This is a genomic window from Clostridium sp., assembly GCF_050717545.1.
Lineage (GTDB): Bacteria > Bacillota > Clostridia > Clostridiales > Clostridiaceae > Clostridium_AD.
Window position 1 is genome coordinate 1 of the sequence record NZ_JBOITN010000042.1, and the last position, 57,671, is coordinate 57,671.

Below are 57,671 nucleotides of genomic sequence, written 5' to 3' on the forward strand. Positions count from 1 at the left end.
TTATTTAATGAAAATGGTATTGAAGTAGTGGTTGGTGCAGAGGGATTTAGTGATGACGCAGTACAAAAATATGTAAGTGGTCAATTAAAATCAACTGGTACTGTTTGCCATGAGCATATACAGTAAGAATAATGTAAATGAAAAAGGATGATTTTATGGATGAAGATTTAAATCATTTTAAGAAACTTTTAAAAAATAATGGTCATGAATTTACGTCTCAAAAGCAATTAATACTTAGAACTATTTTGAATTATAAAACTCATTTAAATGCAAAAGAGATATATGAAAAAATAAAATATAAAGATATAGGCCTTGCTACGGTCTATAGAGCTTTAAAGGTATTTATTGGAGTTATGAGTGGTAAAGGTGGAGTTGGTAAATCTTCAATTTCTGTTCTTATTGCAAAACAATTAAAGAAACTTGGATATAGCGTAGGAGTATTAGACGCTGATATAACAGGTCCAAGTGTTCCGAGACTTCTTGGGTTAAAAGGTAAAAGAGCTACTAACAATGAACAAGGAATATTACCTGTTGAAACTTATGATGGTATAAAAGTTATGTCATTAAATTTTTTGACGGAAAAAGAAGATGATCCTGCAATTTGGAGAGGTCCTATGCTTTCGAATGTAGTTAAGCAGTTTTGGACAGATGTCCTTTGGGAAGATCTTGATTACTTAGTAATTGATATGCCTCCAGGAACAAGTGATATTGCGTTAACAGTTATGCAAACTATGCCAATAAATGGTATAGTAATGGTATCTATACCACAGGACCTTGTTTCTATGATAGTATCGAAAGCTGTGAATATGGCAAGAAAGATGAATATTGATGTTTTAGGGGTTATTGAAAATATGAGTTATATAACTTGTCCTGATTGTGGTAAAGCAATAAAACTTTTTGATGGTGAGAATACTAATAAATTTTTAGAGGGAATGGACTTAAAACTTTTAGCAGAGCTTCCTATGTTAAATAGTATAAGTCATTTATCAGAGTGTGGACATGAAGATATAAATGAAAGTCTTGAGCTTATTTTTAAGCCAGTAGTAACAAGTATAGTAAAAGATTTGGAGGAGCAATAATGAGAATAGCGATTTCATCAGCAGGAAAAACTAGTGAAGATTTATTAGATATAGTGTTTGGAAGGTGTGAGTTTTTTCAAATTCATGAAACAGAAAGTGGGGACATTAAGGTTATAGAAAATAAAGGTAAAACAGCTAGTGGTGGAGCAGGAATTGTTGCGTCTAATCAATTAGTTGATGAAAATGTAGATGTTATAATTACAGGTAACCTTGGACCTAATGCTTTTGAAATTATTGAAAAAGCAGAAATTAAAGCATATAAATGCGGAAACATAGTTATAAGTTCAGCAGTTTCAAAGTATAATAATGGTGAACTAGAACAATTAAAAATGTCTGGCCCTGCAAGACATTAAGTAAATATATTTAAATTTTAAACAGCACAAGTTGTATTAAATACATCATGTGCTTTTTGTTTATATATTTACTGCAAATATAAATGCTTTAAATAATATAAACGAGTTATAGAAGGTGGACTATTATGAAGAAAGTTATGGCGTTGGTACTTGTATTATTTATTGGGTTTACAGGATGTAAAAAGGAAATAGTTGGCGGCAAAGCAAATGTAGTAGCTTTAAAGGGTCCTACAGGTATGGGAATGGTAAAACTTATGGAGGATAACGAATTAGGTAAAACTACTAATGATTATACATTTAACTTGTCAGGTGCACCCGATGAAGTAGTTGGGATGATTACTACAGGTCAAGGAACAACTCCAGAGTATGTTTTAAATTATGTGTTGGAACAAAACGGACTAATAGTTGGAAAGGATGTAGAAGTGGAATACAGAGCTGAGCATTCTGAAGTTGCGACTTTAATGGCAGCTGGCGAGATAGAAATCGCATTACTTCCACAACCATTTGTAACATCTGTTTTAATGCAAAATAAAAATGTTAAGATTGCATTAGATATGACAAAGGAATGGAAAAACGTATCTGGTGAAAATCCAAGTGCTCTAGTAATGGGAAGCATTATTGTTCGAATAGAATTCTTAGACAAGAATAAAGAGGTTGTAGATTCATTTTTAAGAGAGTACTGTAGGGGGAGAATTAACTGATGAAGATTTTTACTACGAGGGTAAAAAGTAAATTAAGTAAATTTGGAATCAAGGCAGGAGTATTATTAATTTGGCTACTTATATGGCAATTAGTTTACCTGTTTGTGGATCAAGAGCTTCTAATATCATCTCCAATAAATGTTTTTATGCGTATAGTTGAATTATCTTTTACGGCGTTATTTTGGCAATCAATAGGAATATCATTTATGAGAATATTAGTTGGCTTAATACTGGCGTTAGTATCAGGAACTATACTAGCTGTTATTACAACTAAGTTTAAAATAGTTAATTATTTTTTTAACCCGGTGTTAAATATCATAAAATCAACGCCCGTGGCATCATTTATTATACTTGCACTAATATGGTTAAGATCTTATAGAATATCTGCCTTTATAGCATTTCTAATGGTATTACCTATGGTATGGGAAAATGTGTCTGAAGGAATTAAAAATACGGATATAAAGCTTTTAGAAATGACAAAAACTTTTAATATTCCTAAAAGAAGAGTGTTAAAGGCAGTTTATATTCCAAGCGTTATGCCATATTTTGCTGCGGCTTGTAATGTTGGAATAGGTTTTGCTTGGAAGGCCGGAATTGCGGCTGAGGTAATCGGAATGTCTAAAGGAACTATAGGAAGAAACTTATACAATGCTAAAATTTATCTAGAAACAGTTGATATCTTCGCTTGGACTGTAGTGGTAATAATACTTAGCTTATTATTTGAAAAGGGGTTTGTAAAAGTAATTAATTTCTTGTTTAAAAAGGCGGGTATTATGTATGATTATCTTTAAGGGTGTAAGTAAAAGATTTAATGGAGAGTTAGTTATTTCTAATAAGACTATAGAATTTCCGAAACAAGGAATAGTGTGTATATTTGGACCATCAGGGGTAGGAAAAACTACTATTTTTAATTTGATAGCGGGGATTACTTACCCAGATGAAGGTGAAGTTAAAATTACAGAGGACATTTCAATGGTGTTTCAGGAAGATAGGTTGATTCCATGGCTTTCGGCAATTGAGAATATTAGTTTGGTTTTGAAGGACAGAGAACTAGGGCTTACGACAGCCAAAGACTATATGAATGATATGCAATTAACTGATATTAAGAATAAAAGACCAGCACAGCTAAGTGGTGGGATGAAGCGTAGAGTAGCAATTGCAAGGGCGTTAGCTTATGACAAAAGAATTATGCTGATGGATGAGCCATTTAAAGGATTAGAGGAAGAGCTTAAAAATCAGATAATGGATCAAATAATTAAGCTTTCGGCGGATAAATTAATAGTAATTATTACACACGTGAAAGCTGAAATAGAATATTTGAATGCGGATATAGTATATTTGCATTAGGTTTAACAACATTTCACAAGGCTTATTTAATAGAGAAATCTATTGGGTAGGCTTTTTCTGTTTGATTAAAATCATGTATTGATGCGTATTAGTTTTAATTTGTTTTATATTCATAAGATCTAAAATTAAATAAATTACAATAAAGTTATTGACATATGCCCAAAACGGAGTATAATAGAAGTTGTAAAGGGTATATACCCAAAATAGAAAAGAGGAGATGTTTTTAATGGCTGGAAGAAATGGTACAGGTCCAATGGGAATGGGATCAAGAACAGGAAGAGGAATGGGATTTTGTAATGTTAATAATGGTTTAGGATTAAATGGAGGTTTAGGAGTAAATAGAGGGTTAGGTATGGGAATTGGTTGCAGAGGAGGTTTTGGAGGTAATAGTTTTAATAATACAATGAGTGCTGTAAGTCAAAGTGATTTACTTGCGCAAGAAAAAACTATTATTGAAAATAGACTTAATACAATAAATAATCAATTGAATACTACGCAGGATGACAAAGAATTATAATCTATATGCTTTATTATTCAACAGACTGTACAATTATCTCATATAGATAATTGTACAGTCTATTATTTTATTTGAGTAATTGAAGCTTAAACATAAATATAAATGTAATTAGCATTTGACAATAACTGATAATAAGAGTAAAATAAATAGTTAAAGTGGCAAATGCCAATATACATAAGGAAATAAAAATATTGGAGGTAATAGTGGTGAAGTTAAAGTTATAGAAAAAAAGGCTAATTATATAGATTGCGATGTTGAAGAACCAAATGGCTTCTTATTTTTAAAACCTGAAGTAGATAAAACAGAAAAGGTTATGGTAGAGTACCCAATTATAAATAAAGCTAATTGTACTTCTTGTGGAACTAGTGATTTTAAGTGGTAAAGGTGGAACAGGTAAAACTACAATTGCAACAGCACTTGCTGAACTTGCTAAAGATGTAACAAGAATAGATTGTGATGTAGATGCACCTAATCTTTATATGTTTTACAAAGGACAAGATATTGAAAAAAGTGAATTTATAGGTGGTAAAAAAGCTGTAATTAATGAATCACTTTGTACTAAGTGTGGTAAATGTGAGACTGTATGTAAATTCGAAGCAATAGAAAATTGTAAAATAAACTTATTTGCTTGCGAAGGGTGTGGTGCTTGTACATTAGTATGTCCACATAATGCTATAAAATTAAAGGCAGAAAAAACAGCAGTAACATTTATTACTAAGTTAGATAAAGGTATAATTTCGAGAGCAGAAATGGACATAGGTAGTGATGGTTCAGGATTACTAGTAACTCTTATTAGGAAAAATGGTAAAAAATTTAGTAATAATGAACAATTAACTATATTAGATGGTTCACCAGGTATTGGGTGTCCTGTTATAGCATCAGTTACAGGAAGTGATGCGGTACTCGCTGTTACAGAACCTACAAAATCAGGTCTTGGAGATTTAAAGAGAGTAGTGGAGTTATTACTATGGTTTGTATAAATAAATATGACATAAATGAAGAAGTTTCTAAAGAAATAGAAGATTTTGTTCACGGTAAAGGTTTAAAAATAGTTGGTAAAATTCCATATGATGATGTGGTTATGAAATCTATAAATGAGTTAAAGCCAATTACTTGTTATAAAGAGAGTATAGCTGAAAAAGCTATTGAGGATATGTGGAATATTATAAAACATTCATTTAAACTCTAAAATAACATGTGAAATAAATTGGAGCATGTATATATAAAAGAATATCAGGTTGTAGAGCTGGTTTTGAATATATTGCAGTAACTCCAGAAGGAGATATATATCCTTGTCATCAATTCGTAGGGAATACGAGTTTTCTTATGGGAAATGTGTTTGAGGGTATTAAAAATAAGGAAATGCCAAGTGTTTTTAGACAAGCTAATATATATAGTAAACCAGACTGTAAAAAATGTTGGGCAAGATTCTATTGTAGTGGAGGTTGCCAAGCTAATAATTATAATTCTATGGGAGATATAAAAACACCGTATGAAATTGGATGTAAAATGCAAAGTAAAAGAGTTGAATATGCTATTGCATTACAATATTATAGAAATAATAAAAAGGCAAATAAATTATTAGAAAATAATAAGACAAAGTAATTAAACTTTATGGAATGTAATAATGGGAGAAAGAATTGGTTTAAAGTAAATGTTCTAATTGCGATAGTATATATGATATAAATTATGAGCAAGACAAACATATTTGTCCTGATTGTGGTTCAGATAAAGTGTATTGTGTTAAAAAAGCAAATGTTTGTAAAAAATGGTGTAATGATTGCACTTAAGAATTTAAAGCGCTTAGAAGAAAGTTTCGGCGCTTTTATTTTTTGTCATAACCATAAAACTTATTGATATATACCCAAAATTCGATATAATAATTGTAATGGGTATAGTTTTTTACTATATAAATAACAATACGGAGGAGATTAAATAATGGCAAGACCTAAAAAATGGAGAAGAGTTTGTACATTGCCTGAAATTGTTAAATTTGGTCCTATTGATTTAGTGGAAACAGTAAATGAATCAATAATTATGACAGTAGAGGAATATGAAACTATAAGGTTAATAGATTTAGAAGGTTTAAATCAAGAGCAAAGTGCAAATATTATGGGAGTTGCTCGTTCTACATTACAAAGAACATATGATGATGCTCGTAAAAAAATAGCAGATGCTTTAGTAAATGGTAAAATATTAAAAATAGAAGGTGGAGATTATAAGCTATGCAGTGATTTTGACGACAGAGAAAATTGTGATAATTGTATTTGTCATAGACATAGGCATGGTAGAAACAACAAAGGTTAAATTAACTTTAAAATGATATGAAAGTAGGTGTTTAAAATGAATTTAAAAATAACAATATTATATTACTGAAAATATAATGGTATTTACTAATTTTAAAAGAAATAATAAATTTGAATTACCCAACAAAAGATTTCAAATTAAACAAGATGAAAAATATATTTTAGATGATTTTTGCGATGAAATAGTATTAGTATTAAAGGGTAAAAGTGGTTTATTTGTTGTAGGATGTTCTCATGTAGGGATAGTTAATATTTTAAAGACAATTATAGAACGTACAGGGATGCCAATCTATGGTGTAATCGGGGGAACTCATTTATTAGAAGCAGATGAGCAAAGACTAAATAAAATAATTAATTTTTTGAAGGAAAAAGATATAAAAATCATAGGGGTATCCCATTGTACGGGAAAAAGAGCAGCTAAAGAAATAAAACGACAATTCGGAGAAAAATTTTTATACAATAATACAGGTAACATAAATAGTCATGCAGGAGGAATAAAAATGTCGAGACCAATAAAATTTAGAAGAGTAGAGTTTTTTCCAGAAGACACATATTTTGTTCCTTGGGGAAAACCTAAATGTAAAATTCAAGAAATAGTTTTAAAAGTCGAAGAACTTGAGGCAATGAGACTTAAGGATATTGAGGAACTAAATCAAGAAGAGTGTGGAGAGAAAATGCAAGTATCAAGACAAACTTTTCAAAATATTATAGACAGTGCAAGAAAAAAAATAGCTATTGCTTTAACCGAAGGAAAGGCTATAAGAATAAGTGGGGGGAATTATAGAACGGGATTATGCAAATTTAAATGCTTTAATTGCGCTAATATATATGATATAAATTATGAACAGGACAAGAATATTTGTCCAAAGTGTGGGTCTGAAAAGATTACATGTGCAAAAAAAGCTGATTTTTGTAAGAAATGGTGTAAATGATATATTAATTAATCCTTTATTTTGAAGAGTTTACAGTATATTAATGTATTATTGGCTTTTGACAATAATACAAAATAGGAGTAATATAAAATTAGTAAATTTTAATGATACCATAAAGGAGGAATTTTAGTGACAGATAATAATTCAAATCAGTCAAACGAAAAATGTACTTATGAGGATCCTTTTAAGATGGAAAACAACCCTCTAAATAATATTAAGAAAGTAATTGGTGTTATGAGTGGAAAAGGTGGAGTAGGCAAATCAACAATTTCGGTTTTATTAGCTAAAGAACTAAATAAAAAAGGATTTAAAGTAGGAATACTGGATGCTGATATTACTGGCCCAAGCATACCAAAATTGTTGAATTTAGGTAATGAAAGAGCGACGCAAACGGAACAATATATTGTACCAGTAACAACAGAAGATGGTATTAAGGTGATGTCTCTTAATTTATTAATTCAAGATGAGGAGGAACCAGTAATATGGAGAGGTCCTGTTATAGCAAATACGGTTAAACAGTTTTGGACAGATGTATTATGGGAAGAACTTGACTATTTAATTATTGATATGCCACCTGGTACTGGAGATGTAGCTCTTACAGCTATGCAGTCATTCCCAATTGATGGCATAGTAATGGTATCTATTCCTCAAGATTTAGTGTCTATGATAGTTGCAAAAGCTATTAATATGACAAGGAAAATGAATATTAAAGTAATCGGACTAGTAGAAAATATGAGCTATATTGTTTGCCCTGATTGCAAAACGGAAATAAGAATTTTTGATAACAGTAATACACAAGACTTTTTAAGTAAAATGGATATAGAACTTATTGGAGAACTCCCAATGAGTAAAGAAATAATAGATGTTATAAATAATAAAAACAATAATATAAGTGAAGAATTAGATGGAAAATTTAAGAGTTTGACTCAAAAAGTAATTGATTTTGTTAATTATAAGGAGGTAGTCAATATGAAAATTGCAGTAGCAAGCGAAGGGGAAAATGTAAGCGGACATTTTGGCTTTTGTGAAGGGTTCACAATATATGATGTAGAAAAAGCTACGGGATCAAATAAAGAATTTGTTAAAAATCCAGGTCATAAACCAGGATATTTACCTGTGTTTTTGAAAGAATTAAATGTAAATATTATTATTGCAGGTGGCATGGGTGAAACAGCACAACAGTTATTTAATGAAAACGGTATTGAGGTTGTTGTAGGTGTCCAGGGTCTTTGTAATGATGCAGTACAAAAATATATAGATGGTGAATTAAAATCAACAGGAAGTGTTTGTACGGAGCATGAACATGAAGGACACTGTGAATAATAATATATAGTCAAAATTTAAACTAAAGCTCCAAAAGAATATTTTTATTCTTTTGGAGCTTTAGTTCGATTTTTTTATATCATATTTTAGGTTTTGCTTTCCCTCTTAATAACTTAGTACTTATAAAAAAAATAATATAAGTACACACCGCGACAATTATTATAGATGCTCCAGAAGCAATATGAATCTTATATGATACAAAAAGTCCTAATAGTGAAAATAATACACCAAATAAAATAGAAAGCCCCATAATTTTTTTTAAATTACGTGTAAATATTTTAGAAATTGTAGGCGGAACTGTTAAAAGTGCAATTATAAGTATTATGCCTACTACCCTTATAAGTACTACTACACTAAATGCTATAAGTAGAAATACTATATACTCCATTAATTTAACGTTAATGCCAACTACCATAGAAAATTCTTCATCAAATAGATAGGCTTTTATATTATTAAAAAATGCTATTACTATAAAAATAACAACAGAATCTAAACCTGCCATTATATAAAGGTCTACTTTAGAAACTGTAAGTATATCTCCAAATAAATATGAAGAGATATCTGGAGGATATCCGGGAGTAAGAGAAATAAATATAATCCCAAGCGCCATACCTAATGACCAAAACATTCCTATGATAGTGTCAGTATTTACTTTTGATCTTCTTTTTATCTCAACTATTCCAAAAGAAGATATTACAGTAAAAATTAGTGCACCTATTATGGGTTCTATTTTTAAAAAGTACCCCATCCCTACTCCACCAAATGCAGCATGTGCGATACCACCACTCATCATCACAAGCTTTTTTTCAACTATTATTGTTCCAATAATGCCACATATTATGCTTGCAAGTACTGCTCCGATTATGGCGTGTTGCAAAAATGTATATTTTAAAATAGCATTTATCATCTAATTTTCCTCCTGATGGTTTCTAAACACTCTATGAGGTATATCACCATGAGATATAACATCTACTGGACATCCATAAACACTATCCATTATATCTTTATCAAGTTCAGGTTCTCCATGATAAAATAACTTTTGATTTAAACAAGCTATTTTATCTACATAAGAAAAAACAAAGCCGGTATCATGAGTCACTACTATTATAGTCATGTTTTTATTAAGATCTTTAAGCAATGAGTAAATACTAGTTTTTGATTGAACATCAAGACTTGCAGTTGGTTCATCTAAAAGTAAAAGTTTAGGTTCCGTACAAAGGGCCCTTGCAATTAATACTCTTTGCATCTGCCCACCAGAAAGCTGTCCTACCTGCCTATTCTTAAGTTCATAAATCTCTAACATACTCATTATATTATTAGCAAATTCTATATCTTCTTTAGTATACTTATGGAAAAAATTCATTCCAAATTTTAATCTTCCCATAAGCACCACATCAATTACTTCTATAGGGAAATTTTTTTCGAATTTTGTGAATTGGGGCACGTATCCTATAGAATTTCTTTTATTTTCTGGATTCCTACCATATACTTTTATTTCTCCTAATGTCGGTTTAATTAATCCTAATATTGCTTTTAAAAGTGTTGATTTACCGCCTCCATTCGGTCCTAAAATTGCAATAAATTCTTTATCTTTTATAGTAATATTTATATCTTTTAATGCATTTAAATTTTCATAATCTATGCTTAAGTTCTTTATTTCAATTGCATTCATCTTAATCCCTCTCTATTGCTTTTTTAAAAGTTTTCGCCATTTTCTCTAAATTATTTATATAATCTTCAGAAAGTGGGTCTACTATTTCAGCCTTGCCGTCAATTTCTGAAGCAAAAGTCTTAGCTTGCTTACTATCTATCTCTGCTTGATAAAATACAGTCTTTATATTTTCTTTTTTAGCAAAATCTATGGTGTTTTGAAAGTCTTCTATAGTTGCTTCTTTTCCTTCGTGTTCAAGTGATACCATCTCAAGTCCATATTCATCTGCAAAATATCCAAAAGCTGGATGATAACATACAAACGCCTTTTTCTTTAAAGATAACATAGAATCCTTTAAATCAGTATCTAGTTTATCAAGGCTATTTATATAGTCCTTCCCATTTGTTTCATAAAAGATTTTATTAGAAGGGTCTATTAATGATAGCTCTTTTACTATTTCTTGAATCATAACTTTTACTCTTTTAGGAGAAAGCCATATATGAGGGTCTCTCTCTCTAGAAGTGAATTTTCTTTCAGGATAAACTTTTGAAACTGACTCTGCCATATTCACTATTTTTATATCTTTATTAAAATCTGTTATTTTAGGCAATATGCTTGCTTTTTCAGTAGGAACACCTATAGTGAAGTATACAGAAGCACTACTGAGTTTTTCCATTATCTCTGGATTAGGTGCAAAGTTTTCTGGACTTTTTCCAGGTGGTATCATTGTGACAATATCAACCTTATCTCCCCCAACCGCTTTTACAAACGTTTCTTGTGGAACTATAGACACAGCGATACTAATTTTCTCTTTTATATTTGTATCATTAGTTTTTTTATCGACACCACATGAAGAAAAAAATACAACAGAAAAAATAATAGAGAATAATAATAATTTTTTATTTGTTCTTAACATATAAATACCTCCTCGCCTTCTAAATGCAAATCATTTGCATTTGAACTCATTTTCATTATACTCTTGTTATTGTCATTTGACAATAAACAAAAATAGTAATAGAGCGAGAATGGGAATACATATAAGAATTATTTACTTTTTGCCATTTAATTGTTCTGCAATGATTCTTGATAAATACTTACCAGTATTTTTTACTTCACTAATATCATTAGTATAGGTGCCTACTTCAATTAGTAATGCATTGTTACTTTTATCCTGACTATAAAAGGCTATTCCCCTATGATAAGGATAGATTGGGTGGTCTCTTAAAAGATTTGGATATAATTTATTTGATATTCCTATCATGGAATCTATTAGTTTTTTCTGCTTGGCATATCTAGGATTTGCATCTGTTACTACAAATTGAATCTTAGCAACATTTTCACCATTTATTTTAGTCAATACTGAATTTTTATTCTCTACACTATCTCTATGTATATCTATAATTAAATCAAAATCTCCATATTCCTTTAAATATTTATCTAAAGTAACTCCGGATTTTTTGTAGGCATTATTATAATCTCCTTTATCATGCACAGTCTTATCATGTATGACTGCAATTCCATATTTACTTTCTAGTTCCTTAGATATTACATCTCCTACAGCACATACGCTTCTTGTTGTATCCAAACTATTGGTAGTTTTATATGTTTCCTTGTCTGAGGTGCGATAAGCTTCACAAGTATGAGTGTGATATATAAGCACTCGTGGTTCGGCTTTATTTATGATTTGTTTCAATTTAGGATTATAGAGATCTGCAATTACATTAGGATCTTCAGCTTTATCGTCAGATTTACTTACCTGTTTATCATCTAAATTAAAGGGATTAAGAATAAATGCTTTTATTTTTTCTACACCATCGCTTCCATCGGTGCTGTTTTCATTGTTATCCAAATATGCAATTTGTTTTGTTATTATTGATATAGGATTAGAGGTGTCTATTCCTAAGTATGATAAAACTTCTATTTTCATGATATTTTCATAGCTAGTTGACTGGGTTTTTTTGTTTGAGTAATTAATTACAGATAACACATTATTTAAAACATTAACATAGAAGTGGTTTTGATATTTTCCTTCACTGTTTGCCTGAACATTTTTAGGTAAAACCATGCCTAATAAAAAAATAATGAGTAATGTGAAAATACTTAAAGATATTCTGACATTACTATTTTTTTTAAGAGCATGTTTTAAAAAATATATTTTTTTATTTGTCACATTATTCTTATCTTTAAAATCTACTCCTTTGTAATTCATCTTTATTCCTCCTACGGTTTATAATAGTGAATTCGGAAATATTTACGACTCAATACATCTTAAATCCCCTAGTACTGATAAACCATCAAATCAACAGCCCGAAATATTTCATTTTTTATCTTAATTAATTATGACCTTTATAAGATATATATGAGGGGAAATACGAAGTTATTACTAGTTAGAGTACTTGTTTATATTCCAATAAAGTACAAGCTAAAATGATACGGGTGCAATAGGATTAACTGGTCTTAATAAGGTAAAAAAAATAAAAATTAGCTTATGCTAATATAATATATTACAATATTATATTAGCATAAGCTAATAATGTATTTAGATAAGATTTAAGTTTCATATTAAATTGATGTTTTTATTTCTTGGATAATATGTTGTAATTCTATTATAAGAACTTTCATTTCTTCATCAGTGCCTATACTTATTCTTAAAAAATTATCAATTCTAGGTTTATTGAAATATCTAACGAGAATACCGTTATTTCTTAACTTCTCAAATATTATTTTAGCATGAATTGTATTGTGGCGTGTAAATAAAAAGTTAGCTTTTGATTCTAATACAATAAATCCTAAGTCTCTAAGAAGAGGGATCACAAACTCTCTTGTATCCATAACTTTTAAGCGAATGCTCTGAAAATAAGCCTCATCTTCAAAAGATGCTTTTGCGCCGGCTAAAGCAAGTCGGTCAATGGTATAAGAGTTTATTGAATTTTTAATTTTATTAAGACCTTCTATTAAATCCTTGTGTCCAAAAGCAAGACCAACACGTAAGCCTGCAAGTGACCTTGATTTAGAAAGTGTCTGAATAATTAATAGGTTTGGATAGTCATTTACAAAATCAACTAAAGATTCTCCACCAAAATCTATATAAGCTTCGTCTATTATAACAACACTCTCTATGTTGTATTCTATTATTTTTTTTAATGATTCCACAGGTATATATTTACTGGTTGGTGCATTTGGATTTGTTATTACAATTCCACCATTTTCAGTGCAAAAGGAATCAAGGGGTATATCAAATTTATCGTCTAGTGGAATTAATTTGTGTTTTAGTTTAAATAGATTAACATAAATTTCATAGAAACTATAGGTTATATCTGCGAATAATATAGGCTTTTCTTTGCTAAAGAATGCCAGAAAAGAGAAAGCCAACACCTCATCCGAACCATTTCCTACAAAAACTTGGGTTGGTGATAATTTATAATAATTTGATAATTTATTTCTAAAATCATCACTGTTTGGGTCAGGGTACAATTGAAGGTTTTCATTAGCTGCTTGTTTAATTGCTTCAATTACTTTTGGAGAAGGTGGGTACGGATTTTCATTAGTGTTTAATTTAATATATTTCCTATCTTTAGGTTGCTCACCTGGGGTATAAGGTTCAATTTTCTTTGTAGTATCGCTCCAATATTTACTCATATGTAATACTCCTTTATATATCTAGTGCATTTTCTTGTACACTGATTAATTTTATTATATTTATACTTAAACTACATATAATTATACTATTGTTATCGGCATTTGACCATAAAAAACACGAGTATCATTAAGTAGTAAATAATAATATTTTTTAATTTTTAGCACTATTAATGCTTTTAATAAAAATATCTACTAATTCAGGATTGAATTGTTTTCCCTTTTCCAACTTTAATATATTTAATGCAACTTCTTTGCTTTGGCCCTTTCTATATACTCGGTCAGAAGTAATAGCATCAAAGGTGTCAGCTATAGAAATTATTTGAGATCCAAATGGTATTTCATCTCCTTTTAATCCATGAGGATAGCCAGCTCCATCCCACCTTTCATGATGATGACGTATTATAGTACTGATTTCAGAAAATCCTTCTATTTTGTTTATAACATTTGCACCTATAACTGGATGGGTTTTCATTATTTCATAATCTGAATAAGACAATTTTCCAGGATTTTTTAGTATGGTATCAGGGACACCAATTTTTCCTATGTCATGAAAAGCTGCTGAAATTTTAACTTTATCTTTTCTCTCTTTGGTAGTTTTGCCACAACTTAAATTATTACAAAAGATAGACACGTATTTTGAAACATTTTTTGAGTGTTCTCCTGTATAAAAATCTTTAGCATCTACTAATGCCGCCATTGCTTCAAAACCTGATAAATATGCTGTTTCAAGTGTTTTTTCTATGTTTCTATAAGATTTGGTCATCTTAAGGTAAATACCTATTGAAAATAGTATGTCAAAAACAAAAAATATTTGAACTATGAAAGGGAATAAACTGTTATCTTTCCATATATAAAATAAATAATAGCTAAACACTGAAAATATTATTATGTTTAAAATGATAACGATAATGCTGAATATTCTTAAAAAATTATTTCTCATAATTACCCCTTTACTTTTATAATATATAAAAGTTTTATTTATTATTGTATCATAATATGTTAATCTAACAATATAAGTGCGTAATTAATTTATTAAAAGAGGTAAAATTAATAAAGAACATGCTACCAGTTAAGTTAGCATGTTCTTTATTTAGATTATATAATACTATAAGTGATTTTATTTAAAAAATGCTCTTCCACTGCCCATCCTCGCGCCACCATTCCCATGAGTATTACTTGTTCGATGAACATTACCTGTTCCATTTGAATTTTTATTTCCTTGACCAAAATTACCTGTGCAAGACTCTGCGTTAGTTTTTAAATTTTCCTTTAAAGTAGCACCTTCTTCTTTTGTAATAGCACCTTTTGTTACAGCAGTATCTACTGCTTTGGATTTTTCTGTAAGTAGAGCAGCCTTAAAGTTTTCTTCGCTCATACCTTTTTCCTTAGCAAGTTCATATACCGTTTTTCCAGAATTAAGCTCATCTGTTATTTGAGTGGTTGTTAATCCTAGTTTGTCTTTAAGAACAGAAGTTACGTAGTCATATCCTCTAAGTCCTGTAGTTCGGGCCATTCCTAAAGCTTGGTGAATTGTCGTAGTTTTAGTATCACCAGAGGTTTCTGCGGCAAATACTGTACCTGTAGCTCCAAGTATTAATGTTAAAGTCAATGCAATTGCTATTTTTTTGCTTTTCATTTTTATTCCTCCTCGAATCACTTTTTATTTGGTATACGTATATAATAACAAAATTATAGATTTGAAAAGTGTTATTTTTGTGTCATTTATATTAAATCATCTCCTGCGGAGCTGAAACATTAACGACTTCAGAAGGAGATTTATATTCCCCTTGAAGTTTTCTATTTGTTAGGGTATGTAACTCCCACTTATAGAAGTGGGAGACTTTCCTTCTGAAATGTCGTTAAATAAAATTTATTGTTTTGCCACAATTAGTACACAATACACTGATTGATAAATGGTATAATTTAATAAATGATATAATTTGTTAAATTATTATTGGAGGGAAAGTTATGGGGAAGAAGATACTAGTTGCGGATGATAATGAGGAGATTATAAAAATTATAAAACCTTACCTTATTAAAGAAGGTTTCGAGGTAATAACTGCATATGACGGAAATGAAGCTTTAGTTAAAAATACAGAATATAATCCGTCGCTTATTCTTTTGGATATTATGATGCCCCACAGAAATGGATTAGAGGTATGTACTGAGATAAGAAAAACTTCAAATGTACCTATAATAATGATTACTGCAAGAAGTGATGATGGTGATAAGATAATGGCGTTAGATACTGGAGCTGATGATTATATAGTAAAACCTTTTAGTCCAGGAGAAGTCGTTGCGAGAGTTAAAGCTGTTCTTAGAAGAATAGTTACAAGTGAAACCGAAAAGATAACTGTAATTAAATATAATTACCTTGAAATTGATATAGGGAATTATTCCGTTAAGATAGACGATAGTACTGTAAATTTAACAAAAAAAGAAATAGAGGTGTTGTGGATGCTTGCAAATTCACCTAATAAAATTCTTTCAAGGGATAATTTACTTGATAATATATGGGGAACTGAATATTTTGGAGATCCAAGAACTGTAGACACACATATTAAAAGGCTAAGGGCAAAGCTTAAACTAGAAAATCAATATAGCTGGAACATTAAAACTGTATGGTCGCTTGGATATAAATTTGAGGTTAATTATGATTAAAAAAAGTATAAGTACTAAACTAACAGCAGGGTTTGTATTAATAGTACTAATATCCACCCTATGTATAGGTATAATTGCAATAAACATATTTAAGAATAGTATATTTAACATGAAAGAAAAAAATGTTACTCTACATGCTGAAAAATTGGCAACTGTAATAGAACCCTATATTGAAAGTGATATGGAAACTAAGGAGTATAAAGATATCATAAAGGGAGTTAGCTCATTTGATAACACAAAAGTATGGCTAGTTAGCTTAAAGGGTGAGATCCGAACAATTTATGAAAATGATGAAAATGCCTTAGAGAAAAATTCAGAAGTTCAAGATGTCTATTCAGAGATTATTACAAGTGCAATTGGTGGCGATTCAAAATCAATACAAGGATATAATACTTACTATGAAGAGAATATGATAAGTATTTCAGTTCCAATTACAAATAATAATAATAAAGTAATTGAAGTAATTATCGTTCATTCTTCTACTTTAGATTTATCAAGTTCTATGGACAAATTTTTTATTTATCTAATTGCTGCACTTCTAGGTGAAATAGCAATTGCAGGTTTATTAAGTTTCTATTTTTCTAAAAATATAACAAAACCTATTAAAATAATTAATGAAGCGGCTATGCAAATGACGAGTGGAAATTTTAATGTTAAAACAAATATATACCAAAAAGATGAGATTGGAGAGTTATCAACTTCCTTCGATATATTATCAGCGAGGCTTGAATATAATATTGGTCAGCAAAAAAAACTAGAACAGATGCGCAAGGATTTTGTAGCAAATGTGTCCCATGAATTTAGAACGCCTCTAACTATAATAAGAGGAAATCTTGAAGGGCTATATGACGAAGTAATACCAGCGCAGGAGGCTCATGAAAATTACCTTATACTAATTAAAGAGACCAAAAGACTTGAAGCCTTGGTAGCGGATTTGCTTAGTTTAAGCAAACTAGAATCTGGGAAAGTAGCATTGAATTTTAAAAATATTGACATCAAAACAATACTTTTGGATATATCGCGTATATTAAAGCCAATAACTAAAGCAAAAAATATAGAACTCGAATTAATTGATGAGGATGACGTGCCGGCGGTTTGGAGTGATTATGATAAACTTAAGCAGTTATTAATAATTTTTATAGATAATGCTATTAAGTTTTCTCCGGAAAGTAGTAAAATAGAGTTAGTTATAAGTTTTATGGGAAATATTTCAATAACAATAATTGATCATGGGATAGGGATTAGTAAAGAGGATATTCCTTTTATCGGTGAAAGATTTTATAAAGCAGATAAGGCTAGAGAATATTCAGCTAAAGGGACAGGATTAGGTATTTCTATTGCTAAACATCTAATTAAGATCTTAAATTGCGAGCTTGAAATAGAAAGTGAAATAAATATAGGGACACAAATTAAAATAAAATTTCTGAAGATTTAGTAAAAAATCCACCTGTGAGATAGGTGGATTTATTTTTTTGTTTTGTCACAATTAGTCCACATTTTAATCTTTTTTAAATGATATTATTATGGAAAGTAGTAGAAAGGAATGATGATATGAGGCATGGGCGTTATATGGGGTATGGTTTTTACGGTTCATATATATTATCTATTTTAGTTATACTTATAATAATTTCGTTAGTAGTCTTTCTTTTATACAAAAGGCGTAAAAGCAACCACTTTGAAAAAAGTATGGAAATATTAAAGGGGAGGTATGTTAGGGAAGAGATAAGTGTAGATGAGTTTAGAGAAAAAACACTAACAATTGATGGATTGGATGTAAAGGAACCAGTAGTAATAACACTTGTAGACAGATATGTAAAAGGTGAAATTAATACAAATGAGTTTTTTATAATGTTAGAAGAAATAAAGAGATAATAAATATGATGGTGGGGGAGTATTATGAAAAACAATAAATATGTAAAATATTTAAGATGGGTATTATTGTCGTTTTTTCTTATTATGGTTACTAGAGAAGCTTATCTGCATCAAGTTTTAGGGGGAAGAGTAGCGCCATCAATACACGCATTATGTCCATATGGAGCATTGGAAACATTTTATAGTTTGATATTTGGGGGAACATTTTTGCAGAAAATATTTTCTGGTACAATGGTACTTTTAGGTATTACTTTAGTACTAGCATTAATATTTAGAAGAAGCTTTTGTGGTTTAATATGTCCATTTGGAGCACTTCAAGAATTCTTTGGGATAATTGGGAAGAAGATATTCCATAAAAGATTTATTATGCCTATAGCCATAGACAAGCCTTTAAGGTATTTAAAGTATGTTGTTTTAGTAGTTACTATATATTTTGCATGGAAAATAGCAGGACTTTGGATGGATCCATATGATCCGTGGGCAGCTTACGGACATATAACAGCTGGATATGAGAGTTTAGTTACTGAATATTTAATTGGAACTATAACATTAGTTATTATTTTGGTGGGTTCAATGCTTTATGATAGATTTTTTTGTAAATACATTTGCCCTATGGGTGCAGTATACGGTATTGTTTCAAAAATTAGTCCAAGTAAGATCGTCAGAGATAAAGATAAATGCATTAATTGTAATTTATGTAGTAAAAGTTGCCCAATGAATATTGATGTAGCAAAAGCTGACTCGGTAACATCGACAGAATGTATTAGCTGTCAAGCATGTGTACTTTCTTGCCCTAAGTCAGGTGCATTAGAATATAAAATTGGGGAAAAAACATTGAAAACTTTAACTGTAATTATATTTGTATTAGGCATATTTTTTATGGGAGTATTTATAAGCAAAACGGTTGGAGTGTTTGAAGTATTTCCAAAGCAAATAACAGCTGAATCCAAAATAAATGTGGATGATATTAAAGGATATATGACAATTAAGGACGTTTCAATTGGAACTAATATTGAATTAAAAGAAGTATACAAGAAGTTAGAGATTCCAGAAACAGTTCCAGAAAGTACTAAATTAAAGGAGGTAAGTAACTTTGTAGCAGGTTTTGAAGTGGAAGTTGCTAGAGAAAAACTAAAATAATTAAATAACTAGGTACACGGGTAAATTTCGTGTATCTTTTTTTATTTAAGGTAAAAATAAATATTTAAAATAATTTTAAACATCTATTGCTTTTTATTTTATATATGTTATTATATTATTATATCGTAATATTAAGATATATAAATGTAGCCAAGATAAATAAAAGTGAGGTATAAATTATGTTTAATTCAAATATTAAGAATGTAAGTTCAGAAGAAGCACATAAGCTTATAAATGGGGATAAAGAACTCATTATAATAGATGTAAGAACTAAAGAGGAATATGATGATGGTCACATTCCAGGAGCAAAACTAGTTCCAGTTCAGATTCTTTCTATGAAACTCGCGGAGCTTGATAAGTATAAAGATAAGCCAATACTTGTATATTGTGCATCTGGTGGCAGAAGTCCAAGGGCAGTAGATACTCTGGTAAATAATGATTTTAAAAATATTTACCATTTAAGTCGTGGAATAGGTTCTTGGAGATATAGTTTATCTAGTTAAGGTCCAGATTGAAATTTAGGAAAGAGGAAAATCTATGGATATAAATTATATGAAATACAGTGAAATTACAAATATTTTAAAAGTATTGGCACATCCTATTAGGTTATGTATAGTAAAAAATCTACTAGATCAAGGTGAGTGTAATGTTGGTCATATGCAGACTTGTTTAAAGATTCCTCAATCCACTGTATCACAGCACCTACAGAAGTTAAGATATGCTGGTATAATAGAGGGCACAAGACACGGACTTGAAGTTAATTACAAAATTAGAGATGAAAGAATAATGAAGTTAATAAATTTAATTTTAATATTGAGTTAATAAATATATTATGGAAATATGAAATACTAGGAGGAATAATAATGATAAAAAAAACATTAATAGTAGGTGGCGTAGCTGGTGGAGCTTCAACAGCAGCCAGACTTAGACGACTCGATGAAAATGCAGAAATAATTATGTTTGAAAGAGATGAATATATTTCTTTTGCAAATTGTGGACTGCCTTATTATATTGGTGAAGTAATAAAAGATAGAGATAAGCTTTTAGTACAAACGCCAGAGAGTATGAATGCTAGATTTAATATAGATGTAAGAAATAACAGCGAAGTAGTAGCAATTGATATTAATAAAAAGGTGGTGACAGTTAACAGTAAGCTGCGTGGTACTTACGAAGAAAGCTATGATTATTTAGTGTTATCACCAGGAGCAAAAGCAATTAAACCTAATATAGAGGGTATAAATAGTGATAGAATATTTACATTAAGAAATATACCAGATACTGATAACATTAAAGCGTATGTGGATAAAAAGAAGATTAACAGTGCTGTAGTTATTGGTGGAGGATATGTTGGTGTTGAAATGGCTGAAAACTTAAAAGAAAGAGGTCTTGATGTTAAATTGGTAGAAGCGGCGCCACACATTTTAGCTCCTTTTGATACGGATATTGTTCTAAATGTTGAAAAAGAAATTTCGGATAATGGTGTTGAAATAATTTTGAATGATGGAGTTAAAGCATTTAGAGATACTGAAAATGGTATTGAAATGACTTTAAATAGTGGTGCAAAATTAAGTGCTGATATAATAATACTGGCAATAGGAGTATTCCCTGATACTAAATTTGCAAAGGATGCTGGTATTAAAGTAGGCCCAAAAGGTCATATCTTAGTAAGTGATAAAATGGAAACTAGCGCAGAGGGAGTATTTGCAGTAGGTGATGCTATAGAGGTTATAGATTTTATAAACAAAAGCAATACTGCTGTGCCACTGGCTGGACCTGCAAACAAGCAAGGAAGAATTGCAGCAGATAATATAGCTGGGTTAAACACTACTTATAAAGGAACACAGGGTACTGCGATTTTAAAGGTTTTTGGACTTACAGCAGCAAGTACTGGAAATAATGAGAGAACTTTAACAAGGCTTAATATTCCTTATAAAGTTATATTTGTTCATCCAGTATCTCATGCTTCTTATTATCCTGGAGCTCTAACAATGACGTTAAAACTTATTTTTAATGATGAAGGTAAAATTCTTGGAGCTCAAGGTGTGGGATATGATGGAGTTGACAAAAGAATAGATGTACTTGCTACAGTTATTAGACTTGGTGGAACAGTTGATGATTTAACAGAATTAGAACTTTCTTATGCGCCACCTTTCTCATCAGCTAAGGACCCTGTAAATATGGCAGGATTTGTTGCTCAAAATGTGTTAGCTGGAAGAATGGATGTATTAACTACAGATGAGTTTATGGAATATGATAGAGAAAATACAACTTTATTAGATGTTCGTACAGAAATAGAATTTGATAATGGACATATAGATGGAGCTATAAATATACCATTAGATAGTTTAAGACAAAGGATAAGTGAACTTGATAAAAATAAAGAAATTATTGAATATTGTCAGGTAGGGTTAAGAGGCTATGTGGCCTCAAGAATTTTAACTCAAAATAATTTTAAGGTTAAAAACTTAACTGGAGGATATAAATCAGTTTCAATTTCAAGTTTTAAACCTAGCAAAACTTTAGCAGCTGGTAAGACAAAAGGCCAGAGTTTAGATCCAGATACTCAAGTTATAAAAGAAACACAAGCGAATGATAATTATGATAAACTTCTTGATGCTTGTGGACTATGTTGTCCAGGGCCGTTAATTCAAGTTAAAGCGAGTATTGATGAATTAAATGAAGGTCAAATATTAAAAGTAACAGCTTCTGATCCTGGATTTTATGAGGATATTAGAGCTTGGTGTACTAAAACAAATAATGAATTAATGGATTTAAGAAAAGAAAAAGGTATGGTATATGCTTTTATAAAAAAAAAAGATAACCAAACAACTCAGGTAAATAGGTCTTTTCCCTCAGATATAAGCGAAAAAAATAATAAAACTATGGTAGTTTTTAGTGGTGATTTAGATAAAGCCATTGCAGCTTTTATTATTGCAAATGGAGCCGTTGCAATGGGTAGTAAGGTTACCATATTATTTACATTTTGGGGTCTTAATATTATAAGGAAACCAGAAAAAGTATCTGTTAAAAAAGGAATGATTGATTCAATGTTTGGATTTATGATGCCAAGAGGAAGTAAAAAACTTAAACTTTCCCAAATGAATATGATGGGGCTTGGAGCTAAAATGATACGCTCCGTAATGAAAAATAAGAATATAGATTCTCTTGAAGACTTAATAAAATCAGCAATTGATAGTGGAGTGGAAGTAGTTGCGTGCTCTATGTCTATGGATGTAATGGGAATTACGCAGGAAGAACTTATTGACGGAGTAAAGATTGGTGGAGTTGGGTATTACCTAGGCCAAACTGAAGATTCAAATGTAAATCTATTTATATAATAAAAAAAGGGCCAGGTTAAAATAAATGAGCTCAATTAAGTAGATATTTAATTAAAAATACCACATTCCTATATTCAACAGGAATGTGGTATTTTTATGATGAATAATATAAAACTTTCGTTAAGACTAGCAGGTAGCACCACCAGTAAGATGAAATTCTTCATCTAATAACTGGCTTTTTATATTTTCAAATCCTATTCTTTCAATTGTTTGTGCGAAACGTTCTCCTGTTATACCTTGCTCTTTATATAAGAGAATTGCTTTTTCAATTACATTTAATGCTTCTTCTTTAGTACTGAAGACTTTATTTAATGCCTTGCCTATAGCAACACGTTTACCCCATCTTCCGCCTATGTATATTTTATAACCTAGTTTTCCATCTTTAATTGCATCAAAAGTACATTTCCCTATACAACGGCCACAGTTATTACATTCCTCAGAACTGATTTTTAATATTCCATCAACTACTTTAGCAGCACCTATAGGACAAGCTTCACTAACAGAACATTTTTTGCATCCATTACAGCTATCTTCATGGAAGTTAGGAATCATTTGTCCAATTATTCCCAAGTCGTTTAAGTTAGGTTTTACACAGTTATTTGGACATCCACCTACCGCAATCTTAAATTTATGGGGCAATTTAACACTAGCGTAACCATTGTAAAATCTTTCATGTATTTCTTCAGAAAGGGCAAAGGTGTCAATAAGACCGTATTGGCATGTGGTTCCCTTACAAGATACAACAGGTCGTATCTTAGAGCCTGTACCACCTGTAACAAGACCTACTTTTGCAATATATGCGCGAAAATCCTCGATTTTGTCATAAGGAATACCTTGACATTCAATAGTGAGTCTTGTAGTCATAGTAATAATACCATTACCAAATAGTTTAGCAGCATCAAATATACATTTTGACTCAGCAGAATTAAGAACGCCATTTACGGTTATAACTCTTGCTGAGAAGTTATCAGTACCTTTGTTGTTTAAAAATCCAAGAGCTTTTACTCTTTTTTCGTCATCTGGGCTGATTGTTAATGTAGCCATATTTTAAACCTCCACATCCGTGATTATATTATATTTGTATATAATTACTATAATAACACTTGTTTAATAATTATAAAAATGATATTATTTTATCATATTAATAGGTAAAACCTATGGATAGGATCCTTTAAGAGAAAATATTTTGGGATTCGGGCATATTCATAGAGTGGGAAATGATGAAAATGGGAGAGAAAATTATGACGATAAGGCACTTGAAATACTTTATTGCTGTGGCAGAAACCGGTAAGATGAGTACTGCGGCAGCACAATGCTATGTATCACAACCAACAGTAAGTCAAACCATAAAAGAACTGGAAGAACATTATGGGGTATTACTATTTGAAAGAATCTCTAAAAAGTTATATATTACAGAAGCAGGTAAAAATTTGCTTATATATGCCAAAATGGTAGTGAAGCAATTTGATGAACTAGAAGATAATATGTTTATTGGATATTCTGAAAAAATACGTATTGGTGCTACGGTAACGGTAGGATCTTGTATCTTGTCTGCACTATTGAATCAGTTTAAAGAAATAATGCCAAAAGTTGATACCTTTGCTTATGTGAATAATACAAAGTCTATTGAGGAGAAAATGCTGAAATCAGAACTGGATATCGGTATTGTAGAAGGTCAGATTATAAATCATGAGTTAGTTACTATTCCTGCTATAAAAGATTCTTTAGTTGTTGTATGCAGTAGGAATCATCGACTTGCAGGACGTAAACAGATATCAGTAAAAGAATTAGAGAATGAGCGCTTTGTAATGAGAGAAGAAGGAAGTGGTACTCGCAAATTGTTTGAGCATTACATGTCAAGTTGTGGATCGAAATTTAAAATATGCTGGGAAGCAACTTGTCCAAGTGCAATTAAGCAAGCTGTAATGGAGAACAACTGTCTTACAGCCATATCAGCAAGATTAGTAGAAGAAGAGATAAAAAATGGTCAGATTTATGTGATAAAAAGTAAAGAAAATGCTTTAGATAGGTTCTTTAATATAGTTTATTATAAAAATAAATATTTTAATGAAAGTATGAAGAGCTTTATGAATATTGTAGATCAATATAAAAATAAAGATATATTTAATGGAATAGAAAGCGGTATTTTAGTGAAAGATTTATAGGTTACATATAGTGAAATTAATTATTTAAAAGCGAAAAGAGCGAAGCTGTGCCATTTCGCTTTGTGTTTTATGTTCCTATATTTCTTTATACGTTATTAGAAATGTTCGAACTATTTAGTTCCTTATTAAGCTTTTTTAGTACTTTTTTTTCAATTCTAGAAACATATGATCTAGAAATACCTAAGATTAATGCAATTTCTCTTTGAGTTCGAGGGTTACCATCAAGTAAACCATAACGCATTTGAATAATTATTTTTTCTCTATCCATTAAAACTACGTTTATCTTATTATAAAGTTTTTTAATTTGGATTTTATTTTCTACTATATCTATAATAGAATCATCATCACTACTTAATACATCGAGGAGAGATATATCGTTTCCCTCTTTGTCAGTTCCAATAGGATCTTGCAAGTACAATTCTCCTTTGGTTTTTTTATTAGTGCGAATAAGCATTAGTATCTCATTTTCTATGCACCTAGCGGCATAGGTAGCAAGCCTTGTTCCCTTCTCAGCATCAAATGAATCAATAGCTTTAATCAGTCCCACTGTTCCAATGGATATGAGGTCATCAACATCTTTACCGGGATAGGAATATTTTTTTACTATATGTGCAACTAGTCTTAAATTGTGTTCAACGAGGATTCCTTTAGCTAATAAATCGCCACCAGCAAGTTTTATTAAATAGGATTTCTCCTCTTCGGCACTTAGTGGTTGGGGGAATGATATACTCCCAGTTATATAAGCTGTTAAGAATGTAACATTTCCAATCATATCTAATAAACAATTCATGAAAAACACAGATGTCCTCCTAAATAGTGCTTATTAATATAGTATGATTTATTTAATTAAAAGTGACTATATATGAAAATTTATTTATTATTACAACAAAAGGTAAATTAAGATGGTGAATGAAATAAAAAAAGGCCCAAATTAAGGACCCTAAACATACTTTCTCATGTGTTTTAATGCAGTTTTTTCTACTCTAGATACTTGAGCTTGTGATATACCTATTTCATCTGCTACTTCCATTTGAGTTTTTCCATCAAAGAATCTCAAATTTAAAATTAATTTTTCTCGATCTTTTAATTTTTTCATGCCCTCTTTAATTGATATGTTCTCAAGCCAACTGTCATCTAAGTTTTTAGTGTCTTTTATTTGGTCCATTACATATATTTCATCGCCACCGTCGTGGTAAATTGGTTGAAATAAAGATACAGGATCTTGAATAGCATCTAGTGCAAATACCACCTCTTCGCGGGGTATTTCTAATTCTTTTGCTATTTGTGTTACTGTAGGCTCTTTACTGTTTTCATTAACCAACCTATCTCTAACTTGTAATGCTCTATATGCAATATCACGCAGAGACCTACTAACTCTTATAGAATTATTATCTCGTAGGTATCTTCTTATTTCTCCTATAATCATAGGAACTGCATATGTTGAAAATCGTACATTTAAACTTAAATCGAAATTATCAATTGACTTCATTAAACCAATACAGCCTACTTGGAATAGATCATCTACATTTTCTCCTCTGTTATTGAAGCGCTTTATCACACTTAAAACCAATCTTAAGTTACTCTTAATAAATTTTTCACGGCACGCATATTCACCATTTTGTATCCTAAATAGCAGCTCTTTCATTTCTTTTTCTTTTAATACTGGTAATTTTGCGGTATTTACTCCACATATTTCTACTTTGTTAAACATCATAAGGTCATCATTCCCTTCAGAGTAACTGCATTAAAATTATGCCCTTATGATTTATTTATTATACTAGAGACAACCTTACATAATTATATTTATTTTTTTACTATATAGTATAAATAAAAAAATGATAAAATATGTAATAAAACTTAAGAAAATTGATGATTGTTTGATATAAAACTGCGTCTACTATTATAAAAAGATTATTTATGAATCAGTTTTGAAAATACAGCCAACATACCTGATGTAATTAGAGGTCCTACAGGTACTCCTCCTAAAAAAGCGGCGGCTGCAACTGCTCCTACTATCATTGCAGGCATAATGTCACTATGTCCTTGAACGGTGAGATAGTTTAAACCTTGGCCGCTTAAATATGTTGTTAAAAATGAAAGAAGTAAAGCTGTTAGCCCTAACCAAGACGTGGATACACCCTTAATATTTTCAAATGTAATACCGCCATTTGCTATAGGTATCATTATTGCAGCTATTAAAAATATAAGTCCACATGTCATTCCGATTTTTTCTATAGCGGGATACACATACTTATCTACACCTAAGAGTTTTAGCATAAGCAAAATACATGTAGCAATAGCAACTGTATTAGCTTTACCCAATATTGCAGCAGAAAGAATTAATAGTAAAATAATGGTAGGATTCAAAATAAATCATCTCCTGAATTATTTTTAGTTTTACAATATCTGTCTATCATTGCCATAGCCATACCTGAAGCAATTTATAGCCCCAGTAATTTTATCGACTACAATTGCATCCCACAGGTCTTCTTTATCTGTATTTTTAGTTCTTACCTCAATTCCAGAGCTATAGCAACAAGATGTATTAATGAAATTCCATCCTAAGTCAACGGGTTTGTTATTTTGATCTGTGTGAGTGTGTCCGTATACATAAGATAGTATTTTCCTAGCGCCTTGGCTTTTAAAGCTTGCATTAATTGAAATACCATAATCTCCAGATGTAGAACCCGTAAAATCAGAGCCGTTCATAAATGCTTTAAGCAACCCTTCAATTAGATTTCCGTTATATGGATCATATTTATTAAACATTAAATTCGTATTGCGCGTGGCCATGTGGGATAGTATTATAACAGACCAATCGGTTCTATCTAGTGTATTAAGAGCCTCTGTTTGAAGCCATTGAACCTGCCTTGAACCAAATCCGTAGAAATTTTGACCATGCCATTTCATAGTACCATCACTATTAATAATTATAGGATAATCTGATGAATCTAAACATATTACTCTGATTTTTTTATAATAAAAATCTTTATAATAATAAAGACTCATTTTATCCGAGGTGTCATGTATTTCTCCATTCATAAATGGTCTAATCATTCTGTTAAACCATTCACTTTTAGTTATTATATTAGATATAACAGGGTTTATAGGAGGGGTCACGTAATAGCTATTATCATCATGGTTGCCATGAAGCACGAGCACAGGTACTTTGGAATTATTTAAGATTTTGGTAAGGTCACTTAACTTAGATTTAGGATTTTCTTTATCTGGATAAACACCAGAATGAAAATCACCACCTATAACAATGAAATCTAATATACCATATTTTTGAATATCTATAACAGCTTTTAAATGATTTTGGATTTGATAATAATAATTTAAATAGTCGTCAGCATGAAGGTCAGTTACAAAAACAAATTGTATTGTATCATTTGTAGAAATATCGGCTACTTTTGCCTGTGTTTTAGAAGTACCATTAATTACATATTGTGGTAGACTTCCTTCAAGTAATGAGTTGTGTTTAAGGTCATAATTATTGGGTAGATTACAGATATCCAGTGGAAGTCCTGTTGTTGTATTTTTAGAGACGTCTTTAATAGAAGGTGGTGTTATGTTAATATTTGTATCCCTATCAGAAAATTTAAAGTCATGAGCATAAGGTAATTTGAAATTATCTATTATAGATTTAAATGTAAATTGTGGGAAGTTTATTTGTTTTGTATTTTTACTATTTATTGATATTTGTGCTTTATAAGTATTAATCAAAGCAATTTCCTTTGTAGGCAACGTTATGGTTACTTTTCCATTTAGAGTATCCGTAACTTTTATATTTTTTAAATCTAATATCAAGTTAACATCTGCTTTAAAAATAGTTAGTGACAATTTTAATCCTGTTAAGTCTAGTGGAATTTTATTTTTTGTTAAAATTACTTTGAAAATAAATGTACTATTAGCACTTTGAGCTAAATTGGTTTCATATGGGTTTTGTGGTATTTCCATAATACAACTCCTTTTTTTATAAGCTGTAATCTATGTTTTGAATATATAATTTTTAAAAAGTAATTATAATATATTATGATTATAGATCCTTAGGGGGAACACTTTTATAAAATTAATTATGGAGTTATAAAAGTTAAGGAGATAAATAATAAACCTAAATCTTATTGCGTTAATGTTTTTTTATGGTACAATTAATAGTATAAATACAAAAAATCGAATAATAGTTTTAGGTGCCCTATAAATAGGGTTAAAAGGGAAAGTGGTTAAAATCCATTGCAGCCCACCGCTACTGTATTAGAGGATGAAATCCAAAAACCATTGGGAAACTGAGAAGGTTGGAGAGTAAGATGACGCTAAAGCCAGTAAACCTGCCTAATGCTTAAGTTTTAATCTTCGGAGGGGGGATAAAAAATGCTTGAATTAACGATAATATTGGGTTACCCAATACGTGAAAATTAATTGCATTATTCCGCATCGATTAGATGTGGTTTTTTTATTTTCGCGTTTTTTTAGAGCGAGGGTATATCATTAAAATAAAAAGGAGAATATTAATATTATGGGAAACATTGTACTTATAACAGGTGGTGCAAGGAGTGGGAAAAGCACGTATGCTGAGAAGTTAGCCTATGAGACTAAGGGCAAGGTACTTTATATTGCGACTTCAATTCCGTTTGATGATGAAATGAAGGATAGAGTAAAAAAACATAAAGAAAGAAGACCGAGAGCATGGGACACTTTTGAAGGTTATAAGGATTTAAAACAGGTATTTAATAATCGCAAAATACAATTTGATACTATTTTACTCGATTGTATAACAATAATGGTTACAAATCTTATGTTTGATTATGCGGGGGATAATTTTGATGATCTTACGTGTGATGATATAAATATAATGGAAAAAAGAATTTTGCAGGAGATTGTTGATTTTCTTGATGAAGCAGAAAAAAGATCAAAAGAAATAATTGTTGTAACTAACGAGCTTGGATCAGGAATTGTACCAGAATACAAAATGGCAAGAGTTTTTAGAGACATTGCAGGTAGAGTAAATCAGTATATCGCATCAAGAGCCTCGCAGGTTCATTTATTGGTTTGCGGTATTCAAATTAAAATTAAATAAAATAAATTATAATTTGTGGGGGTAACTAATGATTAAAAGAAAAAGTATAATAAGTATGGGTTTAGCTGTTTTTATCTGTTTTGCACTTAGTGCATGCGGTAAAAAGGTTGATAGTAATGATGTTAAGAATAGCACAGATAAAAGTACTGAGCAAAAGGGAGCAGGAGCTACTGTATATCCACTAAAGGTTGTTGATTCATATAATAGAACAGTTACAATTGAAAAAGAACCTAAAAGAATAGTTACTATTGCGCCCAATATGACAGAGGGAATATATGCCCTTGGTAAAGGTTCAACTTTAGTTGGTAGAAGTGATTATGATGATTACCCAACTGAGGCTCTAAGTGCTCCATCTATTGGCAGTTTACTAGAACCAAATATAGAAAAAATTGTTGAATTAAAGCCTGATGTGGTTATTGCATCAACTCATTTTGATAAGGATGTTGTTAAAAAGTTAGAAGATCTTAATATGAAAGTTATAGTACTTTATGGTGAAGAAAATTTTAATGGTGTATATGATACAATGTCAAAGCTTGGTCAGGTTGTAAATGCCAATGAAAAAGCACAGACAATAATAACAGATATGAAAAAGAAAGTTGAAGATATAACTAAAAAAGTAGTAAATGCTAAAAAACCAACAGTGTATTATGTAGCAGGTTACGGTAAGAGTGGTGATTTCACAGCAGGTAAAGATACATTTATAGGTAATATGATAGGAATAGCTGGTGGAAAAAATGCTGCGGATGATGCAATTGGTTGGAAATACAGTGTAGAAAAGCTTGTGGAAAAGGAGCCTGATTTGCTAATATGTTCTAAGTTCTTTGATTCAAAAAAAGGAATTGAAGCTACTTCAGGATACAAAGATTTGAAAGCAGTTAAGAATGGAAAATTATTTGAAGTTGACGATAACATTATTGTCAGACAGGGACCAAGACTTGCAGATGGACTTGAAGAAATGGCTAAATTAATTCATCCTGAACTTTTCAAATAGAAGGGGGATGTACAACTATGACGTTTATAGAAAAGAAAAGTTATTATAGGAAAATTTTCGTTGTAGGTTTAATTTTACTTATGATTGTAATAATTACTGCAGCAAACTTTGGGGTGGCAAATATTTCTTTTAAGCAGACAGCTTTGATTGTAATGAGCAAAATTCCAATAGTGAATAATTTCATTACCTTAGAAGGTATTAAGGCTACATCTCTGATTATATTGTTAAATTTAAGGTTGCCAAGGATACTTTTAGCATGTCTCGTAGGAGCAGCACTTTCAGTGGTTGGTACTTCATTTCAAGGGATTTTTAAAAATTCAATGGCGGACCCATTTGTTCTTGGGGTTTCATCTGGTGCGGCGCTTGGGGCAACTATAACTATGGTGTTTTTGAAAGAAAGTCATTTGTTTGGAATGAGTATGATAGCAATGAGTGCTTTTGTAGGGGCGATAATAACTACATATTTAGTATATAATATTGCTAGAGTTGGCACAAAAGTTCCAGTTACTACGCTTCTTCTTGCAGGTGTTGCTATAAATTATCTATTATCCTCTATTATTTCATTAATGATGACTTTCAATAGAGATAATATTGAGAAAATAGTTATGTGGACTATGGGAAGTTTCTCAACGGCTGGCTGGAATGAGGTTGGGTTACTATTTATTATTGTAGTTCCATCAATTATATTTATATCTACATTTGCAAGAGACCTGAATGTAATGATGCTTGGAGAAGATAGTGCAAGAAGTCTTGGCATTGATGTAAATGGATTTAAAAAGTATATATTTGTAATAAGTACGTTAATGATAGCGGCAGTTGTATCTGTAAGTGGAATAATCGGTTTTGTAGGGCTTATAGTGCCCCATGCTATTAGAATGATTTTTGGATCTGATAATAGAGTTGTTATTCCTTTTTCTGCGCTTTTCGGAGCAGCATTTTTAATAATTTGTGACACACTTGCAAGGGCAATAGTGCCACCTTCCGAAATACCAGTTGGAATTATTACTTCTATTTTCGGAGTCCCATTTTTCGTATACTTATTATATAAAACGAAGAAGAAGGCGATTTAATGACATTTCAGAAGGAAAGTATCCTTCTGAAGTCATTAATATTGCAGCTCCGAAGGAGATGATTTGATTGATACATATAAATAACTTAAGTTTTTCTTTTGATCAAGAAGTATTAAAGGACATTAACATAAATATTGAAACAGGGAAATTTTATACCATTTTAGGTCCGAATGGATCAGGTAAAACTACTCTTTTAAGGATATTATCCAAATCACTTAATATGGATAAAGGTGAGATTTTCATTGATGAAAAGGAATTATATCAAATAAAACCAAAACAATTAGCTAAGGAAATGTCTGTTGTATCTCAAAGCACAGAAATAGAATTTGATTTTTCAGTACAAGGTATAGTTCTTATGGGAAGGACTCCTCATATTTCTAGGTTTTGCTCAGAAAGTGAAAAAGACATAGAAATAGCTAAGACGGCTATGGAAATGACAAACACTTGGGAACTTAGAAATAAAAGTATCAATGCACTCAGCGGTGGAGAAAGGCAAAGGGTGGTAGTTGCAAGAGCAATTGCTCAAGAAACAAAAATAATTTTACTGGATGAGCCTATTTCTCACTTGGACATTCATCATCAAATTGAAATAATGAATCAATTAAAACAGTTAAATCAGAATAAAAACATTACAATAATCGCAGTGCTTCATGATTTAAATATAGCAGCGGCGTACAGTGATCATATGATATTAATGCATGATAAAGTAGTTTACAAAGATGGTACTCCTGAGGAAGTATTAACAAAAGAGGTAATTAGGAAGGTGTATGGACTAGATGTATACATAACTCGAAATCCTAAAACAGGTAAGACTTTTATTATGCCCTTTTAAAATAAACATGGCGGCGCAATTGCAAATCAATTGTGCCGCATTTTTTTAGTTTAATGGCTTTTTTAAAAAATATATAAATATTTTGAATTGTTAAATATTATTAACAAATAAAATATATATTGCAATTTAATACAATATATTCTATATTTAGAATAGTATTAATTTTATTTTAAAACTTTTACCGATCAATAGCAAACTTATCGAAAGATAAGGACGCAAAGCTATAGGGCCTTTCATTAGAATGGCAGCCAGTTACCGAGCTAGAGTTTTTTTTATTACCTAAAAAAAATCCATTGCTATTGGAGAGGTTTAGTTTGAAATAACTTTGATATATATACTGTAAATTGAGAGAGAGGATGCTATCTGTTCTTAATTTTAACGGTGTTGTAAAAAATTATTAGGGGGAAAATATGAAAAACAAATCGTTTAAAAGTTTATTAACATTTTTTTTAACTACAGTTCTGGTATTGCTTTCAGTTAATTCAACATCTGGATCTGCAAATGCACAAACACTTCCAATTGCATCACCAACAAAAATTGTTGCGACTGCTGGAGATTCACAAATTAATTTAACTTGGTCATCAGTTCAGGGAGCTGACTATTATAATGTTTTTATATCACAAGACGGGTTAATATATAACTCGATTAGCGTTCCTGAGACAGTAACTACAACAGGTTATAATGTTACTGGGCTAACGAATGATAAATTATATTATTTTAAAATATCTGCAGCAAATACATATGAAGAAAGTGTATATTCTAATGTAACAAGTCAAACACCATCAGTAAGAACAGCTCCAGTAAACCTTGGTGAGGCTAATAATTATGCGATTTTAGCAAAAACAGGGATATCCACTGTGCCTAAATCGGATATTACTGGTAACATAGGAGTTAGCCCAATTGATTCAACTGCTATTACAGGGTTTTCTCTAATATTGGATTCCACTACTGCATTTTCACGTTCTACTCAACTCGTGGGAAAAGCATATGCTGCAGATTATGCTTCTCCAACTCCAAGCAATCTTACTACAGCAGTAAGTAACATGGAAACAGCATATACTGATGCAGCTGGAAGAGCTCCTGGGCATACAGAACTATATACTGGAGACATTAGTGGACAAACACTTACATCTGGTGTTTACAAGTGGGGTACAGGTGTCTTAATAAATTCTAATGTTACTCTAAGTGGTGGAGCAAATGATGTCTTCATTTTCCAAGTAGCTAAAGGAATTACTCAGGCTAGTGGCACAAATATTATCCTAGAAGGTGGAGTGCAAGCTAAGAATATATTTTGGCAGGTAGCTCAAACTGTTAAAATTAAATCAGATGCACACTTTGAAGGAATCATACTAGGGAAGACAAATATTGCATTGGGAGCTAAAGCATCGATAAATGGCAGATTGCTAGCGCAGACTGCAGTTACTTTGATTAAAAACACAGTTGTAGCTCCTGCTGAGACTGTAGCTACATCATCTGTAACTACAATGGAAGAATTACAAATAGCAATAGATGCTGGTATAACAGATATTACAATCGTTAGTTCAATTCCTACAGGTATGAGCACGGTTGTAATCCCATCAGGAACTGTACTTAGAGATTACTTTAAAATTGGGTTTGGAAATAAAATTATAGTAAAAGAAGGCGGAAGTTTAAGATTGGGTGCAGAGGCAGTTAACAATCTAATAGTTGGAAGCGTAAACAGTAGTGCAAACTTAAAACTAGAAAATAATTCAACATTTACTATTAATGGGGATATAAATGATAGAATTCTGACATATACACTCAACGGTGAAGCAATGGTGCAGCAACAAAATACTAATCCATTTGTAGTTGCAGAAAATGAAACATTTATAGTAGCAACCGGAGCAACACTTAATATTGCTACTGCTACAGATACAGACATTGAGAATGTACAGCCAGTTTTAAGTGTAAATGCTGCAGGTGGTAAACTTGTAGTAAATGGAACATTAAACTTATTATCCGGATCACGTATATTCTTAGGTGATGGAGTTAATAGTATAACAAATACAGGAACTATAAATAATAACTCAGGAACATATGATGGTTCTATAATAATTGGTATAGTTGGAATTCTTGACTTAAATCACAATGTTATTGATGTTTAAGGTATATAAATAAATACTCGGATTACCTGTAGCATCAACAGGCAATCCCAGTATCATAATAGAAAAGAGATTAATTTTATAATAAGTTTCACTTAGTTAATGTGGTTTGCCTTAGGGTGAGCCATTTTTTATTTTAAAGCCTATCCTCTCTATTATTTGCCAACAGAAGAAATAACAATATTCATTGTAACAGCTAACACATTACAAAAATTTTATAGGGACTAGTTTGAGCTGGTATACTCTTTGTATTATACCTCAATTCATAATTACTATTTTAAAAACATTGAAAACTACTAATTTCTCTAAGATCCATTCCAAAATATCTCCAAGCATTTCTATTCCAACGAAAGCCTGCTATAGATTTAGGGCCTACAAATGTAAGCCATGCCCAGAAGCTGTCACCTCTTCTTTGCCATATATATACCGATCTAAATCGGCAAGGTCTAATTGCACCTTGGTCTATGGCTTTAGGGGTAGCACCAAACTGTTGCACCTTAGGCTGAGCTGGTGTAAAGTTTGGTGGGGATGAAGGAGGTCCACTCTGAGATCCACCCGGTGGTCTACCAGAGGTGGTACCTTGAGGCCCTAGGGGGAAAGGGAACATTTGTCTGTAGTAGGGACATGATAGTGGAATATTTTGAGTTTCGAATTCATAAGTATAGGTCGGAATATAAATTTTAATATCGTCTTCATCAATATACATTAAGTTATCTCCTAAAAGTATTTACAATATAGTATATGATTGATATACAGTTTTGTTATTTTAATTTATTAATTTTTTTTGATGTTATATATCAAGCAGATGTTAATGAATAATTGTAAAGAAGTTAAATTTTCATAATAATATATCCTATGACATATATATTATATGTGGACTCAATAAACAATCAATTGAAACTTTAAAAATAAAACTTGCATTTATAAACGTATGATGATAAAATCATTTAATAAATAAGTAATTGTTTAAAGTTTAAGTTAGACATTTTAGGGGGGGCAAATAAATTATGAAAAGAAAATATCTTGCTATTATGCTTACAGGAGTGCTTGTTCTAAGCGTCGCACTAACAGGTTGCTCAGGCGGTTCGACAACAACAAAAACAGCAACTACAAAAACATTAGTTTTTTCTCAAGGAGCAGATCCTAGAGGTTTGGACCCAGCGTATGTAGATGACGGCGAATCAGCAAAAGTTATGTGCAATATTTATGAAGGTTTAATTAAATACAAAGATGGTTCAACAGACATAGCACCTAGTCTTGCTACAGATTGGGAAATTAGTGATGATGGAAAAGAATATACCTTTAATTTGAGAAAGGACGTCAAGTTCCAAGACGGAACACCTTTTAATGCAGATGCTGTTGTATTTAATGTAGAAAGACAGATTGCTCCAAAGGCTACAGAAGATATGCCATATGCATCATTTACTTATGGACCAGTAGTTAAAATTGAAAAACTAAGTGATTTATCAGTTAAAATCACATTAAAAAACAAATATACACCATTTCTTGCAAATCTTGCAATGACATTGGCTGCTCCAGTTTTGAGCCCTACAGCAATCGCTAAATACAATGGAAAACTAATGGAGAACCCAGTTGGAACAGGTCCATATAAATTTGTATCTTGGGCTAAAAACCAATCATTAAAGCTTGAAAAATTCGATGGATATTGGGGCGATAAGCCTAAGGCCGATAATGTAGTATTTAAATTTACAAAAGAGAATTCAGTTCGTGCCAGTGATTTAATTACAGGTGGCACAGATATAATTGATGGAGTTGACCCCAATGATATTGAAAAGTTAAAATCTAGTAAAATGGAAGTATATCAAGCTGACGGAATGAATATTAATTACATGGCGTTTAATTGTGCAAGAGCACCATTTAATGATCCTAAACTTCGTGAAGCTATATCTCATGCTATAGATCGCGATGAATTAGTTAAATATTTATATCAAGGATATGCAAGTGTAGCAAACAGCCCACTTCCATCTTTTATACCTGGTTATGACAAGGATGTACAACCTTATAGCTATGATGTAGAAAAAGCAAAACAATTACTTAAAGATGCTGGAAAATCAGATTTAAAGGTTAAAATTATTACTTATTCAAATCCAAGACCTTATAATTCAGTTGGTGGACAAAAACTTGCAGAAGCAGTTCAAAACTATTTAGCAAAGATTGGTGTAACTGCAACAATAGATTCTTACAATTGGACAGACTATAAAACAAAAATTGCAAATGGAGAAGGGGATATATTCTTCTATGGTTGGACTGGTGATAATGGAGATGCAGATAATTTCCTTTCATTGTTCGATTCACATGAGATTAAATCTACTTTGAATTCAGCTAAATATTCAAATCCAGCAGTTGATGCACTACTTTTAAAAGGTAGGGAATTAGCAAATGGAGAAGAACGAAATAAAGTCTATAAAGAGCTTCAAGAGATAGTTTCAAAGGATGCACCATGGCTTCCACTATCTCATTCACAAGTGCTTGCGGCATATTCTCCTAGGGTTACTGGTTTTTCAATTCACCCAACAGGATCAGTATTCTTTAGTGGAGTAGATAAATAATCTTATTTTAGAACTATTTTTAGGTGGAATATCGCATTAAGCGATCTTCCACTTTTTTAATAAGGAGGGTAACTATGGTTAAATATATTATTAAACGACTGCTTTTACTTATACCAGTTATTATAGGAGTATCTGTACTTGTATTTTTGGTTATGCACATGTTTACTACGGATCCAGCTTCAATAATTCTTGGTCAGCATGCAAAGCAAGATCAGATAGCAGCACTAAGGGAACAGCTTGGACTTAATAAACCTATTTATATTCAGTACTGGGATTTTCTAAGAGGCATACTGCATGGAGATTTGGGGGATTCACTTATGACAAAAACTCCAGTGTGGGATGAAATAATGGCACGATTTCCAGCTACAATTGAACTTGCATTAGCGGCTGTTATATTTGCTTCTATTTTGGGGGTATTTATGGGGGTTATTTCTGCAATTAAACAAAATTCAGTTATTGATTATATCTGCATGGTAATATCTTTACTTGGAGTATCCATGCCTATATTTTGGTTAGGTTTAATATTCATATTAGTTTTTGCAGTGCAACTTCAGTGGTTGTCAGTATCGGGTAGAATAGACATAGGTCTTGAACCAATTAAAGTTACAGGATTATATTTAATAGATTCTTTAGTTACAGGTAATATGCCTGCGTTTTATAGTACTATAAGGCATCTAATTATGCCAGCAGTAGCTCTTGGGTCAGCATCTACTGCAATTATTGCAAGAATGACTAGATCTACAATGCTTGAGGTTGTGAGGCAGGACTATATTAGAACTGCAAGAGCAAAGGGGTTATTGGAAAGACCGATTATTTTTGGACATGCGTTAAAGAATGCTTTGATTCCAATTATAACAGTAATAGGACTTCAACTAGGAACTTTGCTAGGAGGAGCAGTGCTAACAGAAACTGTATTTTCGTGGCCAGGTGTTGGTAAATATGTAGTAGATGCTATTTTAGTAACCGATTATCCTGTGGTTCAAGGAACGGTTATGATCATGGCAGTAATTTTTGTTCTTGTTAATTTAGTTGTGGACATAATTTATGCAGTTATAGATCCAAGAATTAAATATTCTTAAGGGAGTGAAATAATGAAAAATAAAAATTTGAATGAAAATGAAGAAATTATATTGCAAAATGCTCCTAAGGAAGAATCCAAACTTAGGAATGCATGGTATATGCTTAAGAAAAATAAAGCAGCTCTAGTGGGGCTTATAATAATAGTAATTCTTTTAATCATTGCTATTTTTGGACCATTAATTATGCCGTATAAACCTAATATAGGTGAATTATCACAAAGTCTTCAAAAACCATCTGCTGCCCATTGGTTTGGAACTGATGAACAAGGACGGGATATTCTAAGTAGGATAATTGATGGTACTAAGATTTCTTTAAGGGTTGGTATTACAGCGGTTGCAGTAGCATTATCTATAGGAATTGTTGTAGGATCTCTCGCAGGGTATTATGGGGGCAAGGTAGATATGTTAATTATGAGATTTATGGATATTATGCTTGCATTCCCATCATTATTGCTCGCAATCGCTTTTATGAGTGTATTAGGTAAAGGTATTGATAACGCTATAATTGCAATAAGTATTGTTACAATTCCAGAATATGCTAGGATAGTTAGGGGTTCTATATTGTCAATTAAGGATAGTGAATATGTCCAAGCAGCAAGAGTTATTGGAAATAGTGACATTGCTATAATATTTAAACACATATTACCTAACGTAATTTCACCTATAATAGTGCGTGCGACACTTGGAGTATCAAACGCTATTTTAGATACGGCGGCTCTTGGATTTTTGGGCCTTGGAGTACAACCTCCACAAGCAGAATGGGGAAGTATGCTGGGAGCTGGACGTGGATATTTTTATAATGCTCCTCATATAATCCTTTTCCCTGGTATTGCGATAACTATAACTGTACTTGCTTTCAATCTATTTGGTGATGGACTAAGAGATGCACTAGATCCAAAACTTCATCAGTAAGGGGGATAACATAATGTTATTAGAAGTTAAAAATTTACAAACTCAATTTAGAGTTAAGGGTGGACTAGTTAATGCAGTAGATGGTGTGGATTTTGAAGTGGATAAAGGTGAAATACTGGCTATAGTAGGTGAATCCGGCAGTGGTAAAAGTGTAACCTCACTTTCTATTTTAAGCCTTATACCAAGTCCACCTGGCAAAATTATAGGTGGAAAAATAATGTTCAAAGGTGAAGATTTGTTAAAGAAAAGTAATAAGGAAATGCAAGATATAAGAGGGGATAAAATATCTATGATATTTCAAGAACCTATGACTTCTTTAAATCCTGTAGTTACCATAGGAAAGCAAATATCAGAAACTATAACTCGTCATAAAAAGTTAAAAAAGAAAGAGGCTACCTTGGAGGCAATTAAGATGCTAGAGCTTGTAGGTATTCCAACTCCAGAGAAGAGAATAAATGATTACCCACACCAATTAAGTGGTGGTATGAGGCAAAGAGTTATGATTGCTATTGCACTTTCTTGTAATCCAGAATTACTTATTGCAGATGAACCTACAACAGCGCTTGATGTTACTATACAAGCACAAATATTGGAACTGATTATAAGCTTAAAAAATAAACTTAATACTGCGATTCTTTTAATTACCCATGATCTTGGTGTAGTAGCAGAAACAGCAGACAAGGTTGTAGTAATGTATTGTGGTAAAATTGTTGAAAAAGCAACTTCGCTTCAGCTTTTTGAAAAACCATTACATCCCTATACTGAAGGCTTATTGCTTTCTATTCCCAAGGTTGATGAAAAGGTAGAGCAGTTATTTATGATACCTGGAATGGTGCCTAATCCTTTAAATATGCCAAAGGGATGTTCCTTTAGTGATAGATGCAGTAAATGTATGGACATTTGCAGACATAAAGAACCAGAGCTTGTTGAGCACGAAGGCAGAAGTGTTCGTTGTTTTCTATACAGTGATAAACAGGAAGGACAGGTGTAAATATGGAACCATTATTACAAGTTAAAAATTTAAAAAAATATTTTCCTGTACAATCTGGTGTATTTGGTAAAACTACAGATTATGTTAAGGCAGTTGACAATATATCTTTTGATATCTTTAAGGGTGAAACCTTAGGTTTAGTTGGAGAATCTGGTTGTGGTAAATCAACTACTGGTAGGATGATTGTTAATTTGCTTGATCCAACATCTGGTCAAGTAATCTTTGAAGGAAGAGATGTGGCTAAATTATCGAAAAAAGAGCAAAAGGGTATGAGAAAAAATATTCAAATTATATTTCAAGATCCTTATTCTTCTCTTAATCCAAGGATGAACATTGGGGATATAATAGCTGAACCAATGAAGGTAAATAAAACAGAGAAAAAAGAGGATATAGAAAAAAGAGTTCTTTCACTTTTGAATTATGTAGGTCTGGCTAGTTTTCATAGAAATAGATATCCACATGAATTTAGTGGTGGTCAGAGACAAAGGGTGGGGATTGCTAGAGCTCTTTCTTTAAATCCTAAGCTTATAGTTTGTGATGAACCAGTATCAGCGTTAGACGTTTCTATACAGGCACAGGTACTGAATTTGCTTCATGATTTGCAAAAAGAGTTTGATTTGACTTATCTATTCATTGCACATGGACTAAATGTAGTTAAACATGTAAGCACAAGGGTGGGTGTAATGTATCTAGGAAAAATGGTTGAACTTGCAGATGGAGACATACTTTACAATAAACCCAAGCATCCATATTCACAAGCGTTACTGTCAGCTATTCCAATTCCGGATCCAACTAGGAAGAAAAGCAGAATAATATTAACAGGGGATGTACCTAGTCCAATTAATCCACCTTCTGGATGTAGTTTTCATACTAGATGCTTTAAGTGTACAGAGATATGCACAAAACAGGAACCTAAGTTTAAAGATTTAGGTGAGGGGCATCAGGTAGCTTGTTGGAATTTGTAATAAGATATAAAACTTAAAAGGTCCAGTATTGTATAAAAACAATACTGGACCTTTTAAGTAGTTATTTTATTTGATTTAGAGTTCTGTGAATAAATGTAAACCATTGATTGTTTAAATTTTATGAGTTTTCAATATACTATTATTTATTAGAAAGTATGAGGTAATTAGTTTTATTATAATGGTAATATTTTGATTGATAAAGAATGTTATAATTAAATTTATAATAATAATAAAATGTGTGGGAGTGCATACTTATACACAGGATTATTTGTTTAAGATTAGATGGGGGTAAGTGTATATGGAAGATAAGAAGTTAAAAACAAAGGTTTTAAGACCTAGATTTGATAGTGATTTAGATATCATAGAACTTTCTAAAGAAAATATTGAGGATGAAAGTATATTCTCTTATGGGACAGTTAGTGATTGCTCTCTTGAGAATCATGAAGCAGATAGAGTGAATTTTAAACAAGTGATATTTAAAAAAGTTGTTTTTAATAAAATAACTTTTAGACGGATAGAAATGACTGATGTAAAATTTGAAAATTGTGATTTATCAAATGTAGATTTTAATGAGGCTTCATTACATAGAGTAGAATTTCTGAATTGTAAAATTATTGGTATAAATTTAAGCGAAACTACATTTAGAGATGTTGTTTTTGAAAATTGTAATGGTGAATTTGCTTTTTTTAGTTATTCTAATTGTAAGCAAGTTGCATTTTTAGAGTGTCAATTACGTTCTTCAGATTTCCAGAATTCAAAATTTTTAAAAGTTGAATTTCGCGAATCTAATCTTAATCAGGCTCAAATGAATTTTACAAATCTTAAAGGAATAGATTTTACAAGTTGCGATATTGAAGGTATGGGGATAAATATTGCCGATATAAAGGGTGCAAGAGTTACTACTATTCAAGCAATTTCTATTTCCTCAATATTAGGTATTATTATTAAATAAATTTGACGACATTTCAGCTCCACAGGAGATGATTCAACGTGAAAACAATGTGGATAACTTTTTTTATAGTTTAGAGTTAATGTTTCTAAAAATGTTTTTAAGCGCAAAAAAAAGTATATATTACGTATAATGCATTAATCGTATTGCAATACGCGTAATATATACTTTTTTCTTTCTTTTTTATTATTAAAATTTAATTTGTGGAGCAGCTTTTTCTTTTTCATCCACATTAAAGAAAGGTTCTTCCTTAAAATTAAACATGCTTGCAATAAGGCTAGACGGAAACATCTGAACAGAGTTATTGTAATCCATTGCTACATCGTTATAAAATTGTCTTGAATAACTAATTTTATCCTCTGTTTTTGACAATTCGACTTGTAGCTCAAGAAAATTAGTATTTGCCTTAAGTTCTGGATAGGCCTCAGCTACTGCAAATAATTTCCCTAATACCTGTGTTAATTCACCATTAGCCTTCATCATATCATCAGGAGTACCTGAGGAAAGGTAGTTAGTCCTTGCTGAGGTTACTGCTTCAAAAGTACTACGCTCGTGATTAGCATAACCTTTTACAATTTCAACTAGGTTAGGAATAAGATCAAATCTTCTTTTTAGTTGTACATCTATCTGGCTCCAAGAATTTCTTACTTTATTACGTTTGCCTACAAGGCTGTTATGAATAAGAATCAGTGTTAGAATTAGTACACATATTATAATTACTGGAATTAACATAAAAATCACTCCCTATAATATATAGTGTAGCACAAGGCTACACTAATTAATTTTATTGATTTTAAAATAGTGTTACATCAAAACTGAGACTAGAATTAGATGGGACATTGCATCAGAATGCGCGAATGCATCAGAATGCACGAATGCATCAGAATGCACCACCACCACCGCCCCCGCCACCACCACCGGAGCTGCCACCACTAAATCCGCCACCACCACCAGAAGCTGATGAAGCCTGGGAACTTGCAACGCTTTGTGCTGTGGAGATTGCACCTTCAACTGTATGGATGGTATCATCAAACATTGTACCAAAGCCACCAAAGTAACCGTAACTTGCTCCATACATATAGGTAAGACCATTATTATTTAAATCATTATCTGTAAAAACAATAGGGAGCTGTTTTATAACTTCTTTTGCAACGCCAAGTGAAGTGGCATAAACAAGATAATGTTCCCATAATACGATAGACCCAATTTCAGCTTTATCCAATCTGCTAAAATCCTTTAAAAAGTTTTTGAAAGATAACCACATTACATATTGCTCATTTCCATATGCTGTTCTTCTTTTTATAAGTATTGAGTAAACAACTAAAATAACACCTTGAATTATTGATGCTACAGCAATCAAAGTAAACATTAGAAACGCGATAGCTGCTCCAATTAATAAGAAAGCAAATCCTGCTAATACTCCAAGTAAGATTCCTGTTTTATAGGTTTCATCAAAAAAGTTATATTTAGCAGCCTCATCGATTGCCAGTTTTGACCATTTATCATAATCAGTCTTAAATTCTAGTGCATCCTTCTTTTTCTTAACATAATTTTTTATTTCATCAAGGGCAACACATTTTCCGTTTCCTATTTTAATTATAAACCAGCTTATCAAAAACTCTTCATGTTTCTTCAAAGGTATTGATGGTGCCTTTTCATTTAATGTAATTATATATTGATCTATTTCTTTTGTATTGAATAGACCCTTTTTACTAATCTTATTTTGAGAGATTATAAGTTGTTTTTTTCTTGTAAGATCAATAATTGTGGCCATTACATCTCGAGTATTAACAGCTCCAAATGACATTAAAACGCTCATCACAGCTGGAGTATAGTCTTCAGGAAGTTCTCTGTAATACTTACCCTCAAAGTTAGGTTTAAACTCTTTATCATATTTTTTATAAATAGATATAATTACTGGGAACCATAGGAGTATGAAAAGTAAAGCTAGAGGAGTACCTATAGACTTAAGTTTTGTTTTAGTAAGTTCTCGCTGTGCTTGCTTTTCAACCTGCTGCTGGTACTCTTGTTTTGCGTCTTCTCTTGCTACATTTGCTTCATTAGCTAGGGTGGCTTCATTTGCCATTATTCTAGGTAATGCATTTTCGGCCACTATATTACTTGCTTGCGGAACAAGGGATGTTGGAAACAAAACTAAGGTTTCTGCAAAAGTACCTGGTGACACTGATGGAACAGTAAATTCTACATTACTGCCATCTATTATGGAAGATTCACCTAATAGAGAGCCATGAGCAAAGACTTTAAGCTCTTCTTTAGTAGTCCCAGATGGAAGTGTTATCTTTATTTTTATATTATCGAGTCTTGTTTTCCACCTAGTGTCAACGAGCTTTCTGTTAAACTCCGCAATATCTGTGTATTTAGTAACGACATCTAGTAATTTGTACTTTATAACAAAAGTTTTTTCTTCATTTTCTGAATGCTCAAAAATCTTAAACCTTGCTAAGTTTTCTTCTTCTACAAAGTTAAATGTTCCCACGCTTCCGGTGTCATCAAGTGAATTACCTGCATTGGGCTGAAGTTCTTTTAAATTATCATTTTCCATTACATAAACTTTTTTGTCTTGTAGACCTTTTGTGAGAGAAAAATCAACATCTCTAGTAACTCCATTAAACTGACCATCGAAATTATAAGTAAGGCGTTCTTCAAAATTAGCTGACCCGTCCTTGTTTACTAATACATTAATATTATACCCAGATATATAATAGGTCTTGTCTTGCGAAGCATATATTAGTTTCTGAAATCCAAATAGAGTAAAAATAATAAGTAATAAAAACATTCTAGCAAAGATTATTGTGGAACTTTTTTTCATGACTTCACCTCCCTGTAATCTTATTATAAACAATATTTCCATTAATTTCATTATATTTATAAATTTATCTATATATGAATTAGTATTATTAAATGTGCCTATGTATTTAATAGGTATTTGTTGATAACAAACTCTAAGATATATTAAATCATCTCCTTCGGAGCTGAAATGTAGTTAAAACATTTTGAAATAATAATTTAATATAAAGTGGGTAAACTATACAAGACACTGATTATAAACAGTGAAATTTTTATATGAAGGGAGAATACTCATGAATAAAAACAAATTGAAAGAAACAAGAAAAGTGAATAATATAGAAGAGGTTAGTGATGCTTCAAATTCTGATGTGACTAGAATGTACAACATGCCAGGTATGGCTAGCGGGCCTAGTGATGCTACTGACAAAGAAAAGAGACATTTAAGTGAACGCTCAGCAGCAAGCAAAGATAATACTAAAAAATAATTTTGAGGCAGGTTTATCCTGCCTTAATTTTCATTATAATATATTTATAAAAACAGAACATTATGTTTTCATAAAGGCTCATAAAGGCTCATATAGTGGACAAGCTTTTAAACATAGATTTATTGATAAACAGTCAATTTATATTGTGAAAAGGAAAATAATGTGATAAGATTGTTTTAGTGTTGGTTTAAAGGGTTTAAAGTAGTTTTAAATCCCATTCAAAAAAGGTTTTGAGTTCAAAAACAAAATTACAAGTTATGGAGGATATTTTTATGAAATATTATGGTAAAACTTCGTTATCATCCGTGTTAAGGTTAATGTTAGATAGTTTAATAATTATAGGGTTTATTGTGTATTTGTTAATACTTAGAAAAGCTTTGGTAACTCAGCAAGTAAACTTTCTTAACCCTAAAAACATTATTACCTGTATTCTATTTGTATTAGGTGGTTTTGCACTTCTTTGTATAATGTATCACCTTAGATGCATTATGAATTCGTTAGTTAAAGCAACACCGTTCATAAATCAGAATGTTGAAAGTTTAAAAAATGTTGCTTCATCGTGTTTTGTAATTTCGATTTGTTATGTTATTAATTTTTTTATTAATGGTCAATATTTAAATTTTAAGTTAATAGAGATAGATGTTAAAGGTATCCATACAGACATTGAATTTATAATTTTCTTTTTTGCGGGCTGTTTTACAATAGTTTTATCAAAAGTATTTAAACAGGCAATAGAGGTTAAAGAAGAAAATGATTTTACGGTATAGATATTTGAGTTATATAATTTAATTGAGGTGAAAAACATGGCAATAATAGTAAATTTAGATGTAATGATGGCCAAAAGGAAAATTTCCTTATCTGAATTGGCAATTAGAGTAGGAATTACGAATTCAAATTTATCTATATTAAAAACAAATAAAGCAAAGGCAATACGATTTTCCACTCTAGAGTCTATATGTAAGGAACTTAATTGCCAGCCAGGAGATATTTTAGAATATAGTGAAGAAAATTTGTAATTAAAAACATCGCACTAACTTATGGGTTAATGCGATGTTTTTAATTATAAAAAGTAGTTACATATCTACTTTACTTACAGTTCGAAGCCTTCCTTTAATAGGTCTATTTTGTAAATCTTCAAACACAAGCTCACCTTTATTATTTAATATTTCTACAAATGTAGATATATCAATTATGTTGATGATTCCTATATCATCCTTAGTCATGCCATCAATACTGCAAAGCGTACCGACTATATCCATAGCCCTCATCTTGGTTTTCTTTCCGGCATTGATATGTAATTTGAGTATTTCTTTGCTAAGCTCTATACCTTTAGCCTCTTTAGCCTCAGGTCTAGTATTCATTTTACCTGTAAATTCTTCTTTAGCATCACTCACAACTTCTGATTTTGGATTTTCCTTCAAAAGAATCTCTTTACCGATATAGTGCTCTATATCATTTAAATACCTGGTTTCGTTTTGGGTCACAAAAGTAATTGCACGGCCCATTTTGCCTATGCGGCCAGTTCTTCCTATTCTATGAACATAACTTTCTTTATCACTAGGTATATCATAATTAACTACAAGGCTTATGTTATCTATGTCTATACCTCTAGCTGCAACATCTGTAGCTACAAGATATCTAAAACAACCTTTTTTAAAATCATTCATTACTCTTAGTCTATCAGGTTGCTCCATTCCACCATGGATTTTCTTGCAAGTATAATTGAGCCTTGAAAGTTGATTATAAACTGAATCTACCTTTAATTTAGTATTACAAAATATTATGCAGCTATCAGGATTTTCAACTATTGTTATATCTTTTAAAAGGTCTATTTTATCCAGTTCGTATACATTATATCGCTGCTGGGATATATTATCTGCTGCTTTATTTTGCTCCTCTATTTCAATGTGGATAGGATGATTCATGTAATTATGGCATAAATACTCTATATCCTTAGGCATTGTGGCAGATAGTAACATAGTGAGGCGCTGACTAGGTAAAGCTCTTATTATTGTTTCTATCTGGTCTACAAAGCCCATGTTTAGCATTTCATCAGCTTCATCTATTACAAGATATTTTATATTTGATGTATCAAAGGTATCTTTATCTAAATGATCTATAATTCGACCAGGGGTACCGACTACAACATGTGTTTTTTGTTTAAGTTCTTTTTTTTGATTATAGAAAGGGGACTGACCATAAATTGCAGCAACTTTAAGTCTTTTAAATCTACCTATATTAAAAATATCTTCTTTAACTTGGATAGCCAGTTCTCTGGTTGGTGTAAGCACTAATGCTTGAGGTTTGTTTTCTTCCCAATCTACTAATTGGCAGATCGGAATGGCATATGCTGCAGTTTTACCGCTTCCAGTTTGGGATTTCACTACTACATCCTTTTGCGCGAGAACTGCTGGAATAACCTGTTGTTGGACTTTTGTAAAATTTTTAAAATTGAGCAGACTAATTGCTTTTAATATATCACTGCTTAAATTATAATCATTAGAATTTTCTTTTATCATTTGATCATCACTTTCCTTATAATTGTATTAATATTATCACCAAGAATATATATAACTTTATTATATCATACACATTAAATTCATTGTATAGTCTATCTTATTTTAGATTCATTATATATATCAGCTAAGTATATAAAGTCAGGTCGACCAGCTGAATCTAATAGATAAGCAGATATCTTTGCTTTTTCTTTCCTATTGTCATTTAATTCATTAATTATTTGATCTGCATTCCCAATGCCTATGCCGTGTCCAAAATAAAGTTCGTTTGCTAAATTTATGACATTTTCACCTTGCCATTCAGGAGTTGTTGGATTTACATCAGGGTTATTAAAGTATTGTCTATCCCCAGGCAAATAATCACTTCGTTTTGATATATAACCTACATCCTCAATGGGGGTATTTAAATAATGCCAGTTCATTAACTGTATTTCAGGAAATACCTTATTAAAAAGTTTATCATCATATATATTAAGTAATGCCTGATAATAAATAATAACCATGGCAGTAGCACATTCAGTAGCATATTTAGAACTATTTATATCAATATCTCGTATAGCATCGCTTGGATATATTCCTTTTTTTACTGTGAATCCACCTTCATCAGTGCGGTCCCAATAATTAAGATTGCAGGTTGATTTACGAAAAGTGCTAAAGTCCATATCGCCTGCATTAAGTTTTTTAGAAGCATTAATAATATTTTTGCGTAATTTAAGCTCAAACCTCAATTGATCTAATGAATTATATTCATATCGTCCCTTACTTAAATCCATCTTAGTAAGGATATCTCTTTCAATATCATTTGTGTTATATTCATTTATTAACAGATTAATTTTAACAATATCACTAGAAACTATGATCATTTACTAGCCTCCTATTATTCCTAATATTGATATTAGATATTAAAATTATAAATTGTTAAAACATTAGATCAGTTTGGGAAAAACTTATTTGGTTGGATATAGAATTGTTAATCCATGAGTTCCATAAATTTAAATTTTCATAATGAACTCTAAGGGAGAAGCTTGATAGTAATGACTTCTTATCATCATCTAATTTATTGAAATTATCTAATAAGTTATTTTCCTGATTTGTAAATGGTATTAAAGGTTTTCCCGTAGAAAGTGATACCTGTCTGCACAAATATTTTGCAGTCGTAGATATAACATAAGGGACAGGTCTACTGGTTCTTTGAAAACTTTCACCTGTAAAATATAAAAAAGGAGAATTTTCTTTAAGAAAACGAAAAAAATCCATATATTGTTTTTTACTGTTGTCGCCTTTAGTCATATCTATGGATGGTACAAAATCTAAAAGTTTGCGTGCGAGTTTTACATCAGTTATGTTGTCTGATTCTAAATAATTTGCAATCAACATTAAGCTATAAGGATCCCTTGCCTCGAAAAAAGCCCAAATTAGATCAAAAGTAAAAAGGCCTTCTCTGTTTCTAAGGAAAATCGTATCTGCTAAGCTAGGTAAAATTGTTTTGTCCTTGTGAACCTTAACCAAAAGTAGAGAAGTAACATCTAAGAGTTCATCATTTTCACTTTGTAGTCCGGTCTGAGTTAAACCTCTTTTAAACATATCTTTTAAAATAGTGTGAGATATTTCGCTACTATTGGAACGTAAATATTTAATTTTTGAAAAATTTGATATTGTTGGTGAATTTGAAATTATTGCATTATTTAAACACATATAGGCTCTCCCTTCATTTTTTATTTTAGAAGACTAATATAAATAAAGAACGATATTATATAGTATTAGAAGAAGAGTAAATGTGTTAAAGATATTAGAAATTTTGAATGGAAAACTCTAATTATATAAAAACTATAAATAATAAATAATAAATAATAAATAATAAATACCCCCTGGACAAGTCCAGAGGGCATTTATTATTTATTAAGCATTTTGTGTTTATTGTAAAATTCAGTGTAATTTTTAAGTTCTCTTTTTAAAAGATTTGGAGTATCAAGATTATACGGACAGTGATTTTTACAGTGACCACATTCTATACAATTATTTATTAAATCCATTTTTTCTTTAAAGCTATCTTCTAGGAAACCTTGGTACGGAGCTCTTTTAAGAAGAAGAGTTATTCGGGCAGCTGTAGGAATTTGAATTCCCACAGGGCATGGAAGACAATATCCACAACCACGACAGAAATCTCCTGAAAGCTCAATGCGATCTTTATTAATAATGGACCACATGGCATCATCCAATAGCGGTGGATTTTTCTCAAAATAAATAAATTCATCTAATTCAGATTCTCTCTGAATTCCCCATATTGGTACAACATTATCATATTGACGTAGAAATGAAAAGGCAGAGGCGGCATTAGTTATTAGACCGCCTGAAAGAGCCTTCATTGCTATCAGCCCAATATTTCTTTTTTTACATTCTTCAATTAACAATAAATCAGACTCGGTAGATAAAGAACATAATGGAAATTGTACGGTATCATATAATTCTGAAGTAGCAGCATCCATTGCATTTTTCAATTTATGATTTGTAATGCCTATAAAACGAACAAGGCCTTTTCTCTTAGCCTCTAGAAGTCCTGCGTAGAGACCTTCTGCGTCATTAGGGTCAGGAAGTACGCCAGGGTTATGTAGTTGAAGGATATCCACATAATCTGTTTTCAAGTTTTTTAGGCTTACTTGTAAATGATCAAGTAAAGTTTTTCTATCCGTGGCATGACTTTTAGTTGCAATTATGATGTCCTTTCTCACATCTGAAAGAGAATACCCTAATTTCTCTTCGCTATCAGAATATGCTCTTGCAGTATCGAAAAAGTTTATGCCATTGTCATAAGCTTTTCTTAAAATAGTTTTAGCATCTTCAAAAGAGACTCTTTGAACAGGTAGTGCTCCAAAGCCACTTCTTGTAACCATGAGATTTGTTCTTCCAAGTTTTATTTTATCCATTTGTACACCCCTTATTTTGTCATAATAACATCTCATGAGATTTAAACAAAAAATAAAAAAGCCATTAAATAGTTTCCTATTTAATGACTTTTTATTATTACTAAAGTACAGTAATATTTTCTGCTTGTGGTCCTTTATCGCCTTTAACTATGTCAAAAGAAACTTTTTGACCTTCATCAAGTGATTTGTAACCATCAGAATTTATTTGTGAAAAGTGAGCAAATACGTCTACTCCGTCTTCTCCTGTAATAAAACCGAATCCCTTTTCTCCATTAAACCATTTAACTGTTCCATTCATATAATGATACCTCCGAAATTTTAATTTTCTTAAACTATTATGTAATAACCAACCAATAAAATTTTGATAACAAAATACTATATTTTAAAATAAACATTTAAATATATCTGCGTGTAATTATTTACTATTAATTTAAGTCAGTTCCATATTATCACGGATTCAGATAAAAAGCAAGTTATATTAATGCATTAGTTTTTTGACATAATGGTAATCCTTGTACCATCAAGGCATAGGCGCTATTTAATATAAATATTATAATTAAATTAATGTTTATATTAATAGCTTTTGTGTAGTAATCGTTTTGTATTTTCATAGTGGTATGGATATGAATTTTAAGTGTTGGGCAATATATCTATGTAAAACCTTGGTGAAATTTATAAATTTGGGGCTTCAGAAATGTAATACATATATAATAACATATATATGTACATGTATGGTATTATATATATATAGTGAAATCATTTAATTACCTACTTGGCATACATAAGTAGGTAATTAAATGATTTTATAATAATGGAGGCAAAAAAATGGGGATAAAAAACAAGCACGACACACATAATACATTGTTCCATTGGCATGGTTTTAGATTAAAACTTGTGTTTGAAGGAATAGGGGTAGGCATTATTACAGGTTTATTAATTGTGCTGTATCGTTATACCCTCGAAAAGGCAGGTGTCCTATTATCTTACATTTATAAAACTCTAACTATAAACCCTGTGCTTATTCTACCCTGGATTGGGTTTTTAATAATTATAGGCTATATTGTAGGCATTCTGGTTAAACATGAACCCATGATTAGCGGAAGTGGAATCCCTCAAGTGGAAGGCGTTTTACTTAGAAAAATTGATATGACATGGTGGAAAGTTATTATTGGTAAATTTTTTGGAGGAGTTCTATCAATAGGTTCAGGTCTTTCCCTAGGAAGAGAGGGCCCATCAGTTCAAATAGGTTCAGCAGTTGGTCAAGGTGTTAGTTCTGTATTTAAAAGGGTAAAAATAGAAGAAAAATATCTTGTTACAAGTGGAGCTAGTGCAGGACTTGCTGCTGCTTTTGGTGCACCACTGGCCGGAGTAATGTTTGCATTAGAAGAAGTGCATAAAAACTTTTCTCCTTTAGTAATGCTTTCAGCTTTATCCGCAGCTATATCAGCAACCTTTGTAACTAGTGGTTTCTTCGGACTTAAACCAGTTTTTGTGTTTAGCAGTTTAACCATATTACCACTTAAACTTTATTTATATATAATAATATTAGGCATTATCGTGGGTGTTTTCGGTGTAGTATTTAATAAGATTCTTTTAAAAACTCAGGATTTATATGCAAATCAAAAATGGCTACCAAAACAAATGATAATTGTAATCCCTTTACTAATGTCAGTTATTCTTGGAATTACATTGCCACAAGTTTTAGGTGGGGGACATACACTTATAACATCGCTCATGGAAAACCATTTCTCTTTAACAATTATAGTGATCTTAGTTCTTGTAAAGTTTCTATTTACAATGGCTTGTTATGGTTCTGGTGCGCCAGGAGGAATCTTTCTTCCACTTCTTGCAATTGGTGCTTTACTAGGAAATATTTATGGATTAGCACTGGTACATTTGGTACATATTGATAGCATGTATATTCATAACTTTATAATTCTTGCAATGGCTGGATATTTTACAGCTGTAGTTAGAGCACCTATTACCGGAACAATTCTAATTACTGAAATGACAGGTTCTTTTAGTCAGTTTCTATCTTTAGCCATTGTATCTATAGTTGCATTCATAGTTGCAGATGTTTTAGCATCAAAGCCTATTTATGAATCATTACTAGAAAAATTTTTACATAATCAAGGTGAAAAACTTTCTACCGGGGATAAGAAACATAAGTCAATCTTAGAGTTTGCAGTTTGTATGGGATCAGATTTAGATGGGAAACAAATTAAAGAAGTCCAATGGCCATCGAATTGTTTGCTAGTAGCAGTTAAGAGAGGCGAACTTGAAATAATCCCAAAAGGAGACACTGTTATTTTTCCAGGTGACTATTTAATTGTACTCACCAATGAGGATATGGTATCTGAAATTAATGATACCTTAATAATAAAAACGGCAAGTTGTGAGATATTAAAATAAATACCTTAAAGAGAAATTATGATGAATAAATACTAATTATGTTAAATTATACATAATGGTATAGGGACTGTGGCTAGATTTGTAAAATGAAATCTAGCCACAGTCCCTTCTCTATACATTATATATTTAATTTGTGAATTGTTTTATCCGGAATTACTATTTCACCAGATTTTTCTAATGCCACTTTTGCGGCGATGGGCCCTACTATTGAGTATATAAATGTAGAACATAATATGATAACACGTATTTGGGATGCATATTCCGGTATAAGTTTTCCCGCAACTACAATCAATCCTAATGCAACTCCTGCCTGCGGCATAAGTGTTGGGCCTAAATATTTACATATCTTATCATCTTGTTTCATAACCTTTCCACCTATCCATGCACCAGCCATTTTTCCAATAATACGCATAATAACATACAAAAGCCCAATGACACCGATTCCGCCAAGCGCAGAAATTTCAAAACCTGCTCCGGAAATAACAAAGAATATCATGAAAATTGGAGGTGTAAAAGACTCTGTAATTTTAACAACACTATCAATATTTCCATAGATATTTACAAGCACACCACCAAGCGCCATGCAAGCGAGCAATGGCGAACCATGAAATAATCCAGCTACCCAATAAGTGATTAATATAAATGCAATAATTATACAAAGTCTATTTGATGCTTTTTTAAACCATCGAAATATTAACTTCATAAGCATACTTGCGATTCCACCCAAAATAAAGGAGACTAAGACTCCATATATAGGAGTTAATATTGATAAAATAATGTTAGTGTTAAGACTTGATGACATAGTTTCCACTATAGTAGTTGCAAATCCAAACCCTATAAGAGCAACAGCATCATCAATGGCAACAACACTCATAAGCATTGATGTTAATGATCCTTTAGCTTTATATTGATTTATAACCATTATGGTTTGGGCAGGAGCTGTAGCAGCTGCAATTGCTCCTAACAATATTGATAGCTTTAAATCAAAACCAAAAATAATTAAAGTTATGGTAACGAGAATAATTGCCCCAAAAGACTCTGAGATAGCTATTATAATAGGCGCAATGCCAACTTTTTTAAAATACGTTAAATTGAACTCACTTCCAATTGTAAAAGCTATAAAGCCAAGCGCTATATCTGAAATAACAGAAAAGTTATTGACCATATTAACAGGTAAAAAGTTAAAAAAAGATGGTCCCAATAAAAGCCCTGCAATTAAGTAACCGGTTACGTTAGGAAGTTTAATAAATTTAGCAAGTCTACCAAAAATTATTCCGGCAAACAACATTATAGCAACTTCAATTATTATTTTACTTTCCAATTTTTCTAATCCCCTTTATAAAATCAATTGGTACACTAAAAACACACCAGTATTTTCAAGTGAAAGGTTTCCCACTACAGACTCGATAGTACTGACAGCATTTCTTTTAAATATTTAAAAAAGTGCAATACAGTAAGTATATTCCTAATTTCGGTTTTATACAAACCATTATCAGTTGTTATTTTCGCAAATAAAATAATCATATTAAAATATATAAGAAATATAATTAATAATGTTATTCTATATCTTGAATTTCTTTTATCACATAAGGGAGTGCTTCTAAAATATGATTTGCATTAACACAAAACATCTTCTTTGAAAGTTTATCCCCACAGTATCCGTGAACATATGCACCAACGCATGCTGCGGTTAAGATATCATAACCTTGAGATATCAAAGAAGCTATAATGCCTGTTAAGCAGTCACCCATTCCACCTGATGCCATTGCGCTACTCCCAGTAGGATTAATTAGCAGGGTGTTGCCATCAGTAATTATTGTATTAAACCCTTTAAGGAGTAAGACAACATTATGGTTCTTTGCAAAGTTTTTTGCTATATCTATTTTATTTTCCTTTATTTCATCTATTGAATATCCCGATATTCTTGCCATTTCACCCATATGAGGTGTAAGAACTATATTACAATTCTTATTTTTAAGCAATTCAAGATTACCTTCAAGCACATTTAAACCATCTGAATCAATTACAATAGGGCATTTAGAATTTAACAATACTTTTTTAAGTAAATTTAGAGTAACAGGGTTATTGCCAAGGCCTGGGCCAATTGCAATGCAATCACTTTTTAATATTAGCGAATCTAATTTTTTTTCATCATTACTTGGGGCAGTCATAGCCTCAACTAATTTTGCACTAAGTATATCTTGAATTGAGTCGTCGCAGCATAATGTAACAAGCCCAGCTCCACTTCGAACAGCAGCTTGCGTTGATATATATGCAGCACCTGTAAACCCTAGTGATCCTGCCAAAATAAGCGTTCTTCCATAATCGCCTTTATGTGAATACTTATTTCTTTTCTTAATTAAGTTTTTAATATAGTCTATATCCATTAGGTATTCATTTTTATGAAATTTATCTACTACACTTTTTGGAATTCCAATATTCTCAATAACAACTTCTCCAGTAAAAGAATCTGATCCAAATCCAATAAAACCCTTTTTATAAAGCTCAAAAGAAACTGTTTTATTACTTTTAATACAATTTCCCATCACTTTTCCAGTATTACAATTAAATCCTGATGGTACATCAATTGATAAGATGTACTTACTATTCTCATTTATAATTGTAATTGCCAAAGAATAAATACCTTTAACCTGTCTAGAAAGTCCTGTCCCAAAAATTGCATCAATAGTAGTATCACTGCGGATTATACTTTCTTTTAAAGTTTCCAGATCATCATTGTTGTTTAACTTTATTATTTTAACTCCCATATTTTTTAAAATATTAAGATTTACCAAGGCATCCGCGCTAATATTTTCCTCTGATCCAAGGGCGAATATCTCCACATGATTTTCTTTATTCAACAGATGTCTTGCTACTGCAAAACCATCACCACCGTTATTTCCACTAGAGCAAACAATTACGAAATTTTTATCATTATCTGATATATTTTTAATTACCTTTAGTGCTGCATTTTCCATTAGTACAATACCTGGAATACCTAAAACATCTATACAATATTGATCAATACTTCTCATTAAATGCGATGTTGCGATTTTCATTTTAATTCCCCTCCCAATATGCAAAAGTGATTGCATTTTTTTCTGCTCCCATCCATATTAGATAGTTTCAGCAAATGTATTTCCTCAATAGCTATAATAGCTACAACACTTAATATTATTAATATATATTTGTTTAATTAATTTGATAGCAACGGTAGAATCAGAAGAATTATAAATATTTTATATCTGGTATTAAAGGATCTTCTAGACAGTCCAATGTTATATTTAAGAAAACTTATAATTAGAAATAAGACATTTCATAATAAAGTTAAATTTATTGAAGAAGGCTTACCATTTCTAGAAGAACTACTTCAGATTATTTAATAGAATTAGAAAAAGCAGGATTTCTATCATCTTAAATGGTGGGTAAGAAAAAGATTTATCTTAACAAGAGGTTATTTGAAATTGTAAAAGGATCAAATGTTCAGTAGTGAGGTATAACCAGTAAAGGAATGGTGTAAGAGAAATAACATGTTATTTACGGGACATATGCTTCATGAAGATTCCTTCACTACTCAAAAACTATTTTCTTAGATAACTGGGATTGTATCCAGTTTTATACTTAAATATTCTAGAAAAATACTGAGCGTTGGAATATCCTACTTTTTCAGCAATCTGACATATGGGAAGGCTTGAATGTTGCAGAAGATGAATTACCTCAGTTATACGAAGATTGATGATGTATTGATGAAGCGACATTCCAACTTCTTCATGAAGAATCCGGTTAAAGTAAACAGGATGATAGCTAAATTGAGCAGCAAGCTTAAAGTTTGATACATCCTCAAAGTAGTGATTTTCTAAGTACTCCAGAAGTTCAGAAATATTTTTTTAACTGTTCTTTTGGCGAATTTTGTACGGAAATTTCCTCTGCCAGCAGTATGAAG

At 31.2% G+C, this 57,671-nt stretch carries 56 protein-coding genes, 5 pseudogenes and 2 riboswitches (1 of these 63 running past the window's edge); of the genes and pseudogenes, 37 read left to right on the forward strand and 24 right to left on the reverse strand.

Features of this window, described 5'->3' with window-relative positions; translation table 11 throughout:
- From ACREVX_RS15140 to ACREVX_RS15205, 14 genes and pseudogenes are all read left to right on the forward strand, one after another.
- Window positions 1–126: pseudogene (locus ACREVX_RS15140) on the forward strand (NifB/NifX family molybdenum-iron cluster-binding protein); the annotation flags it as partial.
- An 11-nt stretch (window positions 127–137) separates the two neighbouring features.
- Window positions 138–1,079: a P-loop NTPase gene (locus ACREVX_RS15145; protein WP_431545057.1), complete on the forward strand. Its 942-nt coding sequence runs from the start codon at window positions 138–140 to the stop codon at window positions 1,077–1,079.
- Window positions 1,079–1,432 carry a NifB/NifX family molybdenum-iron cluster-binding protein gene (locus ACREVX_RS15150; protein WP_431545058.1) on the forward strand — a complete coding sequence of 118 codons (354 nt, stop codon included), beginning with the start codon at window positions 1,079–1,081 and terminating at the stop codon, window positions 1,430–1,432. Before ACREVX_RS15145 ends, ACREVX_RS15150 begins: the two co-directional genes overlap by 1 nt.
- A gap of 125 nt (window positions 1,433–1,557) precedes the next feature.
- On the forward strand, window positions 1,558–2,133 hold the full coding sequence (locus ACREVX_RS15155; protein WP_431545059.1) for a substrate-binding domain-containing protein: 576 nt from the start codon (window positions 1,558–1,560) through the stop codon (window positions 2,131–2,133).
- Window positions 2,133–2,924, forward strand: a complete 792-nt coding sequence (locus ACREVX_RS15160) for an ABC transporter permease (protein ID WP_431545060.1) — start codon at window positions 2,133–2,135, stop codon at window positions 2,922–2,924. Before ACREVX_RS15155 ends, ACREVX_RS15160 begins: the two co-directional genes overlap by 1 nt.
- On the forward strand, window positions 2,911–3,480 hold the full coding sequence (locus ACREVX_RS15165; protein ID WP_431545061.1) for an ATP-binding cassette domain-containing protein: 570 nt from the start codon (window positions 2,911–2,913) through the stop codon (window positions 3,478–3,480). Before ACREVX_RS15160 ends, ACREVX_RS15165 begins: the two co-directional genes overlap by 14 nt.
- A 226-nt stretch (window positions 3,481–3,706) precedes the next feature.
- Window positions 3,707–3,997 (forward strand): DUF5320 domain-containing protein, encoded by a 291-nt coding sequence (locus ACREVX_RS15170; RefSeq protein WP_431545062.1) that lies wholly within the window; start codon window positions 3,707–3,709, stop codon window positions 3,995–3,997.
- A 229-nt stretch (window positions 3,998–4,226) separates the two neighbouring features.
- Window positions 4,227–4,358 (forward strand): annotated as a pseudogene (locus ACREVX_RS15175) ((4Fe-4S)-binding protein); the annotation flags it as partial.
- A pseudogene (locus tag ACREVX_RS15180) lies at window positions 4,354–5,186 on the forward strand (ATP-binding protein). The pseudogenes ACREVX_RS15175 and ACREVX_RS15180, both read left to right, overlap by 5 nt.
- 20 nt (window positions 5,187–5,206) lie before the next feature.
- Window positions 5,207–5,602: pseudogene (locus ACREVX_RS15185) on the forward strand (SPASM domain-containing protein); the annotation flags it as partial.
- 47 nt (window positions 5,603–5,649) lie between these two features.
- Window positions 5,650–5,787 (forward strand): annotated as a pseudogene (locus ACREVX_RS15190) (DUF134 domain-containing protein); the annotation flags it as partial.
- A gap of 148 nt (window positions 5,788–5,935) precedes the next feature.
- A complete protein-coding gene (locus ACREVX_RS15195) occupies window positions 5,936–6,304 on the forward strand; it encodes a DUF134 domain-containing protein (RefSeq protein ID WP_431545063.1) in 369 nt (122 codons plus the stop codon).
- A 499-nt stretch (window positions 6,305–6,803) separates the two neighbouring features.
- The gene (locus ACREVX_RS15200) at window positions 6,804–7,235 is read left to right on the forward strand and encodes a DUF134 domain-containing protein (RefSeq protein WP_431545141.1); all 432 of its coding nucleotides are present in this window, start codon (window positions 6,804–6,806) and stop codon (window positions 7,233–7,235) included.
- A 129-nt stretch (window positions 7,236–7,364) separates the two neighbouring features.
- Window positions 7,365–8,558, forward strand: coding sequence for a P-loop NTPase (locus ACREVX_RS15205; protein ID WP_431545064.1), 1,194 nt, complete (start codon window positions 7,365–7,367; stop codon window positions 8,556–8,558).
- Window positions 8,559–8,637: 79 nt separating this feature from the next.
- On the opposite strand, the gene ACREVX_RS15210 is transcribed toward ACREVX_RS15205, so the two are convergent.
- The 7 genes from ACREVX_RS15210 to ACREVX_RS15240 all read right to left on the reverse strand — a co-directional run bounded on the left by ACREVX_RS15210 (window position 8,638) and on the right by ACREVX_RS15240 (window position 15,484).
- Window positions 8,638–9,465: a metal ABC transporter permease gene (locus tag ACREVX_RS15210; protein ID WP_431545065.1), complete on the reverse strand. Its 828-nt coding sequence runs from the start codon at window positions 9,463–9,465 to the stop codon at window positions 8,638–8,640.
- On the reverse strand, window positions 9,466–10,230 hold the full coding sequence (locus ACREVX_RS15215; RefSeq protein ID WP_431545066.1) for a metal ABC transporter ATP-binding protein: 765 nt from the start codon (window positions 10,228–10,230) through the stop codon (window positions 9,466–9,468).
- Between the two features lies 1 nt (window position 10,231).
- Window positions 10,232–11,125, reverse strand: coding sequence for a metal ABC transporter solute-binding protein, Zn/Mn family (locus ACREVX_RS15220; RefSeq protein WP_431545067.1), 894 nt, complete (start codon window positions 11,123–11,125; stop codon window positions 10,232–10,234).
- A gap of 132 nt (window positions 11,126–11,257) precedes the next feature.
- Window positions 11,258–12,418 carry a stage II sporulation protein P gene (locus ACREVX_RS15225; RefSeq protein ID WP_431545068.1) on the reverse strand — a complete coding sequence of 387 codons (1,161 nt, stop codon included), beginning with the start codon at window positions 12,416–12,418 and terminating at the stop codon, window positions 11,258–11,260.
- A 353-nt stretch (window positions 12,419–12,771) separates the two neighbouring features.
- The gene (gene hisC, locus ACREVX_RS15230; RefSeq protein WP_431545069.1) at window positions 12,772–13,848 is read right to left on the reverse strand and encodes a histidinol-phosphate transaminase; all 1,077 of its coding nucleotides are present in this window, start codon (window positions 13,846–13,848) and stop codon (window positions 12,772–12,774) included.
- A gap of 151 nt (window positions 13,849–13,999) precedes the next feature.
- Entirely contained in the window at window positions 14,000–14,611 is a 612-nt protein-coding gene (locus tag ACREVX_RS15235) for an HD-GYP domain-containing protein (RefSeq protein ID WP_431545070.1), read from the reverse strand.
- A 354-nt stretch (window positions 14,612–14,965) separates the two neighbouring features.
- Entirely contained in the window at window positions 14,966–15,484 is a 519-nt protein-coding gene (locus ACREVX_RS15240) for a hypothetical protein (protein WP_431545071.1), read from the reverse strand.
- A 332-nt stretch (window positions 15,485–15,816) separates the two neighbouring features.
- Here ACREVX_RS15240 and ACREVX_RS15245 point away from each other — a divergent pair, with 332 nt between their 5' ends.
- The 7 genes from ACREVX_RS15245 (at window position 15,817) to ACREVX_RS15275 (ending at window position 22,859) form a co-directional block, all read left to right on the forward strand.
- Window positions 15,817–16,509: a response regulator transcription factor gene (locus ACREVX_RS15245; RefSeq protein ID WP_431545072.1), complete on the forward strand. Its 693-nt coding sequence runs from the start codon at window positions 15,817–15,819 to the stop codon at window positions 16,507–16,509.
- Window positions 16,502–17,944: a sensor histidine kinase gene (locus ACREVX_RS15250; RefSeq protein ID WP_431545073.1), complete on the forward strand. Its 1,443-nt coding sequence runs from the start codon at window positions 16,502–16,504 to the stop codon at window positions 17,942–17,944. The genes ACREVX_RS15245 and ACREVX_RS15250 overlap by 8 nt, the downstream gene beginning before the upstream one ends.
- 251 nt (window positions 17,945–18,195) lie before the next feature.
- Window positions 18,196–18,381, forward strand: coding sequence for a hypothetical protein (locus tag ACREVX_RS15255; protein WP_431545074.1), 186 nt, complete (start codon window positions 18,196–18,198; stop codon window positions 18,379–18,381).
- A 24-nt stretch (window positions 18,382–18,405) separates the two neighbouring features.
- Window positions 18,406–19,521, forward strand: coding sequence for a 4Fe-4S binding protein (locus ACREVX_RS15260; RefSeq protein WP_431545075.1), 1,116 nt, complete (start codon window positions 18,406–18,408; stop codon window positions 19,519–19,521).
- 179 nt (window positions 19,522–19,700) lie between these two features.
- Complete coding sequence (locus tag ACREVX_RS15265; protein WP_431545076.1) at window positions 19,701–20,024, forward strand: rhodanese-like domain-containing protein; 324 nt, start codon at window positions 19,701–19,703, stop codon at window positions 20,022–20,024.
- Between the two features lie 34 nt (window positions 20,025–20,058).
- Entirely contained in the window at window positions 20,059–20,343 is a 285-nt protein-coding gene (locus ACREVX_RS15270) for an ArsR/SmtB family transcription factor (RefSeq protein ID WP_431545077.1), read from the forward strand.
- Between the two features lie 41 nt (window positions 20,344–20,384).
- The gene (locus ACREVX_RS15275) at window positions 20,385–22,859 is read left to right on the forward strand and encodes a CoA-disulfide reductase (protein WP_431545078.1); all 2,475 of its coding nucleotides are present in this window, start codon (window positions 20,385–20,387) and stop codon (window positions 22,857–22,859) included.
- 126 nt (window positions 22,860–22,985) lie between these two features.
- Here the strand turns inward: ACREVX_RS15275 and ACREVX_RS15280 are convergent, their stop codons facing one another.
- Window positions 22,986–23,903, reverse strand: a complete 918-nt coding sequence (locus tag ACREVX_RS15280) for a ferredoxin-like domain-containing protein (RefSeq protein ID WP_431545079.1) — start codon at window positions 23,901–23,903, stop codon at window positions 22,986–22,988.
- Window positions 23,904–24,100: 197 nt separating this feature from the next.
- Here ACREVX_RS15280 and ACREVX_RS15285 point away from each other — a divergent pair, with 197 nt between their 5' ends.
- Complete coding sequence (locus ACREVX_RS15285) at window positions 24,101–25,024, forward strand: LysR family transcriptional regulator (protein ID WP_431545080.1); 924 nt, start codon at window positions 24,101–24,103, stop codon at window positions 25,022–25,024.
- Window positions 25,025–25,109: 85 nt separating this feature from the next.
- On the opposite strand, the gene sigK is transcribed toward ACREVX_RS15285, so the two are convergent.
- The 4 genes from sigK to ACREVX_RS15305 form a co-directional block, all read right to left on the reverse strand.
- Window positions 25,110–25,814: an RNA polymerase sporulation sigma factor SigK gene (gene sigK / locus ACREVX_RS15290; RefSeq protein WP_431545081.1), complete on the reverse strand. Its 705-nt coding sequence runs from the start codon at window positions 25,812–25,814 to the stop codon at window positions 25,110–25,112.
- 150 nt (window positions 25,815–25,964) lie between these two features.
- Window positions 25,965–26,738 carry an RNA polymerase sporulation sigma factor SigG gene (sigG, locus tag ACREVX_RS15295; protein WP_431545082.1) on the reverse strand — a complete coding sequence of 258 codons (774 nt, stop codon included), beginning with the start codon at window positions 26,736–26,738 and terminating at the stop codon, window positions 25,965–25,967.
- A 197-nt stretch (window positions 26,739–26,935) separates the two neighbouring features.
- Complete coding sequence (locus ACREVX_RS15300) at window positions 26,936–27,391, reverse strand: DUF441 domain-containing protein (protein WP_431545083.1); 456 nt, start codon at window positions 27,389–27,391, stop codon at window positions 26,936–26,938.
- A gap of 30 nt (window positions 27,392–27,421) precedes the next feature.
- Complete coding sequence (locus tag ACREVX_RS15305) at window positions 27,422–28,984, reverse strand: BppU family phage baseplate upper protein (protein WP_431545084.1); 1,563 nt, start codon at window positions 28,982–28,984, stop codon at window positions 27,422–27,424.
- 211 nt (window positions 28,985–29,195) lie between these two features.
- Window positions 29,196–29,374: riboswitch (cobalamin riboswitch) on the forward strand.
- A gap of 166 nt (window positions 29,375–29,540) precedes the next feature.
- Here ACREVX_RS15305 and cobU point away from each other — a divergent pair.
- The 5 genes from cobU (at window position 29,541) to ACREVX_RS15330 (ending at window position 35,120) form a co-directional block, all read left to right on the forward strand.
- Window positions 29,541–30,101, forward strand: coding sequence for a bifunctional adenosylcobinamide kinase/adenosylcobinamide-phosphate guanylyltransferase (gene cobU, locus ACREVX_RS15310; protein ID WP_431545085.1), 561 nt, complete (start codon window positions 29,541–29,543; stop codon window positions 30,099–30,101).
- A gap of 28 nt (window positions 30,102–30,129) precedes the next feature.
- Window positions 30,130–31,092 carry an ABC transporter substrate-binding protein gene (locus ACREVX_RS15315; protein ID WP_431545086.1) on the forward strand — a complete coding sequence of 321 codons (963 nt, stop codon included), beginning with the start codon at window positions 30,130–30,132 and terminating at the stop codon, window positions 31,090–31,092.
- Between the two features lie 17 nt (window positions 31,093–31,109).
- Window positions 31,110–32,162 (forward strand): FecCD family ABC transporter permease, encoded by a 1,053-nt coding sequence (locus ACREVX_RS15320; protein ID WP_431545087.1) that lies wholly within the window; start codon window positions 31,110–31,112, stop codon window positions 32,160–32,162.
- 67 nt (window positions 32,163–32,229) lie between these two features.
- Complete coding sequence (locus ACREVX_RS15325; RefSeq protein WP_431545088.1) at window positions 32,230–32,994, forward strand: heme ABC transporter ATP-binding protein; 765 nt, start codon at window positions 32,230–32,232, stop codon at window positions 32,992–32,994.
- 180 nt (window positions 32,995–33,174) lie between these two features.
- Window positions 33,175–33,254: riboswitch (cyclic di-GMP riboswitch) on the forward strand.
- A gap of 150 nt (window positions 33,255–33,404) precedes the next feature.
- Window positions 33,405–35,120 (forward strand): ice-binding family protein, encoded by a 1,716-nt coding sequence (locus tag ACREVX_RS15330; RefSeq protein WP_431545089.1) that lies wholly within the window; start codon window positions 33,405–33,407, stop codon window positions 35,118–35,120.
- 274 nt (window positions 35,121–35,394) lie between these two features.
- On the opposite strand, the gene ACREVX_RS15335 is transcribed toward ACREVX_RS15330, so the two are convergent.
- Window positions 35,395–35,823, reverse strand: coding sequence for a hypothetical protein (locus ACREVX_RS15335; RefSeq protein WP_431545090.1), 429 nt, complete (start codon window positions 35,821–35,823; stop codon window positions 35,395–35,397).
- 301 nt (window positions 35,824–36,124) lie between these two features.
- Here ACREVX_RS15335 and ACREVX_RS15340 point away from each other — a divergent pair, with 301 nt between their 5' ends.
- The 6 genes from ACREVX_RS15340 to ACREVX_RS15365 all read left to right on the forward strand — a co-directional run bounded on the left by ACREVX_RS15340 (window position 36,125) and on the right by ACREVX_RS15365 (window position 42,586).
- Window positions 36,125–37,687 (forward strand): ABC transporter substrate-binding protein, encoded by a 1,563-nt coding sequence (locus ACREVX_RS15340; protein WP_431545091.1) that lies wholly within the window; start codon window positions 36,125–36,127, stop codon window positions 37,685–37,687.
- Window positions 37,688–37,761: 74 nt separating this feature from the next.
- On the forward strand, window positions 37,762–38,766 hold the full coding sequence (locus ACREVX_RS15345; RefSeq protein ID WP_431545092.1) for an ABC transporter permease: 1,005 nt from the start codon (window positions 37,762–37,764) through the stop codon (window positions 38,764–38,766).
- A gap of 12 nt (window positions 38,767–38,778) precedes the next feature.
- Window positions 38,779–39,678 (forward strand): nickel transporter permease, encoded by a 900-nt coding sequence (gene nikC / locus ACREVX_RS15350; RefSeq protein ID WP_431545093.1) that lies wholly within the window; start codon window positions 38,779–38,781, stop codon window positions 39,676–39,678.
- Between the two features lie 13 nt (window positions 39,679–39,691).
- Entirely contained in the window at window positions 39,692–40,669 is a 978-nt protein-coding gene (locus tag ACREVX_RS15355; RefSeq protein WP_431545094.1) for an ABC transporter ATP-binding protein, read from the forward strand.
- 2 nt (window positions 40,670–40,671) lie between these two features.
- Complete coding sequence (locus ACREVX_RS15360) at window positions 40,672–41,634, forward strand: ABC transporter ATP-binding protein (RefSeq protein ID WP_431545095.1); 963 nt, start codon at window positions 40,672–40,674, stop codon at window positions 41,632–41,634.
- A 298-nt stretch (window positions 41,635–41,932) separates the two neighbouring features.
- Entirely contained in the window at window positions 41,933–42,586 is a 654-nt protein-coding gene (locus ACREVX_RS15365; RefSeq protein ID WP_431545096.1) for a pentapeptide repeat-containing protein, read from the forward strand.
- Between the two features lie 186 nt (window positions 42,587–42,772).
- Here the strand turns inward: ACREVX_RS15365 and ACREVX_RS15370 are convergent, their stop codons facing one another.
- Window positions 42,773–43,315, reverse strand: coding sequence for a LemA family protein (locus ACREVX_RS15370; RefSeq protein ID WP_431545097.1), 543 nt, complete (start codon window positions 43,313–43,315; stop codon window positions 42,773–42,775).
- A 148-nt stretch (window positions 43,316–43,463) separates the two neighbouring features.
- Window positions 43,464–45,413: a DUF2207 domain-containing protein gene (locus ACREVX_RS15375; protein WP_431545098.1), complete on the reverse strand. Its 1,950-nt coding sequence runs from the start codon at window positions 45,411–45,413 to the stop codon at window positions 43,464–43,466.
- Between the two features lie 271 nt (window positions 45,414–45,684).
- On the opposite strand from ACREVX_RS15375, the gene ACREVX_RS15380 reads away from it, so the two are divergent.
- The 3 genes from ACREVX_RS15380 to ACREVX_RS15390 all read left to right on the forward strand — a co-directional run bounded on the left by ACREVX_RS15380 (window position 45,685) and on the right by ACREVX_RS15390 (window position 46,892).
- Window positions 45,685–45,876, forward strand: coding sequence for a hypothetical protein (locus ACREVX_RS15380; RefSeq protein WP_431545099.1), 192 nt, complete (start codon window positions 45,685–45,687; stop codon window positions 45,874–45,876).
- Between the two features lie 272 nt (window positions 45,877–46,148).
- Window positions 46,149–46,643: a DUF2975 domain-containing protein gene (locus tag ACREVX_RS15385; protein WP_431545100.1), complete on the forward strand. Its 495-nt coding sequence runs from the start codon at window positions 46,149–46,151 to the stop codon at window positions 46,641–46,643.
- 36 nt (window positions 46,644–46,679) lie between these two features.
- Window positions 46,680–46,892, forward strand: coding sequence for a helix-turn-helix domain-containing protein (locus ACREVX_RS15390; protein ID WP_431545101.1), 213 nt, complete (start codon window positions 46,680–46,682; stop codon window positions 46,890–46,892).
- Window positions 46,893–46,949: 57 nt separating this feature from the next.
- Here the strand turns inward: ACREVX_RS15390 and ACREVX_RS15395 are convergent, their stop codons facing one another.
- From ACREVX_RS15395 to ACREVX_RS15415, 5 genes are all read right to left on the reverse strand, one after another.
- On the reverse strand, window positions 46,950–48,395 hold the full coding sequence (locus ACREVX_RS15395; protein ID WP_431545102.1) for a DEAD/DEAH box helicase: 1,446 nt from the start codon (window positions 48,393–48,395) through the stop codon (window positions 46,950–46,952).
- 92 nt (window positions 48,396–48,487) lie between these two features.
- The gene (locus ACREVX_RS15400) at window positions 48,488–49,255 is read right to left on the reverse strand and encodes a protein-glutamine gamma-glutamyltransferase (protein ID WP_431545103.1); all 768 of its coding nucleotides are present in this window, start codon (window positions 49,253–49,255) and stop codon (window positions 48,488–48,490) included.
- 55 nt (window positions 49,256–49,310) lie between these two features.
- Window positions 49,311–50,087: a hypothetical protein gene (locus ACREVX_RS15405; protein WP_431545104.1), complete on the reverse strand. Its 777-nt coding sequence runs from the start codon at window positions 50,085–50,087 to the stop codon at window positions 49,311–49,313.
- Between the two features lie 197 nt (window positions 50,088–50,284).
- Window positions 50,285–51,316: an aldo/keto reductase gene (locus ACREVX_RS15410; protein WP_431545105.1), complete on the reverse strand. Its 1,032-nt coding sequence runs from the start codon at window positions 51,314–51,316 to the stop codon at window positions 50,285–50,287.
- A gap of 100 nt (window positions 51,317–51,416) precedes the next feature.
- Window positions 51,417–51,614, reverse strand: a complete 198-nt coding sequence (locus tag ACREVX_RS15415) for a cold shock domain-containing protein (RefSeq protein ID WP_216308447.1) — start codon at window positions 51,612–51,614, stop codon at window positions 51,417–51,419.
- Between the two features lie 527 nt (window positions 51,615–52,141).
- Between ACREVX_RS15415 and ACREVX_RS15420 the strand changes: the two genes are divergently transcribed.
- Window positions 52,142–53,728, forward strand: coding sequence for a ClC family H(+)/Cl(-) exchange transporter (locus ACREVX_RS15420; protein ID WP_431545106.1), 1,587 nt, complete (start codon window positions 52,142–52,144; stop codon window positions 53,726–53,728).
- 118 nt (window positions 53,729–53,846) lie between these two features.
- On the opposite strand, the gene ACREVX_RS15425 is transcribed toward ACREVX_RS15420, so the two are convergent.
- The 4 genes from ACREVX_RS15425 to ACREVX_RS15440 form a co-directional block, all read right to left on the reverse strand.
- Window positions 53,847–55,049: a cation:proton antiporter gene (locus ACREVX_RS15425; protein WP_431545107.1), complete on the reverse strand. Its 1,203-nt coding sequence runs from the start codon at window positions 55,047–55,049 to the stop codon at window positions 53,847–53,849.
- Window positions 55,050–55,284: 235 nt separating this feature from the next.
- Window positions 55,285–56,787: an NAD(P)H-hydrate dehydratase gene (locus ACREVX_RS15430; protein ID WP_431545108.1), complete on the reverse strand. Its 1,503-nt coding sequence runs from the start codon at window positions 56,785–56,787 to the stop codon at window positions 55,285–55,287.
- Between the two features lie 522 nt (window positions 56,788–57,309).
- A complete protein-coding gene (locus ACREVX_RS15435) occupies window positions 57,310–57,609 on the reverse strand; it encodes a helix-turn-helix transcriptional regulator (protein WP_431545142.1) in 300 nt (99 codons plus the stop codon).
- A protein-coding gene (locus tag ACREVX_RS15440) for a hypothetical protein (RefSeq protein ID WP_431545109.1) crosses the window boundary here: on the reverse strand, window positions 57,602–57,671 show its final stretch. The gene runs 209 nt beyond the window's last position; only the last 70 of its 279 coding nucleotides appear in the window; its start codon lies beyond the right edge, outside the window; it ends in the stop codon at window positions 57,602–57,604. The genes ACREVX_RS15435 and ACREVX_RS15440 overlap by 8 nt, the downstream gene beginning before the upstream one ends.

Coding starts and splice junctions, on each gene's coding strand:
- ACREVX_RS15340 (WP_431545091.1), top strand. CDS start 36,125: ATGAAAAGAAAATATCTTGCTATTATGCTTACAGGAGTGCTTGTTCTA.
- ACREVX_RS15420 (WP_431545106.1), top strand. CDS start 52,142: ATGGGGATAAAAAACAAGCACGACACACATAATACATTGTTCCATTGG.
- ACREVX_RS15280 (WP_431545079.1), bottom strand. CDS start 23,903: ATGGCTACATTAACAATCAGCCCAGATGACGAAAAAAGAGTAAAAGCT.
- ACREVX_RS15410 (WP_431545105.1), bottom strand. CDS start 51,316: ATGGATAAAATAAAACTTGGAAGAACAAATCTCATGGTTACAAGAAGT.
- cobU (WP_431545085.1), top strand. CDS start 29,541: ATGGGAAACATTGTACTTATAACAGGTGGTGCAAGGAGTGGGAAAAGC.
- ACREVX_RS15390 (WP_431545101.1), top strand. CDS start 46,680: ATGGCAATAATAGTAAATTTAGATGTAATGATGGCCAAAAGGAAAATT.
- ACREVX_RS15235 (WP_431545070.1), bottom strand. CDS start 14,611: ATGACCAAATCTTATAGAAACATAGAAAAAACACTTGAAACAGCATAT.
- ACREVX_RS15405 (WP_431545104.1), bottom strand. CDS start 50,087: ATGTGTTTAAATAATGCAATAATTTCAAATTCACCAACAATATCAAAT.
- ACREVX_RS15225 (WP_431545068.1), bottom strand. CDS start 12,418: ATGAATTACAAAGGAGTAGATTTTAAAGATAAGAATAATGTGACAAAT.
- hisC (WP_431545069.1), bottom strand. CDS start 13,848: ATGAGTAAATATTGGAGCGATACTACAAAGAAAATTGAACCTTATACC.
- ACREVX_RS15250 (WP_431545073.1), top strand. CDS start 16,502: ATGATTAAAAAAAGTATAAGTACTAAACTAACAGCAGGGTTTGTATTA.
- ACREVX_RS15305 (WP_431545084.1), bottom strand. CDS start 28,984: ATGGAAATACCACAAAACCCATATGAAACCAATTTAGCTCAAAGTGCT.
- ACREVX_RS15395 (WP_431545102.1), bottom strand. CDS start 48,395: ATGATAAAAGAAAATTCTAATGATTATAATTTAAGCAGTGATATATTA.
- ACREVX_RS15355 (WP_431545094.1), top strand. CDS start 39,692: ATGTTATTAGAAGTTAAAAATTTACAAACTCAATTTAGAGTTAAGGGT.
- ACREVX_RS15220 (WP_431545067.1), bottom strand. CDS start 11,125: ATGTTAAGAACAAATAAAAAATTATTATTATTCTCTATTATTTTTTCT.
- ACREVX_RS15155 (WP_431545059.1), top strand. CDS start 1,558: ATGAAGAAAGTTATGGCGTTGGTACTTGTATTATTTATTGGGTTTACA.
- ACREVX_RS15245 (WP_431545072.1), top strand. CDS start 15,817: ATGGGGAAGAAGATACTAGTTGCGGATGATAATGAGGAGATTATAAAA.
- ACREVX_RS15270 (WP_431545077.1), top strand. CDS start 20,059: ATGGATATAAATTATATGAAATACAGTGAAATTACAAATATTTTAAAA.
- ACREVX_RS15330 (WP_431545089.1), top strand. CDS start 33,405: ATGAAAAACAAATCGTTTAAAAGTTTATTAACATTTTTTTTAACTACA.
- ACREVX_RS15345 (WP_431545092.1), top strand. CDS start 37,762: ATGGTTAAATATATTATTAAACGACTGCTTTTACTTATACCAGTTATT.
- sigK (WP_431545081.1), bottom strand. CDS start 25,814: ATGAATTGTTTATTAGATATGATTGGAAATGTTACATTCTTAACAGCT.
- ACREVX_RS15145 (WP_431545057.1), top strand. CDS start 138: ATGAAAAAGGATGATTTTATGGATGAAGATTTAAATCATTTTAAGAAA.
- ACREVX_RS15210 (WP_431545065.1), bottom strand. CDS start 9,465: ATGATAAATGCTATTTTAAAATATACATTTTTGCAACACGCCATAATC.
- ACREVX_RS15240 (WP_431545071.1), bottom strand. CDS start 15,484: ATGAAAAGCAAAAAAATAGCAATTGCATTGACTTTAACATTAATACTT.
- ACREVX_RS15255 (WP_431545074.1), top strand. CDS start 18,196: ATGGAAATATTAAAGGGGAGGTATGTTAGGGAAGAGATAAGTGTAGAT.
- ACREVX_RS15375 (WP_431545098.1), bottom strand. CDS start 45,413: ATGAAAAAAAGTTCCACAATAATCTTTGCTAGAATGTTTTTATTACTT.
- ACREVX_RS15160 (WP_431545060.1), top strand. CDS start 2,133: ATGAAGATTTTTACTACGAGGGTAAAAAGTAAATTAAGTAAATTTGGA.
- ACREVX_RS15260 (WP_431545075.1), top strand. CDS start 18,406: ATGAAAAACAATAAATATGTAAAATATTTAAGATGGGTATTATTGTCG.
- ACREVX_RS15370 (WP_431545097.1), bottom strand. CDS start 43,315: ATGTTAATTCCAGTAATTATAATATGTGTACTAATTCTAACACTGATT.
- ACREVX_RS15200 (WP_431545141.1), top strand. CDS start 6,804: ATGTCGAGACCAATAAAATTTAGAAGAGTAGAGTTTTTTCCAGAAGAC.
- ACREVX_RS15430 (WP_431545108.1), bottom strand. CDS start 56,787: ATGAAAATCGCAACATCGCATTTAATGAGAAGTATTGATCAATATTGT.
- ACREVX_RS15265 (WP_431545076.1), top strand. CDS start 19,701: ATGTTTAATTCAAATATTAAGAATGTAAGTTCAGAAGAAGCACATAAG.
- ACREVX_RS15170 (WP_431545062.1), top strand. CDS start 3,707: ATGGCTGGAAGAAATGGTACAGGTCCAATGGGAATGGGATCAAGAACA.
- ACREVX_RS15380 (WP_431545099.1), top strand. CDS start 45,685: ATGAATAAAAACAAATTGAAAGAAACAAGAAAAGTGAATAATATAGAA.
- ACREVX_RS15415 (WP_216308447.1), bottom strand. CDS start 51,614: ATGAATGGAACAGTTAAATGGTTTAATGGAGAAAAGGGATTCGGTTTT.
- ACREVX_RS15315 (WP_431545086.1), top strand. CDS start 30,130: ATGATTAAAAGAAAAAGTATAATAAGTATGGGTTTAGCTGTTTTTATC.
- nikC (WP_431545093.1), top strand. CDS start 38,779: ATGAAAAATAAAAATTTGAATGAAAATGAAGAAATTATATTGCAAAAT.
- ACREVX_RS15400 (WP_431545103.1), bottom strand. CDS start 49,255: ATGATCATAGTTTCTAGTGATATTGTTAAAATTAATCTGTTAATAAAT.
- ACREVX_RS15385 (WP_431545100.1), top strand. CDS start 46,149: ATGAAATATTATGGTAAAACTTCGTTATCATCCGTGTTAAGGTTAATG.
- sigG (WP_431545082.1), bottom strand. CDS start 26,738: ATGATGTTTAACAAAGTAGAAATATGTGGAGTAAATACCGCAAAATTA.
- ACREVX_RS15365 (WP_431545096.1), top strand. CDS start 41,933: ATGGAAGATAAGAAGTTAAAAACAAAGGTTTTAAGACCTAGATTTGAT.
- ACREVX_RS15165 (WP_431545061.1), top strand. CDS start 2,911: ATGATTATCTTTAAGGGTGTAAGTAAAAGATTTAATGGAGAGTTAGTT.
- ACREVX_RS15215 (WP_431545066.1), bottom strand. CDS start 10,230: ATGAATGCAATTGAAATAAAGAACTTAAGCATAGATTATGAAAATTTA.
- ACREVX_RS15150 (WP_431545058.1), top strand. CDS start 1,079: ATGAGAATAGCGATTTCATCAGCAGGAAAAACTAGTGAAGATTTATTA.
- ACREVX_RS15275 (WP_431545078.1), top strand. CDS start 20,385: ATGATAAAAAAAACATTAATAGTAGGTGGCGTAGCTGGTGGAGCTTCA.
- ACREVX_RS15285 (WP_431545080.1), top strand. CDS start 24,101: ATGACGATAAGGCACTTGAAATACTTTATTGCTGTGGCAGAAACCGGT.
- ACREVX_RS15360 (WP_431545095.1), top strand. CDS start 40,672: ATGGAACCATTATTACAAGTTAAAAATTTAAAAAAATATTTTCCTGTA.
- ACREVX_RS15195 (WP_431545063.1), top strand. CDS start 5,936: ATGGCAAGACCTAAAAAATGGAGAAGAGTTTGTACATTGCCTGAAATT.
- ACREVX_RS15335 (WP_431545090.1), bottom strand. CDS start 35,823: ATGTATATTGATGAAGACGATATTAAAATTTATATTCCGACCTATACT.
- ACREVX_RS15320 (WP_431545087.1), top strand. CDS start 31,110: ATGACGTTTATAGAAAAGAAAAGTTATTATAGGAAAATTTTCGTTGTA.